Here is a 57,671-nt window from a genome sequence, read left to right as displayed (position 1 = left end):
CAGGCAAATCAATTGCGTCATTCAGAAGCAAAGTGAAGCCGCAAATCTTAGCTGCTGACATGCCGGAAGCAAGCTCCTCATCCGAAGGATTGCCCTTGGTGATAACAAATAGCCCTCCATCCTTCAGGTACGGAGCCGCATACTCAACAAGAATCGGTAGAGGGGCCAGTGCGCGGGCGGTTACAACGGAGAACTGCTTCTTATGGCTTCGAGCATATTCTTCAAGACGATCATGAACCGCATGAGCATGTTTCAATCCAAGAGCATGGACAAAGGAATTAACCGCATCAACCTTCTTGCCAACAGAGTCAATATAAGTAGCTTTACGATGCGTGGTTATGGTTAATGGAATACCAGGGAAGCCCGCACCTGTTCCCATATCGAGCAAAGCTCCCTCAGGAGCCTTATTGATATAGGGGAGCAAAACAAGTGAGTCGAGGATATGAAGTACGGCAGCATCTTCTACGTTAAGAATACGGGTGAGATTGGTTGTCTTATTTGTTTCTAGAACCAAATCCAAATGCTGGATACATTTCCTCAGCTCAATATCAGTTACGCTCAAGGAATATTCTTTGCAATAGGAAGTTAGGCGACTCAACATCTCGTCAGCCTGCTGATCGGTAAGTACAAACAACAGAAGCTCCTTTCTGACAAAAATCAGCGTATCGAGAACTTTTGACAAAAAAAGGGGACGTGGAAACCACGTCCCCCTAGCATAAGCTCGAGTAGATTATCGAGCAACAATCACCACATGGCGATCAGGGTCAGAACCCTCAGAATGAGTATCGACTGCATCGTTGCCACGAAGTGCAATGTGAACCAGTCGGCGCTCGTAGGCATTCATGGGCGGAAGCGAAACACTCTTATGAGTGCGGATGGCACGCTCGGCAGCAGACTGAGCCATGGAGGCGACCTTATCCTGACGGCGACTCTTGTATCCCTCGACGTCCACTACAACCGGATACCTAAAGCCAAGCTTGCGGCTCACCAGCAAAGAGAACATAACCTGAAGAGCATCAAGAGTGCGACCATGACGGCCAATGAGAACAGCAAGGTCGGGAGCCGTTACATCCAAAATCAGCTCACCCTCGTCGCCCTCATACTCATCGATAGGAGAGTTGGCGGCATCGAAGTGCGAAAGGATGGAACGCAGGATGGAAATCGCAACATCGGCAATGGTGTCGAGCTCCTCATCGGTCAGCTCTTCACCAGCCTTGTAGCGCTGTGCAATCTCGGGATAATCGCCCGCGACCTGCGGGGCAACCTCCTCAAGCATATCCTCGATGATCTCTTCAGACATAACGTACTCCAAAAGTTAGGTACCTAAATAAGATTGATATCCCACTACTTCTTCTTGTGCGGGCGCGGCTTCTTCTCGCGACGAGTGACCTCAACCTGCAGCGGAGCGTTCTTAAGACGCTCCTCCTCATCGGCCTTCGCCTTGTCGATGACCTTCTGCGTCACAAAAATCTGCTGGATAACCTGCCAAGCAGACGAGACGTCGTAGTACAGCAGAACACCAACGGGAAGGCTCCAGCCCATCCAAAGCATCATGACCGTCATGACAACGGCCATCATACGCATGCTCTGAGCCTGCTGGCCGGTCTGGTTGCGCGACATATAGAGCTGCGGAATCAGGGTCAGGACGGCAAACAGGATCAGGCAAACCAGCGCAGGCAGTGCAACCATAAAGCCATCGGCAAAGGAAGCGCTCGGCGTGGTGGTCAGGTCGGGCAGGATGTTGAAGAACGAGAACGTGCCGTTGTTAAAGTACTGCGGCAGGTTGCGCAGCAATGTAAACAGGGCGAACAGGATAGGCATCTGAATCAGCAGCGGCAGACAGCCAGCCATGGGGTTGAACTTGTTCTCGCTGTAGAACTTCTGCATCTCCTCGGCCTGACGCTGGGGATCGTCGGCATAGCGCTCCTGGATCTCGAGCATCTTGGGCTGCAGCACCTGCATGCGAGCCGTCGACTTGGTCGACTTGAGCATAAGCGGCGTCAGCAGCAGACGGATGATGACCACCAGGATGATGATGGACAGGCCCCAGTCGACCGCAAAGGTCTGGATGAGCTTGAGCAGCTCGAAAAGGATGTTAACGATCCAATCCCACATGTAAGTTTTCCTCCGATAGCGAGTGCCCGCTAGGGCACAGGGTCATAACCGCCGACGTGCAGGGGATTGCAGCGAGCGATGCGCCTCACGGCAAGCCAGCAGCCTCTCAAAACACCGTGCTTCTCAATCGCCTGGATGGCGTATTGCGAGCACGTTGGGTAATAAATGCAGGCGTCAGGCAATAAGGGCGAAATAACCTGTTGATATATGCGAATAGGAGCGATGGCAACACGTCGCAAAACGTGATTGCTCATCGCTCCTCCCCGGCAACGCCGGCGCGCTTCATAAGCGAACGCAACGCCTTGTCCATCTCCTGCGGCGAGGAAACCCTCGTCTTGGGAGTTGCAAACAAGATGATGTCATAACCCGCAACGGGAAATCCGCAGCTGCGGGCGGCCTCGCGCATCACACGCTTAGATCGGTTGCGCACGACGGCACAACCGAGTCGCTTAGCACCAACGAAGGCGACCCTTCCGGAGTCGCCTTCGCCAACCGATTCACATATGGTCATTCGAATCAGAGGGTGATTGAAACGACGCCCCTGACTGAACACATGCTCGAAATCTTGCCGAGACTTAATAGTCTTCATGCGAGATGTGTGTATCGCTGCTAGACAGTGAGACGCTTGCGGCCCTTGGCGCGACGACGGGCGAGCACGGCACGACCACCCTTAGTGGCCATACGGGCACGGAAGCCATGGGTCTTGGCACGCTTACGCTTATTAGGCTGATACGTACGCTTCATCTTAAGTTCCTCCTGCTGCATTTCGAGTGTCCGCGGGGACGCGGACGCAGATATAGACACGTGAGCTTGAAGATTGTAGGGAAATCAATGTTCAAATGTCAAGAAATCAAAGGTAAAAGGTTGCGCAGTTCACACGGTTCCCCCATAAGCCAAGCTCGATTTAGCGGTGCATGGCAACTTTTCATGATATTTCATCGAGTTTTCAACAGGTCATGTTGGCAATGTTGAGAACTTTTCGTCCATTTTCCAAAGTTTTCAACAGGTTTTGAAAGTTTGTCGAAAGATGAGAAACATTGCACGGTGAGCTACTATTTGTTCGAAACCTTTTGGAAGATTGCGAGCGGCATGTCTGACGACTTTTACACCATGGTCGATTCCGGAGACCCGGCACCCGACAACGAGCACATCACCGGCGTGCGCGAAGAGCGTGACGAAGGTGAACAGACGACAACGCAGGCGCCAAAAGCCATGTACGCCGCGCGCATCGCCGTCTATGACGACATGCTGTCGACACCGCGTGTGATCGTCATCGATCCGCAAGATGTCCGCACGTATTTGGAAGAGACGACCAACACCGTCTACCAGTGCATGAAAGAACAAGGTGGCCATATCTCGCTCATGGTCATCCGCGAGATTGTCGAAAACTTTATCCACGCACACTTTGCAGAGCCCATCATCTCGATTCTGGACGGCGGAGACACCATCCGCTTTGCTGACCAAGGACCCGGCATCGACGACAAGGAACGCGCTTTCGACTTTGGCGTTACCAGCGCAAACAGCAAGATGAAGCGCTATATCCGTGGAACCGGAGCAGGGTTTCCCATGGTGCAGGAGTATTTGGAAAACGCCGGCGGTGCCGTATCCATCGAGGACAACATGGGCAACGGCACCGTGGTTACGGTAAGCCTGAACCCTAAACGCGTGCAGGAAATCGAGCGTGCCGGCGGACGCGGTGCTGCCGTGCGGCCCGAGACGGAGCAGCCCACATATCCCCTGCCGGGAGCTTTTGCGCAGCAGCCCATGGCAACGCAGCAGATGCAGCCCCCCGTGGGGCAGATGCAGCAGCCCGGAATGCTTCCCACACAAGAGCCCCAGGCGGCATCTATGTCGATGACGCCAAACATGCCAGAGGCCATGCCGCTGGCAGATCAGGATGCAGCAGCAATGCAGCAGGCGACGGGGGCACCGGGTGGCCAGCAAATGGGCTATCAGCCGTACCAACGGGGATATCCATATCAGCAGATGCCGCCACTGGGGTATGGCCAGCAGTTCCCGCAGCAGTACCAGCAGGGATATCAGCAGCCGTACCAGCAGATGCCGCAGCAGCAGTACAACCCCTGGGCCCAACAGATGCCTCTGCAGCCTTACCAACAGTGGCCTCAAAGTTTTCAACAGCAAATGCCGCCGATGCAGAGTTCTCAACAACCAGCAGCTCAAATGATGTATCCTAATGCAGCAAATCAGTATGCGCAGCCACAACCGGACGTGTTCGTAAGCGATCGCGGCAACGCCGCGCTGGGCTATCTGGCGCAAAATCAAGCGTGCGGTGCAACCGATCTGGCGAGGGCGTTTGGAAACTCGGCCCCCACTTGGTCACGCACGCTCAATGACTTGGCGCAGGCCGGCTTGGTCATCAAGCATGGCCAGAAATACCATCTGACCGAACTCGGCGCCGCTCGCGTGCGAGCTCAGAGCTAAAGAACGGGAGAGACAGTGGACGAGGAAGCAAGCATCATCCTGGGGGATGCCATCGCCTTTTGCCAGCGCGACGGCCAAGATGCACGCCTCATCAACATGCTGGGGCAATCGCGGGCCATAAGCCTGACCGAAGATACGCTCACGATCGAGGCTCCCTCGCGCTTTGCCATCGCGCAGCTCAAAAAGCATCAGCCGACTATTGAGGCCTATCTGGAAGAAATCGCCTTTGCACCGATCGCGCTCGACATCGTGGCACCGCAAGGCGCCGCAACGGAATCCGCTGCCGCGACGGCGCCCGCCACGGCTCCCGCCGCTTCCCCGGCGGCACCGACCTCCGCAGGCGACGTGCCGACAATCGAGCACCAGCACAGCGATGTTTCCCGTGAAACCATGGCACCGTTGCCGACCGCGGCGGCGACGTCAACGAACGCACCCGTCACGCACATGCCTATCGCTCACGACGCAGCGGCGGGCGCGGATTCGGGCATTGCAATCAAGAACACGCTCTCGGCCGATGATTTTCGTCGCATGATGAACCAGATGAAGGGCGGAGCGCCGACTAAATCCACGCAAGCTGCGACCCCCGCTTCACCCATACCGGCGCCGACCGTGCCGGCCGAGCAGAATACGGATGGAGCCCCGCTCGCCGCGAACTCAAAATTTACCTTTGAGAACTTTGTCTACGGCCCCGAAAACAGCCATGCCTATCGCTCGGCACTCAAGTTTGCCGCCCTCGCGGACGAGCGCGGCACATGCACATCACTGTTCATCTACGGCAAATCGGGCCTGGGCAAGACGCACCTGCTGCTTGCCATCAAAAACGAGCTCGCCGAGAAGTCGCCCGAGATCAAGGTCAAGTATGCCAACTCCCAGGCATATCTGGACGACCTGATGACCGAGTTCGACCGCCAAAAGAAGAGCAACGCCCCCATCATGCAGGCGTACCACGGCGTGGACGTGCTCATCATCGATGACATCCAAAACATCATCGGCAAGCGCGCGAGCGTGGACTACTTTTTCCAGCTCATGGACGAGTTCATCCGCAACAACAAGAAGGTCGTCATCGCGGCAGACCGTGCCCCCAAGGACCTGAGCATGGACGAGCGTCTGACCAGCCGCTTCAACGCCGGCATGCTCTGCCTGGTCGCAGAGCCCAGCTACGAGATGAAATACAAGATCTTGCAGCGCTATTACGAGAACACCATCGTCGCCGCTCCCGAGGCAGGCGACGACTCGCTGCTGGCGGCCTATGGGGGCGACGGCGGACACCTGACCGACGAGCACTTTAAACACATGGCCGAGGTCTCGGGCACCAACATCCGCGAACTCGAGAGCTTTTGCGAGCGCTGCGCCGGCGAGGCGGGCGACCGCGAGCGCGAGGGCGGGGAGCTCACCTTTGACGATATCGACGCCATCGCCAGCCAGTACTTCGACACATCGGCCAAAAAGATCAACGTCCAGACGGTTCAGTCCGTCATCGAAGAGCAGTACGGCGTGACGCACGAGGAGCTCATCGGCCCGCGTCGCAACGCCAATATCGCCAAAGCACGCCATATCGCTATCTACCTGGCCATCGAGATGTGCGAGATGACGACCACGGCGGTGGGCGCCGAATTTGGCAACCGCAACCACTCGACCGTCAGCACGAGCTACAAAAAGGTCCAGAAGATGATCCAGGAAGACCGTACCGTCACCGAAGACCTCAAATCGCTGCGCGATAAAATTACACTGCGCTCGTAGGGAAATAGAGACACCTGTTGAAAACTTGTCGAAACCATGGGCATAAGGTGTCTAAAACCCAACCCGCGGTGGTGAAAAGTTTTGCGCAGGTTTTGAACGTGGAAAACCACCCCCGTTGCACACAGGTTGCTGTCGATTCTCTTTCTGGGTCTGACCTGCGTCTTTGGGAGTAATCAACAGTTTCGTCAGTGCTATTACTATTATTAAGATATTTATATCTAAAGAAAGGTATTAAAAGATGAAGTTCACCGTCAGCCAGAGCTCGCTTACACAAGCCATCGGCGTCGTTATGAAGGGTGTCGCTTCGGCGTCCACCCTTCCCATCCTGTCGGGCGTGCTCGTCAAGGCGCAAGACGGCATCTTGGAATTCCAGACCTCTAACTACACCATCTCGATCCGTCATCGCATCGCGGCACATGTCGAAGAAGGGGGCGAGATGGTTATCCCTTGTAAGATGCTCTCCAATATCACCAAGACCCTCCCCGATGCCCCGGTCACCTTTGAGCTGTCCGAGCGCCAGGTGCTGATTGGTTGTGAGAAGAGCTCTTTCCGCCTGAACACGCTCGATGCCAATGACTTCCCCGAGTTTCCGGCCTATGCCATCGAGAGCGCCGTGGAACTGCCGACCGATATCTTGTCCGAAATGGTCGGCCGCGTGTGGCGCGTCACCTCGACTGACAAGGCCCGCCCCATCCTGGGTGGTGTGCACATGAAGGTCGAGAACAACACCGTGCGCCTGGTGGCGACCGATTCCTTCCGCTTGGCCGTGTGCGATACGCAGGTCGAGACCTCAACCCTCGAGGGCTCCTTTGAACTCAACGTTCCGGCCGACGCCTTTAACGACGCGCTGAACATCATGGCCAGCCAGGCGACCATCATGATCGGGGCTACCGACACCCAGGTCGTCTTTGAGGCCGGCAACACCACCTACGTGTCGCGCCGCATCGAGGGCGTGTACCCCAACTACAAGCAGCTCATCCCCGATTCGTGCGTGACGAGCGTCAAGATCGACGTCGCCGCCTTTAACGCCGCCCTCAAGCGCGTGGCCGTTATCGCGAGCGCCAACCCCGCCGTCAAGTTCGAGATCGATGTCGAGAACGGGCAGATGGGCCTGTCCTCCATTTCCAATGACCAGGACCTTGCGCAGGAGACGATCGATGTCGAGGCCGAGGGCGAGTCGGGCACCATCGCCTTCAACTACCACTACATCTTTGGCTGCCTCAATGCCCTGTCCAAGGAGAAGGAGATCACGCTGGAGCTCAAGAGCTACTCGCAGGCGGGCATCTTCAAGTCCTACGACAAGATCAACTACCTGTACCTGGTCATGCCGGTCCGCATCTAGCAACTGCCCTATGACCATGTTCGCCCGCGATCTTTCCGTCGCGCACTACCGCAGCTTCGATAGCTATCGCCTTGCCCTGGACGAGGGCGTGACGATACTTGCGGGACCCAACGCGGCGGGAAAGACCAATCTCATAGAGGCGCTGCAGCTGCTGACGAGCGGCGCCTCGTTTAGGCATCCGACCGCAGCCGAGCTCGTCCATGACGGCGTGGGCTCGTGCAAGGTCGAGCTGAGGCTCGAGGGCGACGGCCGCGTGCTTGATATGGGATTGAGCGCGGAGGACGGTAAACGCTCGTTTAGCCGCAACGGCAAGAGATGCTCTGCCGCCGGTGTGCGCGGGGTTCTGCCGAGCGTGCTGTTTTGCCCCGACCATCTGGACATGGTTAAGCGAGGCGCCAGTGTGCGCCGCGCCGCCCTCGACGACTTTGGCATGCAACTGAGCGCACGCTATGCCGATCTTGCGAGCACCTATGGTCGCTGCGTGACCCAGCGTAACGCCTTGCTCAAGGAGGCCTGGTGCTGCCGCGAGATGCTCGGCGCGTGGAACGATTCGATTGCCCGCGCGGGCGCGGCTCTGCTCGTGCACCGGTTGGCCCTGCTCGACCGGCTGGCGGGCCATGTGCGTACTGCCTACGGGCAAGTGGCGTCCGGTGAAGCCGCCAACGTGTCCTATGCGTCCACGCTGGGGGATTTGCCCCAGGTCGATGATCGCGAAGAGCTGAAGGGCTGGGCGTACGAGCGCATGCTGGCTGCCCTTGATGAGCACGCCGACGAGGAAATTCGCCGCGGCGTGACGTTGGTGGGACCGCATCGCGACGAGATTGAGTTTGCTGTGGCGGGTCGCTCCGCCCGTTCATTTGCCAGCCAAGGTCAGCAGCGAACGTTGGTTCTGGCCTGGAAGGTGGCGGAGGTGGCCGTGGCTCGCGATGTCCTGGGCACCGCCCCACTGCTGCTTTTGGACGACGTGATGAGCGAACTCGACGGCGAACGCCGCGGTGCTTTCCTGCGGCTGATCGGCGATGATATCCAGACGGTCATAACCACGACCAACCTGGGGTACTTTACCGATGACCTGCTTGATCGAGCCAAGGTGGTGAGCATGGGTGAGACGTGCTAATTACGAGCGCGAGAGCGAAACGGTCGCCTTCAGTGGCTTGTTGAACGCAGAGCGCCAGCGCATCCTGGCGGCTGCGACCCCTGAGCGCCGTGCGCAGATGGAGGCCGCCGAGGAGTCGCGCGCGGTCTATCGCGCGTGGAACGCGGTGTGCTCGGGCACGCGCGAGGGGCGGCATGTGACGGGCCTGCGCTACCTGCCCGAGTCCAATGAGCTGCTGGTATATCTCGACTCGCCCTCGTGGACGCAGGAAATGACGTTGTTGCGCGAGATCATCCGCGCGCGCATGGAGCGCGCCGGTGCGCATGTGGATGGCCTGGTGTTCAAAACCACCGCGCCCGGTCACACGCCGCCCGCCGCCAAGGAGCGCCTTCGCCCAGCGGCGACCGAGCGCCCGCCGGCCCCACACGCCGACCTCAGCGATGCCGAGCGCACCGAGATTGAGCGCCAAGTGGCGCCCATCGAAGACCAAAAACTGCGCGAGGCCCTCGAGAACGCCATGAGAGCCAGTGCCGAGTGGGCCAAGGGCGTGCAAAGCAAAAAAGAGCCTTAAATCGCATCTGGTGGCCTTGTAGAGCCAAATACCCTCGTTCCCGAGGGTATTTTTTTACGATAAACTAGTAAGGCTGTACACATTTTCTTGACTGAAGGAGGACGTGTGGCAAACGAAAACGATTACGATGGCGGCGAGATTAAGATTCTCGAAGGTCTCGAGGCCGTTCGTAAGCGCCCGGGCATGTATATCGGCTCGACGAGCGCCAGCGGTCTGCATCACCTGGTGTGGGAGATCGTTGACAACTCCGTCGACGAGGCCATGGCCGGTTTCTGCACCGAGATCCAGGTGACGGTCCACGCCGACAACTCCATCACGGTCGTCGACAACGGGCGCGGTATCCCCGTCGACGAGCACCCTGTTAAAAAGATCCCGACGCTCGAGGTCGTCATGACGATTTTGCACGCCGGCGGTAAGTTCGATAATTCGGCCTATAAGGTCTCGGGCGGCCTGCACGGCGTTGGCATCTCCGTCGTCAACGCACTGTCCAAGCGCGTGGTCGTTCAGGTTCGTCGCGACGGCAACACCTACGAGATGGAGTTCTCGCGCGGCAAGACCGTCAAGAAGATGGAGGTCGTGGGCACCTCGGATTCGACGGGCACCACCGTCACCTTCTGGCCCGACGACGAGATCTTCGAGACCTGCATTTACGATTTCGATACGCTGCACAACCGTCTGCAGGAGACGGCGTTCCTCAATAAGAACCTCAAAATCGTGCTGACTGACGAGCGCGAGTCTACTCCCCACGTGGAGGAGTTTTGCTACGAGGGCGGCATCATCGACTTCGTCAAGTTCCTTAACGAGGGCAAGGACGTCCCCGAGGCCTTTAAGGAGCCTATCTACATCGAGGGCAAATCGGACCCGGACGCACCTGTGGCCAAGATGGGCGAGGTTGAGGTTTCCCTGCAGTGGAATAGCGGCTACGGCGAGAACGTCATGTCGTTTGCCAACGACATCTACACCCCCGAGGGCGGCATGCACCTTGAGGGCTTCCGCACCGCGCTCACCCGCGTGATCAACGATTATGCGCGCAAGCAGAACCTGCTCAAGGAAAAAGACGCCAATCTGACCGGCGACGATGTGCGCGAGGGCCTTTCGGCCGTTATCTCGGTCAAGCTGCCCGATCCGCAGTTTGAGGGCCAGACCAAGGCCAAGCTCGGCAGCTCCTATATGCGCGCGCTGACGCTCAAGATCGTGACCGACGGCCTTGCCGATTACCTCGAGGAGCACCCTAAGCCCGCTCGCGAGATCGTCAAGAAGGCGCAGCAGGCCTGCAAGGCGCGCAATGCCGCCCGCAAGGCGCGCGAGGCGACCCGCAGCAAGAGCCTGCTCGAGACGGCGTCCCTGCCCGGTAAGCTCGCCGACTGCTCGGTGCGCGATGCCGAGCTGACCGAGCTCTTCATCGTAGAGGGCGACTCGGCAGGCGGTTCGGCCAAGGACGGCCGTCGCCGAGACATCCAGGCGATTCTGCCCCTGCGCGGCAAGATTTTGAACGTCGAGCGCGTTGGTGACCATCGCGCGTTCTCGAGTGACACCATCCAGTCGCTGATTACCGCGATCGGCTGCGGCGTCACGACGAGTGCCGGCGCCGGCGGCGATTTCGATATCACCAAGGCGCGCTACCACAAGATCATCATCATGACCGATGCAGACGTCGACGGCGCGCATATCCGCATCCTGCTGCTGACGTTCTTCTACAAGTACATGCGTCCGCTGATCGATGCCGGCTACGTCTATGTTGCCTGCCCGCCCATCTTTGGCATTAAGGTGCGCAACAAGATCCACTACGTGTATCCCAACGGCCGCCAGCCCGAAGACGAGATCCTGCGCGATACCATCCAGAGTCTGGGCCTGAACCCCGATGATAACGACGAGGACGGCAAGGCCAAGGACGGCAAGATCACCAAAAAGCGCAAGGGCTATACCGTCCAGCGCTACAAGGGCCTGGGCGAGATGGACCCCAAACAGCTTGCCTCGACGACGATGGACCCAAAGACCCGCATTCTGCAGCGTGTGTCGATCGAGGACGCCGTGGTGGCGGACCGCGCCGTGCGCGAGCTGATGGGTTCCGAGGTCGGCTATCGCCGCGAGTACATCGAGAAGCATGCACATGATGCACGATTCCTTGACGCTTAAGAGGAGGTAACGTGGCAGACGATATCAACAATAACGAGGGTATGGACGAGGCCGGCGATGCCGGTATGCCCGATGATCTGAAGCGCCTGCTTGCCCGTGCTGAGCAGGGCGAGGACGGCGATCCGGACGCCTATAACCCCGATGCCGATGATGATGAGGAAGAGGACGACGACGGTGAGCTCGAGGAGAGCTTTGGCGAAGTCGATCGTGGCGCCTCGGCCGGCGAGGACATCAACGGCGGCCAGCTCCAGATTTCGGAGTTCGGTCGCGAGATGAAGCAGTCGTTCATCGAGTATTCGATGTCGGTTATCACAGCGCGTGCCCTGCCGGACGTGCGCGACGGCTTAAAGCCGGTACACCGCCGCATCCTGTACGCGATGAACGAGAGCGGCATCTACCCCAACCGCCCACACAAAAAGTCGGCCTGGACGGTCGGCGAAGTTATCGGTAAGTACCACCCGCACGGTGACTCTGCGGTCTACGAGGCCATGGTCCGCCTGGCGCAGTGGTTCTCCATGCGCACGCCGCTCATCGACGGTCACGGCAACTTCGGCAACATCGATGGCGACGGCGCGGCGGCCATGCGTTACACCGAGAGCCGCCTGGCCAAGCCCGCCATGGAACTGCTGCGTGACTTGCAGAAGGATACCGTCGACTGGCAGCCCAACTACGACGAATCGCTCGCCGAGCCCGTGGCACTGCCTGCGCGCTTCCCCAACCTGCTGGTCAACGGCAGCCAGGGCATCGCCGTCGGCATGGCCACCAACATCGCCCCGCATAACCTCACCGAGGCGATCGAGGCCACCTGCTACCTGATCGACAACCCCGACGCCACCGTCGACGAGCTCATGCAGATCATGCCCGGTCCGGACTTCCCCACCGGCGCCATCATCATGGGCAGCGCCGGCATTAAGCAGAGCTACGAGACCGGCCGCGGCTCCATTACCGTGCGTGCCAAGGCACATGTGGAGTCCACCAAGACCGGCCGCAGCCGCCTGGTCTTTACCGAGATTCCCTACATGGTCAACAAGGGCACCCTGCAGGAGAAGATCGCCCAACTCGTCAACGACAAGCGCATTGAGGGCATCTCGGATATGCGCGATGAGTCCAACCAGAAGGGCATCCGTCTGGTCATCGAGCTCAAGAAGGGCGTCATTCCGCAGGTCGTGCTCAACAACCTGTATAAGTACACCTCGCTGCAGACGACCTTTGGCGCCAACAACCTGGCACTCGTCAACGGCGTTCCCAAATGCCTGAGCCTGCGCGAGATGCTGCAGCACTACATCGACCACCAGGTCGACGTCGTCACCCGCCGCACCCGCTTCGACCTTAAGAAGGCCCAGGCCCGCGCGCATATCCTCGAGGGCTACCTGATGGCCCTTGACCATATCGACGAGGTCATCAGCATCATCCGCTCCTCGCAGACCGACTCCGAGGCCAGCAGCCGACTGATCGAACGCTTTGGCTTTACGCCCGAGCAGACCACGGCCATCCTCGAGATGAAGCTGCGCCGCCTGACCGGCCTGGAGCGCGACAAGATCCAAGAAGAGTTGGACGGCCTGCGCCGCGCCATCGCCTACTACGAGGACCTGCTGGCGCACGAGGAGAAGATTCTGGGCGTCATCAAGGAAGAGATGCGCGAGATCTCCAAGAAGTTTGGCGACAAGCGCCGTACCGAAATCAGCCAGGTTGAGAAGGACCTGGATGTCGAGGACCTCATCGCCGACGAGGACATGGTCGTGACCATCACCCACACCGGCTACGTTAAGCGTATCCCGGTGGCCGCCTACCGCGCCCAGAAGCGCGGCGGCAAGGGCGTGTCGGGCGTCAACCTCAAAGAGGACGACGTCATCGACGAGATGTTCATCGCGTCCACGCACGAGTACGTGCTGTTCTTCTCGAGCAAGGGCAAGGTCTATCGCCTGAAGGTGCACGAGCTGCCGGTGGGTACGCGCCAGGCGCGCGGTACCGCGATCGTCAACCTGTTGCCCTTCGAGGAGGGCGAGAAGATCGCGAGCGTCATCAGCTGCCGCGAGTTCCCGGCCGACGAGTACCTGATGTTTGCCACCAAGAGTGGCATGGTCAAGAAGACCGTGATGAGTGCTTACGATCGTAGCCGCCGTGATGGCCTGATCGCTATCAACCTGCGTGACGACGACGCGCTGCTGAACGTGCGCCGCGTGCGCGAGGGCGACAAGATTATCCTGGCCACCACCGCGGGCAAGGCGATCATGTTCTCCGAGGAGCAGGTGCGCGCCACCGGCCGCGATACCAGCGGCGTTCGCGGTATCGGTATGAAGGACGGCGTGAGCGTTCTGGGCATGGAAGTCACTAACGGCAACGGCGATCTGTTCGTTATCACCGAGCGCGGCTACGGCAAACGCACGCCGGTTGCGGACTACCCAGAGCAGAACCGCGGCGGTCAGGGCGTCTACACCATTCAGATGACCGAGCGTAAGGGCAACCTCGCGGCCATGAAGACGGTGGGCCCGCAACACGAGCTGTTCATCGTGACGGAAGGCGCGACGGTCATTCGCGTCAAGACCGACGAGATCAGCCAGACCGGCCGCGCCACCCAGGGCGTCAAAATGATGACCGTCGACGACAACGACCGCATCTGCGCCGTAGCTCGCATGACAGCCGCCAAAGAGAAGCCCGAGGGCGAAGGTGCAGAAGACGGCTCTGCCCCCGAAGAAACCCCTGTCGATTTAGGCGACGGCAACGACATGCCAGAAGATCTCCTCGACGAGTAAGAGGAACTAGCTGGTAGAAAATATCAGACCCCATATATCGGCGGTCGGCGCACCTGCGCGCCGACCGCTTTTTTGACAATTTTGGACCCACGTTCGCCCCGGCCGCGCGGCGGCATATGAAGTCGATCGCGAGTTCCGCACGAGCCGGAGAGCACTTAATGTGCTCTCCGTGCGAGTCAGGACTGTCCGAGCAGGCGACTTCATATGCCGCCGCGCGGCCGGGGCGAACCCCTCCCAAAGATTTTCAAAAAAGTTGTTGACGCGCGCGTAACGACTCGTCTAATATATCCCTTGCGCGATGGACCTGTAGCTCAGTTGGTTAGAGCGTCCGGCTGATAACCGGGAGGTCACAAGTTCGAATCTTGTCAGGTCCACCATCAAAACTGTTAAAAGCCTCGGGGCAATTGCCTCGAGGCTTTTTTCTTAGCCACAGAAGGTAGTCAAAAAAGCTCTGTCCCAAATTAACTACTTTGATTTTGTGTGCTACGCGAAAGTTTGGGTAGTATAGCTATTCAACGCGGCGGGCCGCCGCGTGTTAACCGCTACGTACCGGAGGTGTTCCATGGTTCGTGTCGACATAGAGACCATCGTCATGGCCGCCGGTCCCGTGCCATCGCTTATCGTGCTTCGCGAACGCTGCAGCAAGTCGGATTCCCCCGCGCCGCTGCGCTCCCTCTCCATCCAGACTGGCTCGTTTGAGGCTGCGGCAATCAGCCGCGGCATCGACAGCGGACGCGCCGATCGCCCGATTACCCATGACCTGTTGCTCGATACTGTTGGCGCCCTGGGCGCCAAGCTCGAGCGCATCGAGATCGTTCGCGCCGAGCCGCCGGTGTTCTACGCGACGATTGTCGTACTGGCCGATGGTGACGAGCGCAAGATCGATGCCCGTCCCAGTGATGCCATTGCCCTTGCCGTGCGCAGCAATGCCCCCATGTTTGTGGAGGACGACATCATGAATCGCCTGGGCACTGTTTCTGCCCATACCGAGGAAGTTGACGACGAGCAGGAGTTCGAGAAGTTCGACGAGTTCGTCCATACGCTCTCGCCCGATGACTTCTAAATGCGGGGCGGCCAGGATGCGGAGCGTTCGCTGATGGCCGGCGGTATGTCGGCTGAGGCGGCTGCGATCGCCCGTGAGGCCCAGATGCGCTCTGAGGCGTCCGAGGCGGCTCGCATTGCCTATGTGACGCAGGCCCGCACGCTTCACGAGCGCCGCGGCTCGTTTATCAAGATGGTTGTCGTCTCCGCCCTTGTCGCGGCAATCTGCTCGCGCCTTCGTGGTACAGTTGGTGCGCTTGGGTTTTCGATCTCTACGGGCCTGGTGATCTGGGGCGTGGTCGACGCGGTAATGCTGACCAGTCAGATCAAGGTGCTCGACAAGCGCGCGATGGATATGATGCGCGCCCGCGACGCTGCCGCCAGGATCGCCGCCGAGGCACAAGAACTGTAACGACGCCAGACTCGATGGGAAGGTCTAAAGATGGCACAGGATATGCAGGACGCCGGTAACGTCTCCGCCGAGCTCGACGCCATGGTGTGCGATCTGATCGGCGCGTTCTTGGACGACCTTGCCGCCGGTGAAAACCCTGGCGTGGTCGTGGCAATTGAGGACGCCGCTTCCAACCGTTATCTGGCGGCGCTCGATGAGGATGGCGAAGAGGCGTGCCTCGAGGCGGCCACCAACTTTATCTCCGAGCACAAGATGGGTCTTAAGGACGAGGGCCTGGGCCGTATCGCTCGCTATGCCATCGGCTACACCGGCTGCGTCGAGATTGACGGCGGCTATCACGATGCTCTGCTCGTGAGCTTCTTCGAAACCACGCTCGAGAGTGGTTTTTCGGCATATGTGCTGTATGAGGGCATGGGCGCCGGCGATGGTTTTATGTGGAGCGACCCTGAACCTGCAGGTGAGGAAACCCCTCTCATCTAAAATCGCTAAAATAAACGAGTTTTCGGTAAAAGGCTCAATATTCCCGCCGAGCGTTGCGTTGCTGGGTGGGTCGCATACGCGTGCCGGTTGTATATAGATAGAAGATAGGGGAACTACATGCGCGTAGACAATCTGAGGAACATCGCCATCATCGCCCACGTCGACCACGGCAAGACGACGATGGTCGACAAGCTCCTGCGTGCCACGGACGCCTTCCGTGCCAACCAGCAGGTCGAGGACCGCGTCCTGGATTCCAACGACCAGGAGCGCGAGCGCGGCATTACGATTCTCGCCAAGAACATCTCTATCGAGTACAAGGACGTTAAGATCAACGTCATCGACACTCCGGGCCACGCCGACTTTGGTGGCGAGGTCGAGCGCGTGCTGCGTATGGCCGACGGCGCCCTGCTGCTGGTCGACGCCTTTGAGGGCCCCATGCCCCAGACCCGCTTCGTGCTGCGTCACGCTATCGACACCGGCCTTAAGATCATGATCGTCATCAACAAGATCGATCGTCCGGGCGCCAATCCCGAGAAGGCCTACAACGACTGCCTGGACCTCATGGCCGACCTGGGCGCCACCGACGACCAGCTTGAGTTCGCCATGGAGCACGTGGTCTACGCCAGCGCCATGAATGGCTTTGCCCGCCTTGACCCCAACGACGGCAACATGGACATGTACCCGCTGCTCGACATGATCATCGACGACATGCCTGCGCCCGAGGTTGACGAGAACGCCCCGCTGGCCATGCAGTGCGTGACCATCGACCACTCCAACTTCGTCGGTCGCATCGGTATCGGCCGCGTGTACTCTGGCACCATCCACCAGGGCGACCAGATTCTGGTTGTGAAGAACGACGGCTCCAGCGCCACCGCTACCGTCAAGCAGCTCTTTACCTTCGACTACCTGGGCCGCACCGAGTGCCAGGAAGTCGGCGCCGGCGATATCGCCGCTGTCGTGGGTATTGACCGCACCGATATCGGCGATGTTTACACCGACCCCGAGAACCCTGTCGAGCTCGAGCCTATCGAGATCGACCCGCCGACCCTGTCCATCGTCTTTGAGGCTTCGACCTCCCCGCTCGTCGGCCGTGATGGCGACATCGTGGGCGCCCGTCAGCTCAAGGAGCGCCTGTTCAACGAGGCCGAGAACAACGTGACCATGAAGATCGAGGAGCTCGAGGACAAGAGCGGCGTCGAGGTCTCTGGCCGCGGCATCCTGCACCTGTCCGTCCTGATGGAGTCCATGCGCCGCGAGGGCTTTGAGTTCCAGGTCGGCCGTCCCCGCGTTCTGTTTAAGAAGGACGAGAACGGCAACAAGATGGAGCCTGTCGAGCAGGCCGTCGTCGAGTGCCCGGACGAGTACTCGGGCAAGGTCGTTGAGGTCTTCGGTACCTCCGGCGGCATCATGACGAGCATGGACACCTCGGGCATCGTGACGCACCTCGAGTTCAAAATCCCGACGCGCGGCATCATGGGTCTTAAGAACCGCATCATGAACGTCACCCACGGCGAGGGCGTGTTCTACCACACCTTCCTGGAGTATGGTCCCTATGCCGGCGAGATCGGCAACCGTCAGAACGGCGCCATGATTTCTATGACCACCGAGAAGGCCGTCGCCTACGCTCTGGGCACGTTGCAGGAGCGCGGCCAGCTGTTCGTTGAGCCGGGCACCGAGTGCTATGAGGGCATGATCGTGGGCGAGCGCAGCAAGGCCGGCGACATGGTCGTCAACATCGCCCGTACCAAGAACCTGGGTAACCAGCGTTCCTCGACCTCCGATATCTCCGTTCAGCTGGTGCCGCCCCGCACCTTCTCGCTGGAGGAGGCGCTGGAGTACATCGCCGACGACGAGCTGGTCGAGATCACTCCCAAGAACATTCGCCTGCGCAAGCGTCTGCTCAACGCCACCGACCGCAAGAAGGCCGCTGTCCGCGCCGGCCAGGTCAACAAATAAGCGCTGGGGCTTATAGCGACTAACCAAAAAGGGCGTCGACCGCAATGGTCGGCGCCCTTTTTGGTGCAAGGGGGACGGGTTAGTTTGCACCACGGCTGGGGCGACTATCCCTCCGATCGGCTTTCCAGCCAAAGTAAAGTTGTTTAAACATATACATAATTCCACTGAATATAGTCGGTATGATGCAAAACTGTTAACAGGTAAATATCAACTGGTATTAAATTAAAAGACCTCTTGACCTGCGGTTTACATGACTGGTATCTATATTATATTTTATGCATTGTGGCATAGACGAACCGTCTTAGAAGGTGTTCCCCAATGGGTTCTTGCAATGCGCTAGGTAGGTTCTCGTTGATGGTGAGGCTTGTGTTCGATCCGACGATTCGCCGTATTCCACACTGTGTTGTAGGAATTAAGGGACAACTATGAACGCACACCGCTCACGGTCGCTGGGTATGGCGACCCTGGTCTTCATTTTAATTAGCCTCACCGCCGCAGTTTTTCACGGTGCAGCCCCCGTGCGCGCCGAGGATGTGAGCGCACCAACGCCGATTGTGATTGATGAGAAGACAGCGAGCGTTACGGTTAAGCTCTATACCGACGAGTATCGTACTCAGGAGCTAAAAGGTGCCGTGACCTCTGTATCAACCCTTTACGGGGCTTTTTCGGCAAATTTCAAAACTGGCGAGGCTCCTACGCCTGGGAACAATGTTGCCGTTTACAAGTTTCCTGACACCATAGCCGTCGACGATAGCGCCGCTGTGGACCTTATGGCGGGAACGGGCACCGATGCCGTAAGAGCTGGCACATGGGAGATTAAAAACAACAAGGCCATCTTTACGTTCGACAAGGCGTGGCTCGCGAAAAACCCTGCGAACATCCATGTCGCGGCCAGCTTCTCGTTCCAGCTTAAAAACAAGGACGTTGGTTCTGGTGGCGTGACATCTGTCGTGTTCCCCGGCGTGGGGAAGGTCGATATTTCCACCAAGGACGGTAGCGTTAAGGGAGAGAAGTCGGGGGTTTTCTCTCAGGGCTCCAACGGCGTGGCCAAGGTCACCTGGACCGTTAAGCTCACCGTCGAGCCGTATGCCACAAGCGTTAAGTTCACCGATACGCTAGGCGAGAACTTCAGCTTTGTGGAGGGCAGCTTTAAGCTTGACGGCAAGACGATTGAATCGCAGCCAACAATCGAAGGTCAGACCGCGACCATCGAGAACTTGGGCAGCCTTCTCCGGGGTGTCCATACGATTACGTATGAAACCAAGCTGAAGAGCGACGTCTCCGTGAACAACGGCGAGTATATCAACGAACAGGGAGGCTCCAAAAACACGGCAGCGTGGGAATGGGGCGGCCCTAACGATCGCCAGAACGGCACGGCCACGGCTGCTCCTAGTCAATTTCGTTATGACATGATCAACAAGTCCAACGGCTCGGGCACGTCGTCGGACATCAAATGGACGGTCAGGCTCAACCAAGGCGAGCTCAAGGCCGACATGAGTGGCTGCAAGTTCACCGATAAGCTGGACAATAAACAAACGTATTCGGGGAGCTACTACACAGTTTACAAGGGTACGTCGGAATCGGATGGAGTCAGGATCGACGAGGGTGCCCTTGATTCGTCGAAAGATACCTTTTCCTATACGTTTCGGGACGACCTAGACGATAAGTATGCCACCTACTGCATCGTTTATCACACCAGGATGAACGATACGAATTCCTATGACACCGTGCACAACAATGCGACTATCGAGCATGAAGGCCGCGTCTTGGGAGCAGCCGAAGGCAAGTTTACGCCGCAGCTGATGGGTACGCCGATCACCAAGAGGCGCGTGAGCTCCGACGAGGCCGGGACGACGGGCAGGGCGACGTGGGAGACGAAGGTCGCGCTGAAAGCGATCGTTAATGCGGTCCATCCGGACAAGGTGACGGTGAAGGATACGTTTCAGTCGGCGTGGTCGCAAAATCTCGGCATCGACGTAGACTCCATTTCCATCACAATCGGCGAAACTGTGCTGAAACGGGGCCAGAACGCTGACTGGGACCTGACGGCCAACTGGACGGTCGGTGGAACAAAAAGAAATTTCAACCTTGATATAAATGTGAACGACAAGGTAAAGGCCGCCCTCGAGAACGAGGACTACGCCGTCATCACCTACACCACCACGTCCGATGCGTTGCCGGGCTGGTACTCGAACTTCGCGTCGGTCAGTGCGTCGGGCCTGAACCTTCAGCGGCAGTACACCGACCTCGTTATGTACGTTGTCAACAAAGAAACGACGCCTGCGGTCGAGAAGCCGGAAGCGGAGTCGAAGGTGTCTTGGAACGAGAGCTTCGACTGGAGCTCCGTCGACGGCTCGGCAGAGAAGGGTGCTTGGCTCGTCGACTGGACAGTGTACGCGAACCGCCAGCAGGGCAACAAGGGCGCAAATGGTGAGTACGAATACTACGGAGCCGGAAAACTCGGCAACAAACCTCTGAATATTGTCGACACCTTTCCGGACGGTATGAGCTACGTTGTGAATTCCGGCAAATACACGCTCGTGCAGAATCCCTACGATCAGCATGCCGGCTACGGTAGCGGAAGCGAGGCAGAGACGATCATTTCGGGCAAACAGCTCGATGCCGGCAACGTGAAAAGCAACGGTAGCACGGTCACCTTCTCCATTCCTACAACAGAGCTTGGTGAATTTGCTGGTTACGCCAAGCTTACGTATCGGACGGCGGTCAAGCGAGGTAAGCTCGACACCTCTACGAACGAGGTGAAGTTCACTAATTCTGCCAGCGCTAAGTCGGGTGAGAAGGAGTTCAGCTCTGGCAGCGGAACCGTCACCATCAAGAACAACGTTATCAACAAGACCGGCGAGCGGGTCACTGACAGCAATCGCATCAAGTACACCATTCTGGTCAACGAGTCTGCGGTTGCCCTTAAGAGCGGCACTGACTTCCTCGAGCTCGTCGACACCATGGATGCCAAGTGCACGTTGGTGCCGTCTACGCTTAAGGTCTATGAGCGGATGAATGGTGCCTGGTCACCGCTGGCTGATGAGGACTATTCATCGGAGATGGAGCAAGTCAAGGATGAATCTGGCTCGCGTACGAAGCTGACACTTAACGTGCCCGATAAGAAGTATCTCAAAGTCGAGTATGAGGTGATCCCGAGCGGAAATCCTGGCGATGAAGTTTCTCTTTCCAACACCGCCATGCTCACGGGGGTGACTGATGGCTCCGCGATCGATGATCAAAAATGGATTGTCAAGAGCGCTTCTGCTACCGCAGGTGGCAACGGCTACGGCATCACGATGACCAAATACGACGCCCAGCAGGTCGGCGCGACGCTCGAGGGTGCGGAGTTTACGCTCTACAGTGTGGCCATGGATGGCGCCGGTGAGACTGATGAGGAATTCCAGACTGCCAAGACCGATGGCAGCGGAAAAATCTCGTTCGGCACGAGCACCAAAAAGATGACTAATTGCGTGCTCTACAAGCTTGTGGAGTCGAAGGCGCCTGAGGGGTACGATACAACAAGCCCCACATGGATCATGCTCAAGGGCGATGCGACTACGGAGGAATATCAGGCCGCGCTTGAAAAGGCGAGGGACGTTGTCGGGAACGCGGAGATCATCGGCGATGCCGAGAAGGACAAGATTTGGATCTACGATAATCGCCTGACGGTATCCACGGAAATCAAAGCAAAGAAAGTGCTTGAAGGTGGAACCTTCAAGGAAGGACAGTTCTCGTTCGAGCTCAAGGACGGCGAGGGCAAGGTGCTCCAGACGGTGACTAATGACGCCGAGGGGAACGTCTCTTTTCCCGTCGAGTACAACAAGGCGGGAACCTATACCTACAAGATCTCCGAGGTCGTTCCCAAGGACGCCGAGGGCAACGTCAAGGATCACATTACCTATGACACGACCGAGCACAAGGTTAAGGTTGTCGTGGCTAATGGCGACGGAAAGCTCGATGTCACCGTCACCTACGATAACGACTCTCCGACTCCACCGACCTTTACCAACAAGTATTCGACCACGCTTCCCGAGGCGGGCGGGGCTGGCTTGACTATGACGTATCTGGCTGGCGCTTCGCTGCTGTGCTTTGCCGCGACATGGATGCATGCTCACCGCCATCGCGATCAAGATCGAGGTGGTCGCCGTGAGTAGGCTTTGGTACCGCTTGTTGGCCGTCGCGACGATAGCTACGGTCGCTATGTTCTCTTTTGCGATGCTGCCCAGGACGGCTCGTGCTGCCGACACCGGTGCCATTACGGTGGACGGTACAGTCGCGACGCGGTATGACGCGTACCAGCTCTTTTCGGCGACAGTTATCGATGATGACGATGCTGGCCATAAAATTGCAACTGACGTAACGTGGGCGAATGGCGCGGTTTGTCAAGCCGTTCTTCCCGTGCTTCATGATGCGGGGCTTGATGGCTCGGCATCGGCGGCGCAAGAGACTGCCGAATGGATGAATGCCGGCGGGCATATGACGACCGCGCTGACGGCAAAGCTTGCCCACGCGATTTGCAATGCCGACGCAACTTCCGTGGCCCTTAACGCGGACACGGCGGCCGAGCTGCCCTGTGGATACTGGCTCATCGTCGCCGACGACGACGCCATCGCCCAGAACGAGGCCGGTACCGCGCCGATCATGGCCCTGGTGGGCGGCAGCGCCGTCACCGTCAGGCCCAAGGCGGCGACGCCCAAGGTGTCCAAGCACGTGCTGGAGGACAGCGCCGCCGCATGGCAGAAGGCCGCCGACGCCACGGTCGCCGACGACCTGTACTGGCGCCTCTCGGCTACGGTCCCGGCGGGTCTTACCGCCTACGACACCTATACGGTGCGGTTCGTCGACACCATGAGCGCGGGGCTCGACCCCTCCAAGGTGGCCGCGAGCATGCGCGTGTACGTGGCGGCGGGCGCGGACGGCGGCTTCGACGCCGTCGCATGTGAGGGCGGCAACGCCAGCTCGACGCCGGCTAAAGGGTGGACAGACATTACTTCACAGTGCAAGGTCTCGATCGAGGGCAATGCCTTCACCGTGTGCACCGGCGACCTGGTCGCCGCGCTCGGCGGGGCCGACGCCTTTACCGCGGGCGCCCGCATGGTCGCTGTCTACAATGCGCCGTTGGGGGCCAACTGCAATCAAGGCGCTACCAAGGGCAACCCCAACGAGGTCTACCTGCGTTACCCGCGCTCTCCCCTCGCCGACCAGTCCGGCGACGCCGGATTCACCCGCACGCCGAGCGATGACGCGTGCGCCTACACCTGGGGACTCAGTCTGATCAAGCGCTCAAGCTCGGACGATAAGCCGCTCGCGGGCGCCAAACTGCGCATCATCGACGACCGCGGTCGCATCCTAACGACTGACGGCTCGTGGTCGACGGATGCCGACGCGTGCATCACCACGGACGCGGATGGCCATGTGGAATTGAGCGGTGTGGACGCGGGTGTCTATACCGTCGAGGAAATCGCGGCACCCAAGGGCTACACCGCCTTTGAGGGCAAGCGTACGGTGACGGTTACGGCTGAGGGTCTGGACGTTAAACAAGTGGCGACCGCGAAGCCCAAGGTGACCGTATCGGTCGAAAACCCTCTGCGGGTTGATACCGCCGATGCCAGGACGGGTTCGATTGAGCTGTCGGTGCTCAACACCCCAAGCAAAGAAGCAGGTCGAGGCTTTATGCCCTCGACGGGAGATAGAACGTTGGTACTGGTGGCGGTTTTGGCTGCCATCGGAGTGGCGGCTATTGTTGTCGCGCTCGTCATCAAGCGGGGAGGAGGTCGCCGTGAAAAATAATTGCCCTTCTTGCTCAATGGCGTACTGCCTCCGTAGCGAGTGACGCACAGGCCTACCGACCTGATGATCATTGGTTTTGAAAAAGTTACTAGAGAACCCTCCAAGAAAAGCGGGGCACCCGGTCGATGCGATCGGGTGCCCCGCTTCGTTTGTTGGCGCAAAGTAACCTGACCCCTTTGCACCACCACAAAGGTGCTCGGCATCTTTGTAGTGGTTAGCTGCTAAGCGGTGGGGAGTCCTGGCGTGTTAGCCGGCTGCTGCGGTTTGAGGTGGGCGTTGCGCCAGATGATTTGGATGATGTAGCCGAGTGTAAAGACGAAGGCCACGCCGCTGATGAAGTCGCCTACGAGAGGAAGCCCCGTGAGGGCGCCTGCAATCACGCCGCCCACAGCCGCCATGGCGTAGCGGTTCTGGCTGTTTCCGACCATGCGCGCGATCGCGCACCCCGCAAAGGCGCTCGACACCAGTGCGATGCCAATAACACCGCACAAGAGGGCTCCGGCAAGCGACAGACCGGCGATAGAGATAATCAGCAATAGGACGGCGGGGACGATAGCAATCGTGCTCAGAAGACCGCTCACCCACAGGGGCATGGGGCGCTGGTGGAGCATGCCGGCGGCGCTGGCGGTCGCGCGCGGAAAGACGAGCTCGAGCAGCAGAGCGACAAAGCAGGTCGAGAGTGCCGCGGCGACGATACCGCCGATGACATCGTTAACGGTGGAAGTATCCTCGTTCTCGGTGCGGTCGATCTTGAGCGCGCCGACCTCGGCTCCCGCGGCACGCTCGGGGTCCTCGGAGACGTGCGCGTTCACGGTGCCGGTGATGTGGGCGTTCTTGCCCAGGATGAGCTTGTCGGCCCAAACCTCGACATCGCCCTCGACGGTGCCATCGATGGTCACCGTATCGCCCGCAAGCGCTGCCGACTTGGTGGAGCCGCGCAGGGCAACCGTCTCACCTATCGCGTAGAAACAGTTGGCGGTGCTGTCGGAATTGAGCACAACGTGCTGACCGACGACCGTGACGCTGCCATCAACCGTGGTCTTGGCGATATCGATAGTGCGTGCCGCCAAGCGGACGGCGCCGCCCACCGTGCAGTCGCGGATAGAGAGGGTATCGCCCGCGGCGATGATATCGCGGTCAATGGACGCATCGTCCAAGTTGAGGGCCTGGCCGGCCCAGTACAGGTCACCTTCGACGCCGGACGAATTGGCGTCATTGTCGGTCGCAAGTACGTTGCCTGCGGTGTCCGTGCCGGCGAACGACGCCGTGGGAAGCGCGGTGACCGCTAGAGCGATGAGCGCGAATAAGATCGTGATGCGGCCCCACGCTTTACGGCGCTGGGTCGACGGGAATTGATTACAGGGCATAGTGAATCCTTCGTCAGATGCTCGACATGCACCTAACAGGGTACCCAACGCGTGGGCGCTCTAAAAGAACCTCTCGGTTGCATTTCGAAGGATGAGCCCGCGCCACCTACTTTTTGCGGTGCAAAAAGCGTGCGATGTCATCCTCGGTGGGGCTTTTGATATCAAAGCGCAGCGACAGCCAGCGTAGTCCCATGGTCACCACGACGCAAACGACCAGTGCGACGACATTGCTGACCAAGCCGCTCATGACAAGGCAAACATAGCTTGCCGATCCGGCGATGGCCGCGATGGCATAGAAGTTGGTGCGCTGGAAGATACCCGGCACCACACCCATAAAACCATCTCGCAGCATGCCGCCGCCCACCGCGGTAAAAAAGCCCATCATGATGCACACCGCCGGCGCAAAGCCGTAGACCAGCGCCTTGTCTGCGCCGGTTGCCGCATAAATACCCACCGAGATGATATCGAGCAGGGGAATGAGCTTTTCGGGCTTGTCGACGATTGCCGGGAAGATGTAGATGATGGCCGCGGTGGCGATGGAGAGCGGGAGCGCCATCGGTTGGTTGAGGATGTAGACGTTGCCCACCTGCAGCGTCATATCGCGCAAAAGACCGCCGCCCAGTCCACAGACCACGGCGAGCGCGACGGCGCCCACCAGGTCGAGTTTGTGCTCGCGTGCGACCAACACGCCCGAGATCGATGCCGCGCCGACGGCGAACATCTCGAGCCAAAACGGGATGGCAACCATGGCATCCGAGGCGTGTGCGGTAACGATCATAGCGGCGGCAACGGGCAAGATGGGGTCCTTTGAGTTACGGGTTTAGACAATGCCCGTACATAGTACATGTTCGGCGCCGATTGCGACCCTATTGCTCGGCAAACGGTCGGGACTGGGTACGGTCATAGGTTCCATGTTAGGGGATCCGGGTTGATGCTGAACGCGATGGGGGCGTGGTCGAATAGGAGGGATGTCCAAATTTTGAGCTCCGCTCAAAATTTATCCGGTCGGCTTGCGCCGACCGCGCTGCGCTAAAAACGCGCCACGGGCGCGTTTTCTTTACGCTCCGTGCTCTGGCGGGTTCGAATCCCTCCTCCTCCGCCATATTTGCTTGTTAGGGACTCAAAACAAAAAAGCTCCCATTCCCGGGAGCTTTCTCAACCAAAATGGCGGAGGAGGAGGGATTCGAACCCTCGTGACCTTATACAGGCCAAACGGTTTTCGAGACCGCCGCATTCAACCACTCTGCCACCCCTCCGCGTGGGGTAAAAACAAAGCAGGCTCGAAGGCCTGCTTTGGAATTAACTGGCGGAGAGTCAGGGATTTGAACCCTGGAGACGCTTTTGACGCCTACACGATTTCCAATCGTGCTCCTTCGGCCACTCGGACAACTCTCCGTTAAATGCGAAAGTCAGTATACACGAGGAATCGCAAAGTGCAAACAGAAAAGTTGGCATTTTTTAAAACGCTTGGCCGCGCTTGGCGTTGCAGTGGGGTTTGAGGTGCCAAAAAACGGCTTCCGACCAGCCTGGTTGATCAACTCAATTGTTCAAAAGGGGTATTCATAAGCGACTTGGCAATGAATATAAAAATCTTTGGGTGGTGTTGTGGACCACTGGTATGCATTTTGCGACCACAGCCTTGTGCCCGTTGACCTGTGGCTTGGCTCAGCTTGTCCCCACGGCACCGTATCTTGTCCACAGATCCGTCAAGCTTTTGGTCGGCATTTGGTTGGAATGCGCATGAAACGTCGTGCGAGTATGGGCATATGTGGAGGTCATGAGGTTGTAGCTGCAAATTCTTGCAGCCTAGGAGGTTGAAAGATATTATTACCAAGTCTTTTCCTGCTTCAGGCGCACCTTCACGACCTGAAGCCACATTTGCCCAGAGGAGGTGACAATATGAAGGCTTATGAACTGCTGTTCTTTGTTGACCCGTCGCTCGACCCCGAGACTCGTCTCGCTGTTATGAAGCGTATCGATACCACGATCGCTGAGGGCGCTGGCAAGGTCGACTCCGTTGACGAGTGGGGCAAGCGCAAGCTCGCCTACGAGATCAACGACCTCACCGATGGTGACTACACCCTCATCAACTTCCACGCAGATCCTACCCAGATCGCCGAGCTTGATCGCGTCCTGCGCATCACCGACGCTGTGGTCCGCCACATGATCGTCCGTCGCGACGACCAGGAGTAAGACTGTCGTTTTGGACTGGGCTTGTGCCCCAAGAGGAAGTAGTGAGTTATGAGCATCAATCGAGTGAACATCACCGGTAACCTCACCCGCGATCCCGAGCTGCGCGCCACCGCCGGCGGAACCCAGGTTCTGTCCTTTGGCGTTGCCGTGAACGATCGTCGCCGCAACGCGCAGACTGGCGAGTGGGAGGACTATCCCAACTTTGTCGACTGCACCATGTTCGGCACCCGCGCCGAGGCCGTGAGCCGTTTCCTGGCAAAGGGAAACAAGGTCGCGATCGAGGGCAAGCTGCGCTACAGCTCTTGGGAGCGCGACGGCCAGCGCCGGAGCAAGCTTGAGGTCATCGTCGATGAGATTGAGTTTATGAGCTCCCGTGGTGGCCAGGGTGGCTACGATCAGGGCGGTTACGCCCCCGCAGCTCCCGCGCCCGCAGCACGTCCCACCGCACCGGTGGCTACGCCGCCCGCGGTCGACGTCTACGATGAGGACATCCCGTTCTAAGGGTTGTTCACCTATTTTTGAGTGAGAGGCGGCTTCGGTTCGCCGAAGTTGCCAAATGAAAGGTATTTTGACATGGCTAATGATTTTTCTGCACGTCAGCCGCGTCGTAAGTACTGCCAGTTCTGCAAGGAGAACACTGAGTTCATCGACTATAAGGACACTCAGCTTCTCCGTAAGTACATGACCGACCGTGGCAAGATCAAGCCCCGTCGCGTCACTGGCGCTTGCACGCAGCATCAGCATGACATCGCCAACGCCATCAAGCGCGCCCGCGAGATGGCTCTCCTGCCGTACACCGTCCCCGTGGTTTCCTCTCGTGGCAACCGCGACCGCGGCTAAGAAGGGAGACGCATCATGAAGGTTATTCTTCTCGATGAGATCAAGGGCAAGGGCGGCGAGGGTGACGTCGTAGAGGTCGCTCAGGGTTACGCTGAGAACTTCCTGTTCCCCAAGAAGCTCGCTGTTGCCGCCACCAAGGGCAACCTCAAGCAGCTTGACGAGCGTCGCAACAACATCGCCAAGCGCGAGGCCGTCCGTCTGGCTACCGCCAACGAGACCAAAGCTGCCTTTGAGGGCAAGACGGTCACCGTTGACGTCAAGGTCGGCGACGAGGGCATCCTCTTTGGCTCCGTTACCGCCGCTATGATCGCTGACGCCATCAAGGCTCAGCTCGGTATGGACATCGACCGCAAGCGCGTCGAGCTCGGTAAGCCCATCAAGGTTGCCGGTGCCCACACCGTTGCCATCTCGCTGTATCGCGAGATCAAGGCCGAGGTTGTCGTTCTCGTCGGCGTTACCGCCGAGGAGCTCGCTGCCGAGGCTGAGGTCGAGGAGGCCGCCGAGACCGCCGAGGCCGAGACCGCCGAGGTCGAGACTGAGGCTGCTGCCGAGTAGCATTTGCTGCAACGCAACAATCTTGTTCTAAGAAGGGCGCTCTGGGAAACCGGGGCGCCCTTTTGTTTTTTGCGCTGAGTGAGTGTTGTGGTGAACGTCGCGTCAAAATCCTATATACAGGACCGTTCATCCGTTTGGTTCGGTGATGATTGGCGGCGCGCGGCGCGTTTTGGGACCGTGGCTGATACTATGGATGCTCGCAAGCGATATGAATGAGGATGCTCATGGCATATGACGATAGGGAGACCGGGCTGACGGTCGAGGACCGCGGCTCAAAGTTGGGTCTTCCCCAAAACCAAGATGCAGAGGCCAATGTACTGGCCGCTATGCTGCTATCGCCCGAGGTGGTCGAAGAGGCCCAGGTCGAGCTGCAGCCCGATGACTTCTACCGGCCCATTCATAAGACCATCTATACTGCGATGGTCGATATGTACAACAGCCGCATTCCCATCGACTCCATCTCGCTGATCGATTACCTGCGAAGCATCAACAAGCTCGATGCCGTGGGCGGCGAGGCGTACATTTTGGAGCTGATGGGTCATACCCTGTCGCTCGTCAACTGGCAGCACCATGCCGCCATCGTTCGCCGCGATTCGATGCTGCGCGAGCTGATCGGCGCCACCAACGAGATCAACGCGCTGGCATATAACGCCCCCACCGACACCAAAGAGGTTGTCGAGCTGGCCGAGAGCAAGCTGCTCAAGGTCACGGCACGCGAGGTCAAGTCGAGCTACAAGACGCTGACCGAGTTTATGGTCGAGGCCTATAACGAGGCCGAGGAAGTGTGCCAGGCCGGTGGCCAGGCTGCGGGCGTGCCCACGGGCTTCCCGTCGCTCGACCGCATGCTCATGGGTTTTCGCGAAGGCCAGCTCATCATCATCGGTGCCCGTCCTGCCGTGGGTAAGACGTCGTTCGCTCTGAATCTGGCGCTCAACGCTGCCGCTGCTGGTTATACCGTCGGCTTCTTCTCGCTGGAGATGTCGGGCAAGGAAATTGCCCAGCGTCTGATTTGCGCCTATGCCATGATCTCGATCAGTGATTTCCGCATGGGCCGCATTAGCCCCGAGCAGTGGGCCAATATCAACGAGGCCACGCAGACCTTGTCCAAGCTGGATATTCTGATTGACGATACGCCCGGCACCACAGTGACCGAGATTCGCGCCAAGAGCCGCCGCATGCTCCATAACAAGGAGAAGGCAATCATCATCCTGGACTACCTGCAGCTGGTGAGTCCTCCGCCGGGACGCCGCTCCGAGAGCCGTACCGTCGAGGTTTCGGAGATGTCGCGTGGTCTGAAGATCATGGCCAAGGAGCTCAAGATCCCGCTCATCGCGCTATCGCAGCTCTCGCGTCAGGTCGAATCCCGTACCGGCAAGCGTCCGCAGCTTTCCGACCTTCGTGAATCGGGCTCTATCGAGCAGGACGCCGATATCGTCATGTTCTTGGACCGCTCCGCCGACGAGGCCGAAGCCTCGCGCGACGATCGACCCGACGAGGGCGTTACGCGTATCGTCGTGGCCAAGAACCGTTCGGGCCCGATCGGCGACGTCGATCTGATGTTCCTGCCGGCATCCACCAAGTTTTATGAGCTTGATGGGGCACATGCCGAGGAGTAGGACAGGCGCCCGTTGCACGGGTATACTGGGAATGTTTTGTGCTTCTGCGTGCCGGCGTGGCGCGTAGACAGTCCATGAATGTAAGGAGTAAACATGCCGTCAACCGTTTTGGTCGGTGCCCAGTGGGGCGATGAGGGCAAGGGTAAGATTTGCGACCTGGTCGCCGGCGACTTCGATGCCGTCGTGCGCTACTCGGGCGGCAACAACGCCGGTCACACCATCGTCGTCAACGGCAAGAAGTACGGCCTGCACCAGGTGCCCTCTGGCATCATGTATTCTGACCACGTGTCGGTGATCGGTAACGGCTGCGTCGTCAACCCCAAGGTTGTCCTTGGGGAGATCGACATGTTCGAGGCCGACGGCATCACCACCAAGAACCTCAAGATTAGCGGCAACGCGCATGTCATCATGCCGTACCACATCGATCTGGATGGCGCCTTTGAGCAGAAGCTCGGCAAGAAGAACATCGGTACCACCAAGCGTGGCATCGGTCCGTGCTATCAGGACAAGATGGCCCGCATTGGCCTGCGCATGCAGGACATGCTGGACGAGGCGCTGTTCCGCGACAAGCTTGAGACCGCTCTCGCCCGCGTGAACCCCGAGCTCGAGCTCATCTACAACCTGCCCACCTACACCGTGGACCAGATTTGCGACGAGTACCTGCCGATGGCCGAGCGCCTGCGTCCCTACATCACCGAGACGAGCCTGCTGCTCAACAACATGATCGATGAGGGCAAGAACCTGCTGTTTGAGGGCGCCCAGGCGACGCTGCTCGACATCGACCACGGCACCTATCCGTACGTGACGTCTTCCAACTGCACCGCCGGCGGCGCCATCACCGGCTCCGGCGTGGGCATGAAGAACGTCGACCGCGTACTGGGCGTCATGAAGGCCTATATCACTCGCGTCGGTTCGGGCCCCATGCCCACCGAGCTTTCCTATGAGTCCGAGGCCGGTCACACGCTGACCGAGGAGGGCTACGAGTACGGCGTGACCACCGGTCGCCGTCGTCGCTGCGGCTGGTTCGACGGCCCCATCGCCAACTACGCCTCGCGCGTCAACGGCCTCACCGATATCGCCATGACCAAGCTCGACGTGCTTTCGGCTTTCGACACCATCAAGGTGTGCGTGGCCTACGACGTCGATGGTGAGCGCTATACCAGCGTGCCCGAGCATCAGGTTCGCTTTGAGCACGCCAAGCCCATCTACGAGGAGCTTCCTGGCTGGAAGTGCGATATCACCGGCTGCCGCAGCTTTGAGGAGCTGCCGCAGGAGGCTCAGGACTACGTGGCGTTTATCGAGGATCTGGCACACACCCGCGTGACGTTCATTGGCGTTGGCGCTGGTCGCGAGCAGATCATCAACCGATTCTGGAAGTAATCGGGACTATTTGGTTATTGCGATATACCCCTTTGCAGCCCGGACGGGCGGCCGAGGGGTATATTTGCTTGCAAAGGGCTCGCGCGGAGCGGGCCGTTCATCCATAGAGGAGGCACCCTTGAAGGCGGACACTCAAACCATCGACATCCTGTTGTTGGGCAGCGGCGGCCGTGAGCATGCTTTGGCAGCTAAGCTCGCAGCATCACCGCGCGCCGGCAAGCTCTACATCGCGCCGGGTAACGGCGGCACCGCGAGCTGCGGCGAGAACGTTGTTCTCGACGACTGCGATCCTGCGGCCGTGGCGGCGTTTGCGCAGAGCCACGGATGCGGACTCGTGGTAATTGGCCCCGAGGCTCCGCTCGTGGCGGGCGTGGCCGACGCCGTGCGCGCGGCGGGTATTCCCTGCTTTGGCCCGGGTGCCGAGGGCGCCCAGATGGAGGGCTCCAAGCTGTTCTCCAAGCAGCTCATGGAGCGTGCGGGCATTCCGACGGCGGCCTATGGTTCGTTTACCGACGAGGCTTCGGCTCTCGCCTACGTGCGCGAGCAGGGCGCCCCGCTGGTCGTGAAGGCCGACGGCCTTGCCGCGGGCAAGGGCGTTATCGTGGCGACCGAACTTGAGCAGGCCGAGGAGGCCGTGCGCGAGTGCTTTGGCGGCACCTTTGGCGATGCCGGCAATACCGTGGTCATCGAGGAGATGCTCGTTGGTCCCGAGTGCTCGCTGCTGGCCTTTACCGACGGCAAGACCGTGCGCCCCATGGCCACCTCGCAGGACCACAAGCGCGCGCTCGAGGGCGACAAGGGCCCCAACACCGGCGGCATGGGCGTCTACAGCCCGGTGCCCATTGTGACCGACGAGGAGCACGCCACCATGGTGAAGGTCATGGAGCAGACCGTGGCTGAGCTCGCCGCCGAGGGCATCGACTACCGCGGCTGCCTGTACGGCGGCTTTATGCTCACGCCTGCCGGCCCCAAGGTGCTGGAGTTCAATGCCCGCTTTGGCGACCCCGAGACGCAGGTCGTTCTGCCGCGCCTTAAGAACGACCTGGTCGAGGTCATGTTGGCTTGTGCCAACTGCGAGCTCGACCAGATTGAACTCGACTGGCGTGACGAGTGGGCCGTGGCCGTTGTCCTGACGAGTGCGGGTTATCCCGGCAGCTACGAGAAAGGCAAGGTCATTACCGGTATCGCCGATGCCGAGGCCATGGAGAACGTGACCGTGTACCACGCGGGCACTGCCGTGGTGGACGGCCAGCTCGTGACCAATGGTGGCCGCGTGCTTGCCGTGACCGCTCTGGGCGACACGTTCGAGAACGCTCGCAACCTTGCCTACGAGGCCTGCGAGAAGATTGATTTTGAGGGTAAGACCCTGCGTCACGATATCGGCCTGCGCGCGCTGCGCGGCCGAGACGCCTGGGATGCCTAAAGTCCGAAAGGAATGAGACGGATGGACGAGAAGAACGAAGAGCTCGTGGATGCGCAGATCGTCGAGGAGGACAGCCGCGTGTATGGGCACGCCGAGGGCGAGCCTGGCGGCGAGGTCGCTGACGAGCCGGCGCTGGTGCTGGGCGACGACGACCCGCACGATGCCGAGCTGCACGAGAAGATTCTTTCGGAGGAGTGCGCCTGGAAGGGCAAGATCCTCGACGTCCACCGTCTTGAGGTTGAGCTGCCCAACGGTCACCGCAGCGCCCGCGATATCGTTCGCCATCCGGGTGCGGCGGCCGTTGTGGCGCTGACCGAGAGCGGCAAGATCGTACTGGTGCGTCAGTACCGCACCGCCATCGACCGCGTGACGGTCGAGATTCCCGCCGGCAAGCTCGATCCAGGCGAGGACCCGCTCGATTGCGCCAAGCGCGAACTGCATGAGGAGACGGGCTTTAGGGCCGGTCGTATTCGCTTTTTGACGTCGATTGTCACGTCCTGCGGTTTTTGCGATGAGATCATCCACATCTACTTGGCTACCAAGCTCGAGTTTGATGCGCCCAACCCCGATGATGACGAGTTTGTCAACGTGGACCTGGTGCCGCTGCACGAGCTGATCGATGCCGTGCTCGACGGCAAGATCGAAGACGCCAAGACCGTCGTGGGTGCGCTTGCCTGCGACAGCATCGCGCACCGCCTTGGGGGCACGGAGCTTTAACGAGTGGGGATAGCCCTGGGACAAGTACTACTGATTGCTTTGTCCCAGGGCCTTACGTTGCTGATATTTCTTTGAGGATCACATGCTGAAGAGGTTTCTTTCGTATTACAAGCCCCAGATGGGGCTTTTTGTTGCTGATACTGTTTGTGCTCTGGTGCTTGCCGCCATTGACCTGGCGTTCCCCATTATCCTGCGCAATTTGACCGGTGGGCTGTTTACTCAGGGTCAGGCTGCCATTATGCAGGCGCTCGGCATGATCGCGGTGGGCTTGGTGCTGATGTATGCCGTCCGCTGCGCCTGCCGCTATTTTGTGAGCTATTGGGGTCACGTGATGGGCGCGCGTATGGAGTCCAAAATGCGCGAGGACCTGTTCGACCAGTATGAGCGCTTTAGCTTTGCATACTTCGACCGCAACAGCTCGGGCGACATGATGAGCCGCGTGGTCAACGACCTGTTCGATATCTGCGAGGCGGCGCACCACGTGCCCGAGTGGATCATCATCTGCGGCATCGAGATCATCGGCTCGTTTGTGATCCTCTTTACCATTGCCCCGGTGCTGGCGCTCGCCATGGCCGTGGTGACGGCGGCGTTTGCGGTCATCATGTTTTGGCAGAACATGCGCATGCGCGAGGTCTTTAGCGACAACCGCAAAAAAATCAGCGGCATCAATGCGCAGCTGCAGGATTCGCTGGCGGGCATGCGTGTGGTCAAGAGCTTTGCCAATGAGGAGACCGAACGCTTCAAGTTGCGCGCCTCAAACAATCGCTATCTTTCGTCCAAGGAGAACATGTATCACGCCATGGGCGTCTATACCGCGACGTATGGCCTGCTCTCGGGTGTGCTCTATGTGATCGTGGTGCTGCTGGGCGGCTGGCTGGTCGCCCAGGGACAGCTGCAGGCGGTCGATATGGCGACCTTTGCACTCTATATTTCGCTGTTCTGCACGCCGCTTGAGACGCTCGTCAATTCGGCCGAAACGTATCAGAAGGCTATCGCCGGCTTTAAGCGTATGGACGAGGTGCTCTCGACCGCGCCGGATATCCAGGACAAGCCGGGCGCCACGGATCTGCAGGTGACTGCCGGCGCCGTGGAGTATCACGACGTGTGCTTTAACTACGAGGACGTTGAGCTGGGCGAGGGCGATGCCGACGAGCGTCCCGTTATCGACCATATGGATCTGTCCATCAAGCCCGGGCAGACCATCGCTTTGGTTGGCCCTTCGGGCGGTGGCAAGTCCACGACCTGTTCGCTGTTGCCGCGCTTTTATGACGTGGCTGCCGGATCCATTAGCATCGATGGCCAGGACGTGCGTGATGTGACGCAGCAGAGCCTGCGTCGCGCCATCGGCCTGGTGCAGCAGGATGTCTATCTGTTTGACGGTACGATTGGCGAGAACATCGCCTACGGCAAGCCGGGCGCTACGGCGGAAGAGATCGCCGAGGCGGCCCGTCGCGCCAACATCGATGCCTTTATCGAGTCGCTTCCACAGGGCTATGACACGGTCGTGGGCGAGCGCGGCAGCCGTCTTTCGGGCGGACAGAAGCAGCGCGTTGCCATCGCGCGTGTGTTTCTCAAGAATCCCAAAATCTTGATCTTGGACGAGGCGACGAGTGCTTTGGATAACGAGAGCGAGGAGGCGGTGCAGGAGTCGCTCGAAGAGCTGGCACGCGGCCGTACCACAATCATCATCGCCCACCGTCTCTCGACCATTAAACACGCCGATGAGATTGCGACCGTTGAGCATGGTCGCGTTGTGGAGCGTGGCACGCACGAGGAGCTTCTCGCCCGTGGCGGCACCTATGCCCGTTACTATCGAATGCAGTTCGAAGGTGCGCGTACGCACGAGCTCGACTGATTGATATGACAGGAAGTTTATGGCTGACAAGAACCCTTTGACTCCGGAAGAAGTGACGGAGTTATTCTCCGAAATCGATGCATCCGGCGTCTTGGATCCCACGCTCGCCAAAAAGCGTACCGAGCGCATGCGTGAGAAGGAGGCTGCGGCCAAGCGCGGTGACAAAGCGGCGCTAGCGCAGCTGCGCAGCGAGGACCGCGCGAGCCAGGCAAAACATATCGACCCGCTGTCCGAGGACGATCCTTCGGGCTCGCAGGTGAGCCATACCATTACGAAGACCGCGATGGCCGTGGTCATTGGTATTTTGGTGCTGATCGTGGGTATGCAGATTGGCTACGGCGTGATGCGTCGTCTGAACACCGCCAACCTGTCCGAGAGCGTTTCGGTCGATACCGTTTCGACGGCGCTGAAGGGCGGCCTTGAGTGGGGCAACGGCTTTACGCAGTTCCCGCTCGACTTTACCGTCGATGAAGCCGATGAGCGTACGGGCACGGTCGAGGTGACGGTGTTGGACACATCGTCTGCCAACGAGCTCGAGCTGCTGTCCAACGGGCAGATCCAGGCCGCGGCGCTTGCGACCAACGCGCTGCTCAACGATAAGATCGACCGCGTGGTGTATAACGTTCACGCCTATATCGACGAGGATAGCAACATTCAGCACGATTCCTTCTTTGGCATGTTCCCCGCGCGGGGCCACCAGAGCGCCATTTTGACGTTCGTGTGGACCAAGAGCTCATCCAACGCCACGAGTATCGACTGGAAGATGCGCATCGTGAGTATGGATGACACCATCGCCGAGCGCATTCAGAAGCAGGTGAACTCGGTGTCGTCGTTGATTGAGGACCCGGTGGTTAGCCAGACTAAGATCGACGAGGAAAAGGCCGAACGTGACCTGGAACATCGTCTGCATGGCCGCGAGATTTTCCGCGGCGGCAAGCCCGATCGCACACCGTCCGAACTGCTGGAGCAGGACAAGAAATAATAAGACGCCATCATCCCGCGTGAGCCACAAGCCCCGCGGGATGATTTTTTAATCCCCGTCCCAGAAAAATCATTATGCATAGAAAGTCATAATTATCATTTCGTAAACATTTCGATGAAATTAACGCCATGAGGCATGCTTGCGGTTACAATACCGCGAGGCCTAACTACACACCTTTAAGCCGGTCCTGTGAGACCGGGAAGGAGAATTATGGCGAACAACCATACCGCGGGCGCTGCCGCCCGCACCTTCGCGCCCAGCGAGCTTTGCCAGCGCATGCTGGCCAAAACCAGCAAGGGCACCTGCGGTCCCTGCATCCTGTATCTTGAGGATGGGACCATTTTTTATGGACGTGCATGCGGCGCCGAGGGCACCGCGACCGGCGAAGTCTGCTTCAACACCTCGCTCGAGGGCTACTTTGAGGTCATGACCGACCCGAGTTATGCCGGCCAAATCGTAACCATGACCTATCCGCAGATCGGCAACTACGGTATCGACGAGACCGACGTCCAGTCGGCCTTCCCCGGCGACGCCGTGCGCTCTGCGAGCGCTCCGGCCATGCGCGGCATGATCGTTCGCGACATGTGCGCCACGCCTTCTAACTGGCGCTCGGCCGTCAGCGTGCCGGAGTACCTGCGCGCACACGGCATCGTTGCTATCGAGGGTGTCGACACCCGCGCTCTGGTGCGCCATCTGCGCGACAATGGTTCCAAGATGGGCATTATCTCGACCGAGATCTTCGACGTCGACGAGCTTGCCGAGCGTCTGGCCGCAGCGCCTACGCTGGTAGGCGAGAACCTGGTCAAGACCGTAAGTTGCCCCGCACCTCATGAGTTTGTGGCCGCCGACCTGCCTGCCACGCATGACTTTGCGCTTTCGGCTGCCGCTCCTGCCCGTCACAAAGTGGTCGCCTACGACTGCGGTGTGAAGCGCGGCATTCTGGAAGGGCTGGTCCGCGCCGGCTGCGACCTTACCGTCGTGCCGTGGAATACGCCCGCGAGCGAGGTGCTCGACATGAATCCCGACGGCGTCTTTTTGTCCAATGGCCCCGGCGACCCCGACGCCGTGGTGGAGACCTACGAGCAGGTGCAGCAGCTGATCGGCAAGGTGCCGGTCTTTGGTATTTGTCTTGGTCACCAGATGATCAGCCTGGCCTGCGGCGCCCAGATGGAAAAGCTTAAGTTCGGTCACCGCGGTGGCAACCAGCCGGTCATGAACCTGGTAAGCCGTCGCGTGGAGATCACCGCGCAAAACCATGGCTTTGGCCTGCTGTTCCCCAGCCTGGGCAAGCTTGTCCCCGAGCTTTCCGGCGGCGAGACCGAGCATGCGGTCGATGGAGATCTGCGCGTCTGGGTGCGCCGCGGAATCGCGCCGGTCGTGATGAACGAGCGCTTTGGCCGCATTCGCCTGACGCACGTGAACCTCAACGACGGCACCGCCGAGGGCATCCAGCTGCTCGACGCCCCGTGCTTCTCGGTCCAGTACCACCCCGAGGCCTCGCCTGGCCCCACCGATGCTCACTATCTCTTTACCGCCTTTACGCGACTCATGGACGGCGAGGAGAACTACCTGGACATCGACACCGCGAAGGAACGCCTGGCTGGCTGGAATTTCGCCGAGACTGAGACCGAGGAGAACTAACATGCCTAAACGTACTGACATCAAGCGCATCCTCGTCATTGGCTCGGGCCCCATCGTTATCGGCCAGGCCTGCGAGTTTGACTACTCCGGCGCCCAGGCCTGCAAGGTGCTCAAGGAGGATGGCTTTGAGGTCATCCTGGTCAACTCCAACCCGGCGACCATCATGACCGATCCGGGTCTTGCCGACCGCACCTATGTCGAGCCCATCACCGCCGAGTTTATCGAGCGCGTGATCAAGAAAGAGCGCCCGGACGCGCTGCTGCCCACACTGGGCGGCCAGACCGGTCTGAACGCCGCCGTCGAGCTGGCGAAAGACGGTACGCTCGACAAGTACGGCGTCGAGATGATCGGCTGCGACCTGGCCGCCATCGAGCGCGGCGAGGACCGCAAGCTCTTTAACGAGGCTATGGCCGAGATCGGCCTGGAGGTCGCGCGCTCGGGCTATGCCTACAGCGTGGCCGACGCCGAGGCTATCGCCGAGCGCGTGGGCTATCCCTGCGTACTGCGCCCGAGCTTTACCCTCGGCGGCGCCGGTGGCGGCATCGCACATACCCACGAGGAGCTCGTCTCCATCGTGAGCCAGGGCCTCGAGCTCTCGCCCGCCCACGAGGTGCTGGTCGAGGAGTCCATCGAGGGCTGGAAAGAGTATGAGATGGAGGTCATGCGTGACCACGCCGGCAACGGCATCATCGTGTGCTCCATCGAGAACCTCGACCCCATGGGCGTGCATACCGGCGACTCCATCACCGTGGCGCCGGCGCAAACGCTCTCCGACCTTGAGTATCAGCGCATGCGCGTGGCCTCGCTCGCCATTCTGGAGAAGATCGGCGTCGAGACCGGTGGCTCCAACGTGCAGTTTGCCGTGAACCCCCGGACCGGCCGCCTGATCGTCATCGAGATGAACCCGCGCGTGAGCCGTTCGTCCGCGCTGGCCTCCAAGGCCACGGGTTTCCCCATTGCCAAGGCTGCCGCGCGCCTGGCTGTGGGCTACACGCTCGACGAGATCGTCAACGACATCACCAAGGCTACGCCCGCCTGCTTTGAGCCCACGATCGACTACTGTGTGGTCAAGGTGCCGCGCTTTGCCTTCGAGAAGTTCAAGGGTACCGACCCCACGCTCACCACGCGCATGAAGGCCGTGGGCGAGATTATGGCGATCGGCCGCACCTTTGAGGAGGCCTTTGGCAAGGCCATGCGTTCGCTGGAGGACGGTCACCAGGGCATTTGCGCCGGTGGCAAAGAGGGTGCCGATAAGCTGAGCGACGACGAGCTTGCTCAGGCCGTGGCGACCCCGACCGAGCATCGCATCTTCTTTGTGGTCGAGGCCCTGCGCCGTGGCTGGGACATCGCTCGCATCCATGCCATCTGCGGTATCGATCCGTGGTACCTCAACCGTATCAACGATATGGTACAGGTCCAGGAGAGCATCCGCGGCCTGCGTGTGGAGGATATCGACGCCGATGCGATGCGCCTGCTCAAGCAGTACGGTACGAGCGACGCCGAGATCGCCGCGCTGACCGGCTCGGACGAGCGCTTTGTGCGCGCCTACCGCAAGGGCCTGGGCGTGGTTCCCAGCATGAAGACGGTTGATACCTGCGCTGCGGAGTTCTCGAGCGCCACGGAGTACCACTACAAGACGTACGAGAACATCTACCGCACGAGCCCAGATGCCAAGAAGTGCGTGGCTCCCGACGAGACCACGCCGGCGGACAAGCCCAAGGCGATGATCCTGGGCGCCGGCCCCAACCGCATTGGCCAGGGTATCGAGTTCGATTACTGCTGCGTGCACGCGAGCTACGCGCTGGCGGCCCGCGGCTTTGAGACCATCATGGTCAACTGCAATCCCGAGACCGTTTCGACCGACTACGACACGTCCGACCGCCTGTACTTTGAGCCGCTCACCTACGAGGACGTCATGGACGTTATCGACGTTGAGCGCCCCGATGGCGTCGTGGTGACGCTTGGCGGCCAGACCCCGCTTAAGCTGGCGCGCATGCTCGAGGAGAGCGGCGTGAACATCATGGGCACCAAGCCCGATGCCATCGACTTTGCCGAGGACCGCGAGCGCTTCGCTGCTCTGCTTGACAAGCTGGGCATCATGTACCCGCCGGCGGGCCAGGCCACCTCGTTTGAGGAGGCCGAGGCCGTTGCCACGCACATCGGCTACCCGCTGCTGGTGCGTCCGAGCTACGTGCTGGGCGGCCGCGGCATGATGATCGCCTACGATGCCGAGCATCTGCGCGATTACATGGCCGAGGCTGCGCGCATTAGCCCCGACTACCCGGTGTATCTGGACCGCTTCCTGGAGGGTGCGATCGAGTCCGATGTCGACGCCCTGTGCGATGGCGAAGAGGTCTACATTGGCGGCATTCTGGAGCATATCGAGGAGGCCGGTATCCACTCCGGCGACTCCGCGACCTGCATCCCGCCGTTCAGCTTTAGCGAGAGCCTGCAGGCAAAGCTTCGCGAGACCACGCGTCGCATCGCGATGGCGCTGGGCGTACGCGGCCTGGTCAACGTGCAGTACGCCATTAAGGGCGAGACCGTCTACGTGATCGAGGCCAACCCGCGTGCCAGCCGTACCGTGCCGTTTATCTCCAAGGCCACCGGCGTGCCGCTGGCCAAGTGCGCGGCGCGTATCATGGCGGGCGATTCCATCGCCAGCCTGGGCCTGCCGAGCGACGAGCGTCAGCTGGACTGGTTCTGCATGAAGGAAGCCGTTATGCCCTGGGGTCGTTTCCCGGGCGCCGACGTTATCCTGGGTCCCGAGATGAAGTCGACGGGCGAGGTCATGGGTATCGCCAAGAGCTATCCCGAGGCATACGCCAAGACGCAACTGGCGATTGACTACAAGCTGCCCGACCCGAGCGCCGGCAAGGTGTTCATTAGCGTGTGCGACCGAGATAAGCGTCACATCCTTTCGGTCGCCCGCATCCTGCGCTACCTGGGCTTTGACATCTGCTCCACCGAGGGTACGGCGCGCGTGCTGCGCGGCGGCAACGTGACGTGCGAAGTCGTGGAGAAGATCAGCGGCCCGCACGACGGCGAGCGTCCCAACATCGGTGACCTCATCGCCGATGGCAAGATCGCGGTAATCATCAACACGCCGTACGGCCCGGGTTCGCGTGGCGACGGCTACCTTCTGCGCACCGAGGCCGTGCGCCGCGGCGTGACCTGCGTGACGGCGATGTCTGCGGCCAACACGTACGTGAGTGCCATCGAGGCCGTGCGCGAGGACCAGCAGGGTCACGGCAGCGCCAACGACATGGGCATGGACGTCATCGCCCTGCAGGACCTGCCGCAGCACACGGTGTAGTTGACCTGGCCGGCCGGGGCGGGAGGGGCCGAGATTTCCCCCTTTCGCTCCGGCTGCAAGCAGAGTCGCTCAGGAGGAAACTCGGCCCCTCCCGCCCCGGCCTGCGGTGACTTGGCTGCACCGTGTGCTGCCGAAGGGGCTTTGAGCGATGACTAGGGCTGAATAGAAAATGAGTGTGGGCCCCGCCGTTCGTTCGAACGGCAGGGCCCACGTTTTGTATGGGGCCTGTCAGTCTCGTCAACCTCCCATTTCAAATCAAATCAGCCAACGTACGTCATAGCAATCCCCGGTAGGTCGAGGGGTGCTTTGCGGGCGGGACAGGCTTTATCTGAACGACTTTGCAAAGCAACCGGAGTGAAGATAAAGCCTGGCCCGCCCGCAAAGCACCACGCAGACCGCAGGGACGGGAGCAGCTATACTACTCTCAGTAGTTAAGGGTCGCGGATTGGCCGCGTCGCCGCTCTCAACAGGAGGTCTTTGTTTATGGCAGATCAAAAGCCGGTTGTCGGGATCATCATGGGCTCCAAGTCCGATCTGGGCGTTATGGAAGGCTGCACCGCCGAGCTCGAGGCGCTCGGTGTGCCCTATGAGCTTGTCATTGCGAGCGCACACCGTACGCCGGCGAAGGTCCACGAGTGGGCTTCGACTGCTGCCGACCGTGGCATTAAGGTGATCATTGCCGCCGCCGGCAAGGCCGCTCACTTGGGTGGTGTCGTGGCTGCCTTTACGCCGCTACCGGTTATCGGTGTGCCTATGAAGACGAGTGACCTGGGCGGTATGGATTCGCTGCTGTCGATGGTGCAGATGCCTTCGGGCGTACCCGTGGCCTGCGTTGCCATCAACGGCGCCAAGAACGCCGCCATCTATGCCACGCAGATCTTGGGCGCATGCGACCCCGAGTACCGCAAGGTTATCGAGAAGATGAAGCAGGAGATGGCCGACGCCTAGGCGTTCCGCCGTTTCACCGCAGTATAAGGAGAGCCATGTCCGACTATCAGGGAAAACGATTCAAGGCTTCTCAGATTCCCGATCCGTCGAAGCCGGGTGCTGCCCGTGCGGCACAGCAGGGTCGGACATCCTCTCCTCAGCAGCCGCGCGCGCCGCGTCCCGTAACGCCGATGTCCCATCATCGCCAGGATACGCCGGCTGCATATCGCCCTTCGTCGTATGATACGGCCAAGAAAGAATCGCGTTCTACGAAACAGTCGGGCGCCGCTCCGTCGAGCTATACCGAGCCGCCGCGCAAAAAGCGCCGCTCCGTTATCCCCATCTTGCTCATCATTATTGGCATCGGCCTAATCGTTGCCGCTGCAGCCATCTTTATCAATGCGCAGATCGGTTACAAGCAGGCGAGCGAGTCGTACCAAAAGATCGAAAAACAATATGTGAGCGACAAGGACGCCAGTGGCGTGCCAATTATTGACTTTAATGCGCTTGCCCAGACAAATCCCGAGGTTGTGGGTTGGATTTACGCGCCCGGCACCAACATCAACTACCCCGTGGTGCAGACCAACAACAACTCCAAATACCTCAACACGCTGTTTGACGGTACATCTAACGCGTCCGGTGCCATTTTCTTAGATAGTGATGACACCGCGCCGGGAATGGTTGACCAGCAGACCACGATCTACGGCCACCACATGAACGACGGGTCGATGTTCAATGTGATCTCGGACACGACCGACCAGGCGACGTTCGACAGCATTGAGTTTGTGTATTACATCACACGGGATGCTACGTATAAGCTGCGACCACTGGCGACCAAAGTTGTCGAGGACACGTATGCCAAGGCGCGCACACCCAATTTTGAGGGCGACGACGGGCTCAAGAACTACCTGTCCGAGATGCTCGACGGTGCCTCTGCCGTGGCGAGCGATGCCACCGATCGTGCTGCTTCGGCAACCAAGGTCGTAACGCTTGTGACCTGTCGTTCGTTATCGCTGAGCAACACGCGTGCCGTCATGGTGCTCACGCCGGTCGAGGAATAAGTTGTTCGAGAGTAGCTAAAAAAGCCCCGTTCCAAATTGGCTACTCGACGACGGTAAGGGAGAAATGATGCTCGAGAATGGCAAAACGATGCCTTCGGTTGATGCTTGGCTGCGCGAGGCCAAGGCCGATTCGTCGGCACCTGCGTGCGGTATGTATCTGACACATAACGGTGTGGTGCGCGCGACGCCCAAGGCCGAGGCGCGCGGTGTCGAGACCGATGGCGTGGCGCCGGGCCACAAGGTGGGCGGCATGGTGTTTGGCTACGACGCCAGCAAGGTACAGGCCGCCATCGAGGCGACGCGCGCGATGCCGGGTATCGGCTATGTGCGCGTGTGGCTGGCAAGCGGCGAGCTTGCCGTAGGTGACGACATCATGCTCGTGCTCATCGGTGGGGACATTCGCCCGCACGTGGTCGATGCGCTGCAGGCGCTCGTTGGCACCATCAAGAATGAATGCGTGAGTGAGGTCGAGCGCGAGGCGTAGAGGCTTGCGACGATAGAAGGCTCGTTTATAAAAATGCCCGCCGGTACGTGTGATACCGGCGGGCATTTTGCGTTTTGGGCGCGGTTGGCGCTACACGCGCGTCGCATCCTTGGGGCTCATGGTCATGCTCTGGAAGCGATTCTCCATAAAGTCATTATCGAAGTACTTGCCGTAGAACTGCGCAACGGGAATATCCGGTTCCGTGCCGTTGACGCGCTGATACCAATAATCGAGCGACTGCAGCGTCATAACGCCATCGACCAGCATAATGATGGTGAAGATGACGGTAGCCGAGTAGCGGCTCTTCCACGGAATCATGTTGATGAGCTTGAGCAGCCTCGGCAGCAGCAGCTTGATCCAGATGAGGCCACCCAGGCCCCACAGGCAGGCGAAGCCCGTGCAGGTACGTCCGCCGGTAAGGACGGCGAGCGGATCGGGCATGCCAAAGAGCTTCATATGCGAGTAGCTCCACGAGACCACGCCAAACGAGGTCTGCATAAACCAGCCCACGAACACCTCAAAGCTTGCGCCGAGCAGCGCGCTCACCAAAAAGATAATGATGGGGTTCTTTTTGTAGAAGCGGTTGAGCACCATGGTCATGAGTACGGCGCCAAATCCGTAGATGGGGCTGAAGGGGCCAAACAGCATGCCGGCGCGGTTCTGGTAGACGCCCGGGTCGTCGACCGTCATGTGCCAGATGTCCTCGGCGATCAGGCCGAGTATGCAGCAGACAAAGAATACCCAGAACAGGTTGAAGTAGTTGAGTTTGATGTAGCCTTCGCCGGTCTCGTCGCGGCCGAGCATGCCCTCGGCGGCGGCGTCGCGATCAAGCATCTCCTGCAGGCGGCGCTGCAGCTCGCGCTCCTGGCGCAGCGTGGGGTCGACGGTGGCCGAAAGCGCGACGAGGATGCCGAGCTGGATGGCAGGGCGAAGCAAGAAGGGCCCGATGCCCTGGAGCATCACGTCAACCAAAAGCTCGACGACGGTAAACGCGATAAGGATATAGGACAGACGCGCGGCATTGCGGCGCTGGTTCTTGATGAGGTCCAGGCCAAAGATGATCAGGATGACGGCGCTTGCCGCAGAGAGCATGATGCCGGCGACGATAAGGCCGACCGCGACGAGCGTGTTGTCGCCGAGCTTGGCGGCGGCGTTGCCGTTGATGAGCGCGGTGATGACCTGCCACATAAAGGCGCCGACCGAAGGGAGCGTGCCCACGCCGGACAGGATGCACAGGACGGCGTACACCTTAATGATGAGGGGGATCTTCTTGACCTCCGTGGCGCTGGGGACGCTGGGGTCGAGTTCGTTTCGATCCATACATAACCTTTCTCGTTTTGCTGTAGGTACAAGGATACGCCGCCGACCTGCCAAAAGACAGGACGAACGTCCCAATTGCAACAATGCAAGCCCCAACGGCGGGTGAGACACGTCGCAACGGAAGTATGCGGGATCGTCGGCCTCGAGGCGGTTGCCCAATAAAATGTTTGGCTGCAAAACGGATTATAAGCTCGGTGGGCTTTTAAAAAGCGCTGTTCATGCGCGGGAGTGCTTGTCTTGCCGTGCGTATAATAGGGCAGGTAACGCCAAATAACGAGGCTCTGAGGGGATGCCATGTCTCAAGAAACCATCCGCGCGGCCGAGCGCGCCGCGGGACAGGTGAAGACCATGTCGACGTATGATCCGGACTCCGACCAGCTGCATGAGGAATGCGGCATTTTTGGTGTGTGGGCGCCCGATCGCGACGTGGCTCGACTGACGTACTTTGGTCTGCGCGCGCTACAGCATCGCGGCCAGGAATCGGCGGGAATCGCCGTGGGTGATGGCGGCACGGTTATGGTTCGCAAGGACCTGGGACTGCTCGACCGCGTGTTCTCCAACGCCGACCTGTCGACGCTCTCCGGTCAGCTGGCCGTGGGCCACGTGCGCTATGGCACCGCCGGCGCCAAGAGCTGGGAAGCCTCGCAGCCGCATCTTTCCACCATCAACAGCGTCATTATCGCGCTTGCTCACAACGGCACTCTGGTCAACACCGACGAGCTGCGCCGCCAGCTGATCGAGCTGGGCGTGCCGTTCCTCTCCAATTCGGATTCCGAGGTCGCGACCAAGCTCATTGGCTACTTTACTCAGCGTACAGGCCATCTGCGTGAGGGCATTCGCAAGACCATGGAGCTCGTGCGCGGCGGCTACGCCATGACGCTCATCAACGAGCAGGCGCTCTACGCTTTCCGCGATCCGCACGGCATTCGCCCGCTCGTGCTGGGCAAGCTGGTAGACGAGGGTCTGGACCAGGCCGATGCCGCATCCGTTTCGCAGCTGCCGTCGCAGGACGGCGCCGCTACGGTCGACTCCGCCGTCCGTGTCACGCGCGCCGGCGGCTGGGTCGTTGCTTCCGAGACCTGCGCACTCGACATCGTGGGTGCCGAGTACGTCCGTGACGTCCGTCCCGGCGAGATCTTGCGCATCAGCGCCGAGGGTCTGGTATCCGAGCAGGGCGTGCCTGCAGCCGAAGAGCCCGCCAACTGCATCTTTGAGCAGGTCTACTTTGCCCGCCCCGACTCCATCATGAACGGCAAGAGCGTCTATGCCTGCCGTTACGACATGGGTCGTCAGCTGGCACACGAGGAGCCCGTCGAGGCCGACCTGGTCATCGGCGTGCCCGACTCCGGCCTGCCGCCCGCGGAGGGCTATTCGCACGAGAGCGGCATTCCCTTTGGCGAGGGCCTCATCAAGAACCGCTACGTGGGCCGTACGTTTATCGAGCCTACGCAGGAGTTGCGCGCCATGGGCGTGCGTATGAAGCTTAACCCGCTGCGCGACAACATCGAGGGCAAGCGCCTGGTCGTCATCGACGACTCCATCGTGCGTGGCACCACCATGGTGCAGCTCGTCAAGATGCTGCGCAACGCCGGCGCCAAGGAGATTCATATCCGCATCAACTCGCCCGAGGTCATCTGGCCGTGCTTCTACGGTATCGATACCGACGTACAGTCGCAGCTTATCAGCGCCAACAAGACGGTCGACGAGATTTGCGAGTATATCGGCGCCGATTCGCTGGCCTTCCTTTCGGTCGAGGGCCTGCTTAAGGTCATGCCCAAGGGCGGTTACTGCGATGCGTGCTTTACCGGCCGCTACCCCGTGGCGATTCCCGAGAGCTTTGGCCGCGACAAGTTTATGGAGGGCTTTAAGCCCCGCAACCTGGATAAGCCGCTGCACTTTGACGACGACGCCGTGGTCGAGAAATACGACGACCGCAGCTGGGAAGAGAAGCACGGCGAGGCCTAAAACCTGCCATGTAGGGACAGGTTCATTTTGGTAGGTTTTACCTGCTGTTTTGTTGATATGACGGCGCGTGCTGTTATGGCGCGCGCCGAAATGAACGCAACTATGAGCACCGTTTGGCGCCCGCGCGGCGGACGGTAGTGGGAGAGGAAGGCTCAGATGAGCGACAGCAAGCATGTGACGTATGAGGACGCCGGCGTCGATACCGCCGAGGGCGGCCGCGCCGTCGACGCCATTAAGCAAATGGTTAAGGACACCAACCGTCCCGAGGTCATCGGCGGTATCGGTGGCTTTGGTGGCCTGTTCTCGGCCGCCGCGCTTAAGGATATGGAAGACCCGATTCTGATCAGCGGTACCGACGGCGTGGGCACCAAGCTCGTGCTCGCCCAGATCATGGACCGTCACGAGACGGTGGGCCAGGACCTGGTCGCCATGTGCGTCAACGACATTTTGGCTTCGGGCGCCGAGCCGCTGTTCTTCCTGGACTACGTTGCCATCGGCCACATTGAGGCCGAGCACATGGCAAAGATCATCAAGGGCGTGGCCGATGGCTGCAAGCTCGCGGGCTGCGCGCTCGTGGGCGGCGAGATGGCCGAGCACCCCGGCGTCATGGCTCCGGCCGACTACGACCTTGCCGGCTTTACCGTGGGCGTCGTCGACCGTCCCAAGATGCTCGATCCCGCAAACGTCCGCCCCGGCGACGTGATTCTGGGCCTGCCTTCCACCGGCGTGCACTCCAACGGTTACTCGCTCGTGCGCAAGGTCATTGGCGTCGACGGCATTAAGCCGGGCACGCCCGAGGCCGCCGCTAAGGCCGAGGAGCTGAGCCGTCCGCTCGAGGAGCTCGGCGGCGCATCGCTGGCAGACGCCCTGTTGGCCCCCACGCGCATCTATGTCAAGCCGATTCTTGAGTTGCTCCGCGGCGGCGCCAACGTGCACGCTATCGCCCACATCACTGGCGGCGGTATTACCGAGAACCTCAACCGCGCGCTCGCCGACGACGTCGACGCCGTGGTCACCCGCAACGGTGCCGAGATGGGCTGGGACGTTCCGCCCGTCATCACCTACGTGGCGCGCCAGGCCGAGCTCGCGCCCAACGAGGCATGCAAGACCTTCAACATGGGCGTTGGCCTGTGCCTGATCGTCGCCCCCGAGGACGAGGCCGCGGTTACCGAGGCCCTGGTCGCGCTGGGCGAGAAGCCGTTCCGCGTGGGCGAGTGCGTCGAGGGTTCCGGTAAGGTCGTGTACTCCGATGAGCGCTAACGAGCAGATGGCTGCCGCCGAGGGCCTGGACTTTGTGCCCTATACCCGTCCGAGCGGCACCGATACGGCCGAGCCGCTCAAGATCGGTGTGCTCATCAGCGGTTCGGGTACCAACCTGCAAGCGCTGATCGATCTGATCGCCGCCGGCAAGCTCAACGCTTCGATTGAGCTTGTGGTGTCGAGCCGTCCCTCGGCTAAGGGTTTGCAGCGCGCTGAGCGTGCAGGTATCCAGACGCTTACGCTGTCCAAGGATGTCTACGCCGACCCCATCGCCGCCGACGAGATCATCGCGCACGAGCTTCTCGAGCGCGGCTGCGAGTATGTGGTCATGGCCGGCTACATGCGCATGGTGCACACGCCTCTGCTGGCGGCGTTTCCCAACCGCGTGGTCAATTTGCATCCGGCGCTGCTGCCGAGCTTTACCGGTGCGCATGCGATTGACGATGCCTTTGCGCGCGGCGTCAAGGTAACTGGCGTGACCGTGCATTTTGCCAACGAGATCTACGACAACGGTCCCATCATCGCCCAGCGTGCGCTGGCTGTCGAGGAAGGTTGGGATGTCGACACGCTCGAGGAGCACATCCACGCGATTGAGCACGTGCTGTATCCCGAGGTCGTGCAAATGCTCGCCGACGGCCGCGTCCACGTGCTGGAGAGCGGCAAGGTCGCAATTGACGCGCCTCGCGGCTAGCGGCGCACAGTACAATTTAGCCGAGTAGTCAGGGTGGTCATTGGCGCCAAGGCGCGCGTGGCCACCTTTTGTTTTGGGTAGTCATCGGGAACGGTCTTTAACGACTGGTCATTCAAGAACGTCGCAGGTGACTAGATGAGAGAGGTGAGCGCATGGCGGATAACGAAGCGCTGTTTACGCCTGAGCTGGTGTTTTTTGATTGGGAGTGTGCAACGCCGGATGAGGTGTTTGCGGGGCTCGAGGGCGAGCTTGCACCACGTGGCTACATTGCGTCCGGTTGGCTCGACGCCGTTCGCACGCGCGAGGATGCCTATCCCACGGGTCTTGCCATGCCGGCGGCAAACATTGCCATTCCGCATACCGATCCGGGGTTTGTGGCCAAGCCCTATATCGCGGTGGTGAAGCCCGCCGCGCCCGTGACATTTAACGCTATGGCTGGCATGGGCGCTCCGGTGCCGGCGCAGATCGTCATCAATCTGGGCATCGCCGAGCCGGGCGGCCAGGTCGAGGCTCTGCAGGCGCTCATGAATATCTTTATGGACGCCGATGCCGCAGCCGACGTGCTCGGCCAGACCACGCCCCAGGGCATGGTCGACGCCATCCGCCGCCACTTCTAAGGTGGGGATGAGTCGGCACTTGGGGACTGTCCCTAACTGCCGGCTGTCAGAGCTGTCCCCTTTGCACCAAAATGGTGCAGATTAACCTGTCCCCAATGCACCAAGCGTGCCGCGGGGGCCGCGTTGTGACACAATGGCGTTTGTTCGATTCGTTATGCGAAAGGCCAACTATGGCAAATAAGAAAAAGAACTCCGAGGCCGCGCCGACGCCCGAGCAGCAGGCCCGCGCTGCCTCCAGCTCTCGCAAGAAGCAGCGCAAGACGTACGTGTCTAAGACCGTCAAGATCGTCCTGGTGGTCATCGGCGTGCTGGCGATGCTGCTTTCCGTCTCGGTGATGGCGTGCTCCGGCCTTATGTCGCAGGCCGAGGACACCTCGGGCTACAAGCTGACCGGCGGTGTTGCTGCAACTATCAACGGCATCAACCTCACCGAGGACACCGTGACCAAGCAGATCATGAGCATGCGCACGTCCTACGGCTACACCAAGGATAAGGATTGGGCGCAGTATCTGGTTGACAACGACCTCACGCCCAAGAAGTACCGCAAGCAACTCATCGACTCCTACACGCAGCAGATTCTGCTTCAACAGGCACAGAAGGAGAACGGCGTGACGGTGTCGGACGAGGAGGTCGAGAAGGCTTGGAAGGACGCGTGCAAGAGCGCGGGCGGTGCCAAGGCCTTTAAGAAGACCCTCAAGACCTACGGCTATACCGAGGACACCTACAAGGATTCGCTCAAGGAGAGCCTGGCGCAGCAGAAACTCAAGGATGCCGTGGCGCCCACCAGCAAGCCCAAGGACAGCGAGATCGTCGATTACATCAACGAGAATCTGTCTAACTACAACGATGCTCGCCGCTCGTCGAACATCCTGATCAAGGTTGATTCCGACGCCTCCGACGAGGACAAGGCTGCCGCCAAGGCCAAGGCGCAGGAGTGCCTGGACAAGATCAACTCCGGTGAGCTGAGTTTTGAGGACGCCGTTGAGCAGTACTCCGAGGACACCGGTTCCAAGGAGAAGAAGGGCGATGTGGGCTGGGATAAGCTCACCACCTTTGTTGACAGCTACCAGACGGCGCTCGAGGGGCTCAACAAGGGCGACGTGAGCGGAGTCGTCGAGTCGACCTATGGTTACCACATCATCAAGTGCACCGACTACTTCCATGTCGATAATCAGGTCGATGACATCAACCAGGTGCCCAAAGCCATCAAGAAGTACGTCTCCAACGTGGTGAAGACGCAGGCGGCCAGTACTGCATACAGCGAGTGGCTGGAGCAGTACAAGAAGGACGCCGACATTACCGTCAACCCCATGCCCAAGGACGTACCCTATAACGTGAGTCTGAAGGGCGTCACCAAGAGCTCGACCGACGATTCGTCGACGACTGAGTAATCATGGGGCGGCGCTCGTGCGAGTGCCGTCCGCACTATTGAGGAGGATTTGCAGATGACCAACGAAGAGCTGCAGAAGGAAATGATTGCGGCCATGAAGGCCAAGGACAAGGTTCGCCTGTCCATCATTCGCCAGGTTAAGGCCGAGGTGAAGAACATCGAGGTCAACGAGCGCCGCGATGTGACCGAGGAAGACGTCAACAGCATGATCAAGCGTCTGATCAAGCAGACGAGCGAGACACTGGAGATGTCCATCAAGGCCGGCACTGACCAGGAGCGTACCGACAACCTGACCGAGCAGGTCAAGATTCTGGAAAGCCTGCTGCCCGCGCAGGTTTCGGGTGAGGAGCTCGAGGCCCTGATCGAGCAGGTCATCGCCGAGCTGGGCGCTACTTCCAAGAAGCAGATGGGCCAGGTCATGGGAGCACTCGGCAAGGCCACCGGCGGCAACTTCGATAAGCCTGCCGCAGCAAAGATCGTCGGCGCCAAGCTCGCATAGGGTCCTAGCGGTACATAGTTGATGTCGAGGGGGCGTGACCATCGCGGTCGCGCCCCTTTTTTGTTGGCCGATGAAGGGCGCCTTCCCTGGCTGGTCATTGGGCGCTCATTGGGGACAGACTTAAATGAGTGCCCAATGAGCGGGCACTCATTTAAGTCTGTCCCCAATGAGTGGGTTAAAGGTTGCGGGTTCTTTACGGGAATGTAGTGTGGGCTGCGGAAACGCGGTTCTTTCCGTACAATAGTTCAACTCGTGTAAACGCAGGGAAGGGACATTCATGGCAGACATGATCGAGATCAAGCATCTCAACAAGTACTTTGGCGACCTGCATGTGCTCAAAGATATCAATCTCACCGTCAAGCGCGGCGAGAAGCTCGTAATGATCGGGCCTTCCGGTTCGGGTAAGTCGACGCTCATCCGTTGCGTCGATTATCTGGAGGAGCCCACGTCGGGCGAGGTCGTTATCGACGGTACGCCGCTCACCAAAAAGAATCACCTGGAGATGGCTCGCAAGTACAGCTCCATGGTGTTTCAGCAGTTCAACCTGTATCCCAACATGACGGTGCTCGGCAACCTGACGCTCGCGCCCATCAAGCTGCAAAAGAAGAGCAAGGAGGAGGCGACCGAGATCGCCATCGCCGCGCTCAAGCGCGTCGGCATGGCGCATAAGGCCGGCGAGTATCCGCAGAATCTCTCGGGCGGTCAGCAGCAGCGCATCGCCATCGCCCGTGCTCTGTGCACCAAGCAGCCCATCATCCTGTTTGACGAACCGACCTCGGCGCTCGACCCCGAGATGGTCCAGGAAGTCCTGGACGTTATGATTGAGCTCGCGCAGGAGGATATCACCATGATCTGCGTGACGCATGAGATGGGCTTTGCGCGCCAGGTGGCCGACCGCGTCATCTTTATGGAGGACGGCCGCATTCTGGAGGAGGGCACGCCCGAGCACTTCTTCGATAACCCCGAGAACCCGCGCTGCCGCGAGTTCCTGTCCAAGATTCTGCACTAGGCGCGGTGATGGACATGACGGATATGACGAGGGCGGCCGTGTCGCGCCGTCACTTTTTGCAGCTGGCTGGCGCCGGCATGCTTGCGCTGACGGGGACCGCGCTTACCGGTTGCGGCAACTCCACCAGCGGCGAGGGCTCCGACAAGGGGTCCAAGCTTGCGGCCATCAAGTCGCGTGGCCATTTGAATGCCGGCGTTAAGAAGGATGTTCCCGGCTATGGCTATTACGACACCGCCAAGGGCCGCTTTGAGGGCATGGAAGTCGATTTGTGCTACCAGATCGCCGCTGCCGTCTTTGGTGTGAGCTACAAGGATGCCCGTGCCCAGGAGCTTGTCGAGTTTACCGACGTAACGCCCAAGACGCGCGGCCCGCTGATCGATAACGGCCAGCTCGACGTGGTCGCGGCGACCTACACCATCACCGACGAGCGCAAGAAGAGCTGGGATTTCTCGACGCCGTACCGTACCGACTACGTGGGACTTATGGTCAAGAAGCGTTCGGGCTTTACCTCGATTGAAGATCTGGATGGCAAGGTCATTGGTGTGAGCCAGGGTGCCACCACGCAGGGCCTCATCGAGCAGATGATCAAGGACAACGGCTTTAGCTGCAAGCCCGAGTTTAGGGCCTTTAGCGGCTACCCCATCATCAAGAGCTCGCTCGACGCCGGCAATATCGACGTCTTCGCCATGGACCGCTCCACGCTGGCCGGTTACATGAACGAGACCGTTGAGCTGCTGCAGCCCGAGGTCAAGTTTGGCGAGCAGGGCTACGGCGTGGCAACCAAGAAGGGCTGCGACCTTTCGGCCGTGGTCGATCAGGTGATTTGCGATCGCCTGGCCGACGGCTGGCTCGACCAAGAGGTCAAGACCTGGGGTCTTGTATAGGCGCATCGTCCAAGGAAGGAATCAAATGCTCGAAGGATTATTTGACGCCGACCGTTGGTCGACGACATTTCAAAACATGGGGCCCTTCTGGGAGGGCTTTGGCGTGACGCTGCAGGTGGTCGTTGCCGGTCTGCTGCTGTCGCTGGTGCTGGGCACGCTGCTGGGCGTGTTCTCCACCACTCGTTCGCGCGTGCTGCGCGCCATAAGCCGCGTGTACGTGGAGTTTTACCAGAACACCCCGTTGCCCGTGCAGGTGCTCTTTATGTACATGGCCGGTCCACAGTTTTTGCAGGCCATAACCGGTGCCGACCAGCCGGTGCGCATCGCGCCGTTCGTGCTGGGCTTCTTGGGCGTGGGCCTGTATCACGCGGCCTACATTTCGGAGGTCATCCGCACCGGTATCGAGGCGGTTCCGCGCGGTCAGATGGAGGCGGCCCAGAGCCAGGGCTTCACCCGTGCGCAGGCCTACTGGTACATCGTGCTGCCCCAGACGTTCAAGATCATTCTGCCGCCGCTGTGTAACCAGGCGCTCAACCTGGTCAAGAACACGTCGGTGCTGGCGCTTGTGGCCGGCGGCGACCTTATGTACCGTTCCGACAACTTTGTGAGTCTGTACGGTTACCTGCAGGGATACATCGTCTGCTGCCTTATGTACTTCATCATCTGCTTTCCGCTCGCCATGCTGGTGCAGTGGCTCGAGCGCCGCTCCAAGGAGCGTCCGCGCGGCGTGAGCCTGGCCGAGCTGGGGCTCGACAACGTAGAGGAGGCCTAGCGCATGGAAATCTTCAACGCGACCAACCTGCTCTACATTTGGGGCGGCTTTGTTAAGACAATCGAGATCTCGGCGCTGTCGATCTTTTTCTCGCTCATCTTTGGCACGGTGCTGGCGCTCGTTAAGAGCTATGCGCCCCGCCCGTTCCGTATTTTGGTGAGCGCCTATATCGAACTGTTCCGTTGCACGCCAAACCTGCTGTGGATCCTGTTTATCTACTTTACGGTGCAGGGTTTGGACATTGTGATTTCGACCATCGCCTTTACGCTGTTTACCAGCGCTGTTATGGCCGAGATTGTGCGCGGCGGCCTCAACTCGATTCCGCGCGGCCAGTTTGAGGCAGCGCAGAGCCAGGGCTTCGGCTTCTTTGCCACCATGCGCTACATCATTTTGCCGCAGACGTTTAAGACGATCATTCCGGCGCTGTTTAGCCAGTGCACGACCGTCATTAAGGACAGCTCGTATCTTTCGGGCATTAACGTGGCCGAGCTCATGTACACGGCAAACGTGGTGATGGCCCACGCGATCGACCTGTCGCAGGTGCTTATGCTCTACGGCCTGGTGTTTGCGATGTACTTTGTGCTCAACTTTGGTATCTCGCTGCTGGTTCGCGCATATCAGAGGCGAATGGTGGCAGCGTAGAATGTGGCAAAGGGACAGCCCCTTTGTCACATAGAGAAAGGAATCGCGATGAGCGATCTGGAGAATAAGAAGAATCCTGTGGTCATTACCATCGCGCGCGACTTTGGCGCCGAGGGCCACGAGATTGGCCGCATGCTTGCCGACGAGTTGGGGATTCCGCTGTACGATAACGAGCTGCTGGTACGTGCGTCGCTGCGCGCGGGCGAGTCGCTCGATAAGATGGCCGCCTATGATGAGCGTCTGGCCGTGGAGAACATGGCGTTTCTGCCCGACCGCTACGATGCGCGTTCGTACTCGGACAAGTTGTTCCAAAAGATGAGCCAGGTGATTTTGGATCTGGGTGAGACCGAGAGCTGCATTATCGAAGGCCGCCTGTCCGATTATCTGCTGCGCAACAACCCCAACCACATTGCCGTGCTGGTGACCGCACCCTTTGAGGACCGCGTCGAGATCGTGCGCAAGAAGCGTGGCCTTAACAAAAAGAAGGGTGCCAAGCTGGTCAAACAGCAGCAGAAGGCGCGCGAGGCGTTCTATAAGCGCTACAGTGCCGGAAAGTGGAAGATGACGAGCGGTAAAGACATCGTCGTTAACCGCGCCAAGCTGGGCCGCGAGGGCTGCAAAGACGTTATCGCCGCTGCCTACCGCTACAAAGTGGCCCAGCTCGAAGGCTAGCCGACCAAAACCACCACAAAGGGGACAGCACCTTTGTGGTGGTTTTTGTTTTAGGCCGAGGGGAAGGCCTTGGTGAGACCGGCGCGCGTTTGCGTGTCGGTCTTTTGGTAGATAGAGCTCAGGTGGCGCTGTACCATGCGCATCGAGATACCGAGCTCCTCGGCGATCTGCTTGAGCGGGCGTTCGTCCTGGGTTACGGCCACGAGCACGTCGACTTCGCGCGGGGTGAGAGCGTGATCGGTGATGAAGGCCTGACGCTGCTCCTCGATACTCGGTGCTGCCAGCGCCTCCTCGGCAAGCTGTTGATGTTCGCGCTCCTGCTCGGTTTGGGGCAGGCGGAACAAACCGGCTGCCACGAATGCTGCGCAGGCGGCGACGAGCAAAACGAGCGCGCCGATCATGATGAGGGCAACGTTGCCCGAGGTCACGAGGGCAAGCGAGATGCCCGATGTAGTGAACGCACACACATTGTTGGCGGCGCGTCCCATGCCGGCCCAAAGGGCGGGCGCATGCATGCGCGGTGCCAGCTGTGTAAAGGTGGCGGTAAAGAACGTGACAAAAAAGCCCGAGCTCAGGTAAAAGACGACAAGGCCCAGGTTGGGATCAGCGCCGGCCTCCACGGCCAGGATGGAAATGGTCGAGAGCACGGCGATGCCGAGCATGACAAGTCCCATGTAGCGACGCTCGGCGAGATCAAAGACGATGCCGGCGGCCAGGCCGCTCGCTGCCAAAAAGAGGCGCGGCCAGGTCTGCACGGCGATGGTGCCGTGGGCGTTGGAGAACGTGACCACGTTATCGAGAGTAGAGAACAGGCAGGCGAGAATCATGACGAGCACGATGCTCCAACATGCCTGCTTGGCGAGGGCGTGCGATGGCTCAACAAAGGGATTGATGGTGGGGTTTGAGCTCTCGGCAGCCTTTTGGGAAACGACGCTGAGGGTGGAGATGACGATCGTCGCTATGCCAAGGACGATGAGCTCTGCGATGCCGCCGCAATTGAGCAGGTTGATGGCGAACTGCATCAAGATGCCCGCGGCATAGGCTGCTCCCGCGCCGGTGGCGAGTTTGGGGTCATCCTGGAATGCTAACGAAAAGGCATGGTGCGCAGCGGCGCCCAGCAGGCCGAGTCCAAAGAATGCCATGCAGCCCAAAATCTCGAGCGCAAGCAGGTCCGTGGGGGACTGAATCTGAGTCAACCCCAAGATGGCGATGGGAACGGCGGCGCTGACAACTGCCTGAGGCCGGCCTTTGCGCTGTGCGAGCCCAAGCAGCGGCGCATATCCGATAAAGCCGATCACGCTGGCGCCGAGGATGAAGCCCTGCGCAATTACAACACGCTCGGCACCGGCGAGCAGCCCGACATTAATGTCGAATCGAAACTCGGCGGCAAGAAAGACAAAGGTAAAGAGCGCAAGTGCCAGAAGCGCGTTGATTTTAGGCTTACTCAGGTTCAAGGACGGTCCTTTGGGTGGACGGAACAATCGCGCCCTCGATTGTAGACCATGACGGTAGGGGGTGGGCCTTTCTGGGCGCGCTTGGCAATCGTATGCTCGTTGCCTTTTGCGCTGGCAGATGCGCCACTTGATAATTTGTGCTCCGGGATCCGGATATCTTCCCGTAACATGGTGTTACAGAAGCACCCCTTACGACAAGGAGGCTCACATGCGAACGCAAATCCATGACAACCCAATCGACCACGGCCGCGCGTGCGCGCTC

General features: G+C 59.8%; 49 protein-coding genes and 3 tRNA genes (1 of these 52 running past the window's edge). 40 read left to right on the top strand and 12 right to left on the bottom strand.

Annotation, left to right across the window (positions count from 1 at the left end):
* From rsmG to rpmH, 6 genes are all read right to left on the bottom strand, one after another.
* On the bottom strand, positions 1 to 634 hold the 5' portion of the coding sequence (gene rsmG / locus I4W09_RS01690) for a 16S rRNA (guanine(527)-N(7))-methyltransferase RsmG (protein WP_229030414.1). The gene continues 104 nt to the left of window position 1, outside the view; 634 of the gene's 738 nt are visible here — the first part of the coding sequence; its start codon is at positions 632 to 634; its stop codon lies off the left edge, out of view.
* A 96-nt stretch (positions 635 to 730) separates the two neighbouring features.
* The gene (locus tag I4W09_RS01685) at positions 731 to 1,300 is read right to left on the bottom strand and encodes a Jag family protein (RefSeq protein ID WP_022093802.1); all 570 of its coding nucleotides are present in this window, start codon (positions 1,298 to 1,300) and stop codon (positions 731 to 733) included.
* Between the two features lie 44 nt (positions 1,301 to 1,344).
* Complete coding sequence (locus tag I4W09_RS01680) at positions 1,345 to 2,115, bottom strand: YidC/Oxa1 family membrane protein insertase (protein WP_035136499.1); 771 nt, start codon at positions 2,113 to 2,115, stop codon at positions 1,345 to 1,347.
* A 29-nt stretch (positions 2,116 to 2,144) separates the two neighbouring features.
* On the bottom strand, positions 2,145 to 2,369 hold the full coding sequence (gene yidD / locus I4W09_RS01675; protein ID WP_082222962.1) for a membrane protein insertion efficiency factor YidD: 225 nt from the start codon (positions 2,367 to 2,369) through the stop codon (positions 2,145 to 2,147).
* Positions 2,366 to 2,704, bottom strand: a complete 339-nt coding sequence (rnpA, locus tag I4W09_RS01670) for a ribonuclease P protein component (protein ID WP_006236191.1) — start codon at positions 2,702 to 2,704, stop codon at positions 2,366 to 2,368. The genes yidD and rnpA overlap by 4 nt, the downstream gene beginning before the upstream one ends.
* Positions 2,705 to 2,724: 20 nt before the next feature.
* The gene (gene rpmH, locus I4W09_RS01665) at positions 2,725 to 2,859 is read right to left on the bottom strand and encodes a 50S ribosomal protein L34 (protein ID WP_019127408.1); all 135 of its coding nucleotides are present in this window, start codon (positions 2,857 to 2,859) and stop codon (positions 2,725 to 2,727) included.
* 345 nt (positions 2,860 to 3,204) lie between these two features.
* Between rpmH and I4W09_RS01660 the strand changes: the two genes are divergently transcribed.
* The 14 genes from I4W09_RS01660 (at position 3,205) to I4W09_RS01595 (ending at position 23,877) form a co-directional block, all read left to right on the top strand.
* Complete coding sequence (locus I4W09_RS01660; RefSeq protein WP_052044048.1) at positions 3,205 to 4,557, top strand: ATP-binding protein; 1,353 nt, start codon at positions 3,205 to 3,207, stop codon at positions 4,555 to 4,557.
* Between the two features lie 15 nt (positions 4,558 to 4,572).
* Positions 4,573 to 6,297 carry a DnaA ATPase domain-containing protein gene (locus I4W09_RS01655; RefSeq protein WP_152068595.1) on the top strand — a complete coding sequence of 575 codons (1,725 nt, stop codon included), beginning with the start codon at positions 4,573 to 4,575 and terminating at the stop codon, positions 6,295 to 6,297.
* A gap of 238 nt (positions 6,298 to 6,535) precedes the next feature.
* Positions 6,536 to 7,639, top strand: a complete 1,104-nt coding sequence (dnaN, locus tag I4W09_RS01650) for a DNA polymerase III subunit beta (RefSeq protein ID WP_152068594.1) — start codon at positions 6,536 to 6,538, stop codon at positions 7,637 to 7,639.
* 10 nt (positions 7,640 to 7,649) lie between these two features.
* Positions 7,650 to 8,756 (top strand): DNA replication/repair protein RecF, encoded by a 1,107-nt coding sequence (recF, locus tag I4W09_RS01645; protein ID WP_006236184.1) that lies wholly within the window; start codon positions 7,650 to 7,652, stop codon positions 8,754 to 8,756.
* Positions 8,743 to 9,306: a DciA family protein gene (locus tag I4W09_RS01640; RefSeq protein WP_152068592.1), complete on the top strand. Its 564-nt coding sequence runs from the start codon at positions 8,743 to 8,745 to the stop codon at positions 9,304 to 9,306. Before recF ends, I4W09_RS01640 begins: the two co-directional genes overlap by 14 nt.
* A gap of 105 nt (positions 9,307 to 9,411) precedes the next feature.
* Positions 9,412 to 11,442 carry a DNA topoisomerase (ATP-hydrolyzing) subunit B gene (gene gyrB / locus I4W09_RS01635; protein WP_196031398.1) on the top strand — a complete coding sequence of 677 codons (2,031 nt, stop codon included), beginning with the start codon at positions 9,412 to 9,414 and terminating at the stop codon, positions 11,440 to 11,442.
* A gap of 41 nt (positions 11,443 to 11,483) precedes the next feature.
* Entirely contained in the window at positions 11,484 to 14,195 is a 2,712-nt protein-coding gene (gene gyrA, locus I4W09_RS01630; RefSeq protein ID WP_196031413.1) for a DNA gyrase subunit A, read from the top strand.
* 300 nt (positions 14,196 to 14,495) lie between these two features.
* Positions 14,496 to 14,572 (top strand) — tRNA-Ile (locus I4W09_RS01625).
* Between the two features lie 185 nt (positions 14,573 to 14,757).
* Positions 14,758 to 15,258: a bifunctional nuclease family protein gene (locus I4W09_RS01620; protein WP_055310297.1), complete on the top strand. Its 501-nt coding sequence runs from the start codon at positions 14,758 to 14,760 to the stop codon at positions 15,256 to 15,258.
* A 33-nt stretch (positions 15,259 to 15,291) separates the two neighbouring features.
* Positions 15,292 to 15,648, top strand: coding sequence for a hypothetical protein (locus I4W09_RS01615; RefSeq protein ID WP_230318608.1), 357 nt, complete (start codon positions 15,292 to 15,294; stop codon positions 15,646 to 15,648).
* Positions 15,649 to 15,678: 30 nt separating this feature from the next.
* Complete coding sequence (locus I4W09_RS01610) at positions 15,679 to 16,128, top strand: hypothetical protein (RefSeq protein ID WP_089572580.1); 450 nt, start codon at positions 15,679 to 15,681, stop codon at positions 16,126 to 16,128.
* Between the two features lie 117 nt (positions 16,129 to 16,245).
* Positions 16,246 to 18,084 carry a translational GTPase TypA gene (gene typA, locus I4W09_RS01605; protein ID WP_006235837.1) on the top strand — a complete coding sequence of 613 codons (1,839 nt, stop codon included), beginning with the start codon at positions 16,246 to 16,248 and terminating at the stop codon, positions 18,082 to 18,084.
* Positions 18,085 to 18,509: 425 nt separating this feature from the next.
* Positions 18,510 to 22,241: a Spy0128 family protein gene (locus tag I4W09_RS01600; RefSeq protein WP_196031396.1), complete on the top strand. Its 3,732-nt coding sequence runs from the start codon at positions 18,510 to 18,512 to the stop codon at positions 22,239 to 22,241.
* Complete coding sequence (locus I4W09_RS01595; protein WP_196031395.1) at positions 22,195 to 23,877, top strand: SpaA isopeptide-forming pilin-related protein; 1,683 nt, start codon at positions 22,195 to 22,197, stop codon at positions 23,875 to 23,877. The genes I4W09_RS01600 and I4W09_RS01595 overlap by 47 nt, the downstream gene beginning before the upstream one ends.
* 221 nt (positions 23,878 to 24,098) lie before the next feature.
* Here the strand turns inward: I4W09_RS01595 and I4W09_RS01590 are convergent, their stop codons facing one another.
* The 4 genes from I4W09_RS01590 to I4W09_RS01575 all read right to left on the bottom strand — a co-directional run bounded on the left by I4W09_RS01590 (position 24,099) and on the right by I4W09_RS01575 (position 26,639).
* Positions 24,099 to 25,244 carry a DUF8173 domain-containing protein gene (locus I4W09_RS01590; RefSeq protein WP_196031394.1) on the bottom strand — a complete coding sequence of 382 codons (1,146 nt, stop codon included), beginning with the start codon at positions 25,242 to 25,244 and terminating at the stop codon, positions 24,099 to 24,101.
* Positions 25,245 to 25,350: 106 nt separating this feature from the next.
* Complete coding sequence (locus I4W09_RS01585) at positions 25,351 to 26,040, bottom strand: trimeric intracellular cation channel family protein (protein WP_230318607.1); 690 nt, start codon at positions 26,038 to 26,040, stop codon at positions 25,351 to 25,353.
* Positions 26,041 to 26,409: 369 nt separating this feature from the next.
* A tRNA-Ser gene (locus I4W09_RS01580) sits at positions 26,410 to 26,500 on the bottom strand.
* 48 nt (positions 26,501 to 26,548) lie between these two features.
* Positions 26,549 to 26,639, bottom strand: a tRNA-Ser gene (locus tag I4W09_RS01575).
* Between the two features lie 504 nt (positions 26,640 to 27,143).
* On the opposite strand from I4W09_RS01575, the gene rpsF reads away from it, so the two are divergent.
* From rpsF to I4W09_RS01500, 15 genes are all read left to right on the top strand, one after another.
* On the top strand, positions 27,144 to 27,437 hold the full coding sequence (gene rpsF / locus I4W09_RS01570) for a 30S ribosomal protein S6 (protein ID WP_006235831.1): 294 nt from the start codon (positions 27,144 to 27,146) through the stop codon (positions 27,435 to 27,437).
* A 48-nt stretch (positions 27,438 to 27,485) separates the two neighbouring features.
* Complete coding sequence (locus tag I4W09_RS01565; RefSeq protein ID WP_196031392.1) at positions 27,486 to 27,938, top strand: single-stranded DNA-binding protein; 453 nt, start codon at positions 27,486 to 27,488, stop codon at positions 27,936 to 27,938.
* 72 nt (positions 27,939 to 28,010) lie between these two features.
* Positions 28,011 to 28,277 carry a 30S ribosomal protein S18 gene (gene rpsR, locus I4W09_RS01560; RefSeq protein ID WP_006235829.1) on the top strand — a complete coding sequence of 89 codons (267 nt, stop codon included), beginning with the start codon at positions 28,011 to 28,013 and terminating at the stop codon, positions 28,275 to 28,277.
* Between the two features lie 15 nt (positions 28,278 to 28,292).
* Complete coding sequence (rplI, locus tag I4W09_RS01555) at positions 28,293 to 28,832, top strand: 50S ribosomal protein L9 (RefSeq protein ID WP_196031391.1); 540 nt, start codon at positions 28,293 to 28,295, stop codon at positions 28,830 to 28,832.
* Positions 28,833 to 29,050: 218 nt separating this feature from the next.
* Positions 29,051 to 30,448, top strand: coding sequence for a replicative DNA helicase (gene dnaB, locus I4W09_RS01550; protein WP_196031412.1), 1,398 nt, complete (start codon positions 29,051 to 29,053; stop codon positions 30,446 to 30,448).
* Positions 30,449 to 30,541: 93 nt separating this feature from the next.
* Positions 30,542 to 31,828: an adenylosuccinate synthase gene (locus I4W09_RS01545; RefSeq protein ID WP_196031390.1), complete on the top strand. Its 1,287-nt coding sequence runs from the start codon at positions 30,542 to 30,544 to the stop codon at positions 31,826 to 31,828.
* 118 nt (positions 31,829 to 31,946) lie between these two features.
* Positions 31,947 to 33,251: a phosphoribosylamine--glycine ligase gene (gene purD / locus I4W09_RS01540; RefSeq protein ID WP_161160905.1), complete on the top strand. Its 1,305-nt coding sequence runs from the start codon at positions 31,947 to 31,949 to the stop codon at positions 33,249 to 33,251.
* Positions 33,252 to 33,272: 21 nt separating this feature from the next.
* On the top strand, positions 33,273 to 33,968 hold the full coding sequence (locus tag I4W09_RS01535; protein WP_196031389.1) for an NUDIX domain-containing protein: 696 nt from the start codon (positions 33,273 to 33,275) through the stop codon (positions 33,966 to 33,968).
* 82 nt (positions 33,969 to 34,050) lie between these two features.
* Positions 34,051 to 35,823, top strand: a complete 1,773-nt coding sequence (locus I4W09_RS01530; protein ID WP_196031388.1) for an ABC transporter ATP-binding protein — start codon at positions 34,051 to 34,053, stop codon at positions 35,821 to 35,823.
* A gap of 19 nt (positions 35,824 to 35,842) precedes the next feature.
* Positions 35,843 to 36,805 (top strand): hypothetical protein, encoded by a 963-nt coding sequence (locus I4W09_RS01525; RefSeq protein ID WP_035136527.1) that lies wholly within the window; start codon positions 35,843 to 35,845, stop codon positions 36,803 to 36,805.
* A 210-nt stretch (positions 36,806 to 37,015) separates the two neighbouring features.
* Entirely contained in the window at positions 37,016 to 38,446 is a 1,431-nt protein-coding gene (gene carA / locus I4W09_RS01520; RefSeq protein WP_196031387.1) for a glutamine-hydrolyzing carbamoyl-phosphate synthase small subunit, read from the top strand.
* Position 38,447: 1 nt separating this feature from the next.
* Positions 38,448 to 41,762, top strand: coding sequence for a carbamoyl-phosphate synthase large subunit (gene carB, locus I4W09_RS01515; protein ID WP_196031386.1), 3,315 nt, complete (start codon positions 38,448 to 38,450; stop codon positions 41,760 to 41,762).
* 483 nt (positions 41,763 to 42,245) lie between these two features.
* Positions 42,246 to 42,710, top strand: a complete 465-nt coding sequence (gene purE / locus I4W09_RS01510; RefSeq protein ID WP_006235810.1) for a 5-(carboxyamino)imidazole ribonucleotide mutase — start codon at positions 42,246 to 42,248, stop codon at positions 42,708 to 42,710.
* Positions 42,711 to 42,745: 35 nt separating this feature from the next.
* Positions 42,746 to 43,750, top strand: a complete 1,005-nt coding sequence (locus I4W09_RS01505) for a class B sortase (protein WP_196031385.1) — start codon at positions 42,746 to 42,748, stop codon at positions 43,748 to 43,750.
* A gap of 67 nt (positions 43,751 to 43,817) precedes the next feature.
* The gene (locus tag I4W09_RS01500; RefSeq protein ID WP_230318606.1) at positions 43,818 to 44,234 is read left to right on the top strand and encodes a molybdenum cofactor biosynthesis protein MoaE; all 417 of its coding nucleotides are present in this window, start codon (positions 43,818 to 43,820) and stop codon (positions 44,232 to 44,234) included.
* Positions 44,235 to 44,324: 90 nt separating this feature from the next.
* On the opposite strand, the gene I4W09_RS01495 is transcribed toward I4W09_RS01500, so the two are convergent.
* Complete coding sequence (locus I4W09_RS01495; protein ID WP_117634672.1) at positions 44,325 to 45,554, bottom strand: putative ABC transporter permease; 1,230 nt, start codon at positions 45,552 to 45,554, stop codon at positions 44,325 to 44,327.
* A gap of 294 nt (positions 45,555 to 45,848) precedes the next feature.
* On the opposite strand from I4W09_RS01495, the gene I4W09_RS01490 reads away from it, so the two are divergent.
* From I4W09_RS01490 to I4W09_RS01440, 11 genes are all read left to right on the top strand, one after another.
* Positions 45,849 to 47,519, top strand: coding sequence for an amidophosphoribosyltransferase (locus I4W09_RS01490; protein ID WP_196031384.1), 1,671 nt, complete (start codon positions 45,849 to 45,851; stop codon positions 47,517 to 47,519).
* Between the two features lie 156 nt (positions 47,520 to 47,675).
* On the top strand, positions 47,676 to 48,779 hold the full coding sequence (gene purM, locus I4W09_RS01485; protein ID WP_196031383.1) for a phosphoribosylformylglycinamidine cyclo-ligase: 1,104 nt from the start codon (positions 47,676 to 47,678) through the stop codon (positions 48,777 to 48,779).
* Positions 48,769 to 49,470 carry a phosphoribosylglycinamide formyltransferase gene (gene purN / locus I4W09_RS01480; protein ID WP_196031382.1) on the top strand — a complete coding sequence of 234 codons (702 nt, stop codon included), beginning with the start codon at positions 48,769 to 48,771 and terminating at the stop codon, positions 49,468 to 49,470. The genes purM and purN overlap by 11 nt, the downstream gene beginning before the upstream one ends.
* Before the next feature lie 152 nt (positions 49,471 to 49,622).
* The gene (locus I4W09_RS01475) at positions 49,623 to 50,087 is read left to right on the top strand and encodes a PTS sugar transporter subunit IIA (RefSeq protein WP_196031381.1); all 465 of its coding nucleotides are present in this window, start codon (positions 49,623 to 49,625) and stop codon (positions 50,085 to 50,087) included.
* A 170-nt stretch (positions 50,088 to 50,257) separates the two neighbouring features.
* Positions 50,258 to 51,478: a peptidylprolyl isomerase gene (locus I4W09_RS01470; RefSeq protein ID WP_196031380.1), complete on the top strand. Its 1,221-nt coding sequence runs from the start codon at positions 50,258 to 50,260 to the stop codon at positions 51,476 to 51,478.
* Between the two features lie 54 nt (positions 51,479 to 51,532).
* Positions 51,533 to 51,976 carry a GatB/YqeY domain-containing protein gene (locus I4W09_RS01465; protein ID WP_006235801.1) on the top strand — a complete coding sequence of 148 codons (444 nt, stop codon included), beginning with the start codon at positions 51,533 to 51,535 and terminating at the stop codon, positions 51,974 to 51,976.
* A 277-nt stretch (positions 51,977 to 52,253) separates the two neighbouring features.
* A complete protein-coding gene (locus tag I4W09_RS01460; protein WP_022094215.1) occupies positions 52,254 to 52,985 on the top strand; it encodes an amino acid ABC transporter ATP-binding protein in 732 nt (243 codons plus the stop codon).
* An 8-nt stretch (positions 52,986 to 52,993) separates the two neighbouring features.
* On the top strand, positions 52,994 to 53,869 hold the full coding sequence (locus tag I4W09_RS01455) for a transporter substrate-binding domain-containing protein (protein ID WP_099432436.1): 876 nt from the start codon (positions 52,994 to 52,996) through the stop codon (positions 53,867 to 53,869).
* Positions 53,870 to 53,894: 25 nt separating this feature from the next.
* Positions 53,895 to 54,641, top strand: coding sequence for an amino acid ABC transporter permease (locus tag I4W09_RS01450; protein ID WP_035136546.1), 747 nt, complete (start codon positions 53,895 to 53,897; stop codon positions 54,639 to 54,641).
* Between the two features lie 3 nt (positions 54,642 to 54,644).
* Positions 54,645 to 55,283: an amino acid ABC transporter permease gene (locus tag I4W09_RS01445; protein ID WP_006235796.1), complete on the top strand. Its 639-nt coding sequence runs from the start codon at positions 54,645 to 54,647 to the stop codon at positions 55,281 to 55,283.
* A 48-nt stretch (positions 55,284 to 55,331) separates the two neighbouring features.
* Positions 55,332 to 55,955, top strand: coding sequence for a cytidylate kinase-like family protein (locus tag I4W09_RS01440; RefSeq protein ID WP_055251542.1), 624 nt, complete (start codon positions 55,332 to 55,334; stop codon positions 55,953 to 55,955).
* Between the two features lie 50 nt (positions 55,956 to 56,005).
* Here I4W09_RS01440 and I4W09_RS10300 read toward each other — a convergent pair whose 3' ends face one another.
* Entirely contained in the window at positions 56,006 to 57,409 is a 1,404-nt protein-coding gene (locus I4W09_RS10300) for a helix-turn-helix transcriptional regulator (RefSeq protein WP_230318605.1), read from the bottom strand.
* Positions 57,410 to 57,671: the final 262 nt, after the last annotated feature.

The organism is Collinsella aerofaciens, from assembly GCF_015670795.1.
Taxonomy (GTDB): domain Bacteria; phylum Actinomycetota; class Coriobacteriia; order Coriobacteriales; family Coriobacteriaceae; genus Collinsella; species Collinsella aerofaciens_Q.
The sequence above is the reverse complement of the archived record's forward strand: the minus strand, read 5'-3'. Positions and strand labels throughout refer to the sequence as shown.

Excerpts from the sequence above, each read along its gene's own strand:
- rpmH (WP_019127408.1), bottom strand. The coding sequence starts at position 2,859 with ATGAAGCGTACGTATCAGCCTAATAAGCGTAAGCGTGCCAAGACCCAT.
- typA (WP_006235837.1), top strand. The coding sequence starts at position 16,246 with ATGCGCGTAGACAATCTGAGGAACATCGCCATCATCGCCCACGTCGAC.
- yidD (WP_082222962.1), bottom strand. The coding sequence starts at position 2,369 with ATGAGCAATCACGTTTTGCGACGTGTTGCCATCGCTCCTATTCGCATA.
- I4W09_RS01615 (WP_230318608.1), top strand. The coding sequence starts at position 15,292 with ATGGCCGGCGGTATGTCGGCTGAGGCGGCTGCGATCGCCCGTGAGGCC.
- I4W09_RS01465 (WP_006235801.1), top strand. The coding sequence starts at position 51,533 with ATGACCAACGAAGAGCTGCAGAAGGAAATGATTGCGGCCATGAAGGCC.
- I4W09_RS01600 (WP_196031396.1), top strand. The coding sequence starts at position 18,510 with ATGAACGCACACCGCTCACGGTCGCTGGGTATGGCGACCCTGGTCTTC.
- dnaB (WP_196031412.1), top strand. The coding sequence starts at position 29,051 with ATGCTCATGGCATATGACGATAGGGAGACCGGGCTGACGGTCGAGGAC.
- I4W09_RS01680 (WP_035136499.1), bottom strand. The coding sequence starts at position 2,115 with ATGTGGGATTGGATCGTTAACATCCTTTTCGAGCTGCTCAAGCTCATC.
- I4W09_RS01525 (WP_035136527.1), top strand. The coding sequence starts at position 35,843 with ATGGCTGACAAGAACCCTTTGACTCCGGAAGAAGTGACGGAGTTATTC.
- carB (WP_196031386.1), top strand. The coding sequence starts at position 38,448 with ATGCCTAAACGTACTGACATCAAGCGCATCCTCGTCATTGGCTCGGGC.
- I4W09_RS01440 (WP_055251542.1), top strand. The coding sequence starts at position 55,332 with ATGAGCGATCTGGAGAATAAGAAGAATCCTGTGGTCATTACCATCGCG.
- I4W09_RS01620 (WP_055310297.1), top strand. The coding sequence starts at position 14,758 with ATGGTTCGTGTCGACATAGAGACCATCGTCATGGCCGCCGGTCCCGTG.
- I4W09_RS01685 (WP_022093802.1), bottom strand. The coding sequence starts at position 1,300 with ATGTCTGAAGAGATCATCGAGGATATGCTTGAGGAGGTTGCCCCGCAG.
- I4W09_RS01590 (WP_196031394.1), bottom strand. The coding sequence starts at position 25,244 with ATGCCCTGTAATCAATTCCCGTCGACCCAGCGCCGTAAAGCGTGGGGC.
- rpsF (WP_006235831.1), top strand. The coding sequence starts at position 27,144 with ATGAAGGCTTATGAACTGCTGTTCTTTGTTGACCCGTCGCTCGACCCC.
- I4W09_RS01470 (WP_196031380.1), top strand. The coding sequence starts at position 50,258 with ATGGCAAATAAGAAAAAGAACTCCGAGGCCGCGCCGACGCCCGAGCAG.
- I4W09_RS01475 (WP_196031381.1), top strand. The coding sequence starts at position 49,623 with ATGGCGGATAACGAAGCGCTGTTTACGCCTGAGCTGGTGTTTTTTGAT.
- I4W09_RS01610 (WP_089572580.1), top strand. The coding sequence starts at position 15,679 with ATGGCACAGGATATGCAGGACGCCGGTAACGTCTCCGCCGAGCTCGAC.
- I4W09_RS01530 (WP_196031388.1), top strand. The coding sequence starts at position 34,051 with ATGCTGAAGAGGTTTCTTTCGTATTACAAGCCCCAGATGGGGCTTTTT.
- I4W09_RS01500 (WP_230318606.1), top strand. The coding sequence starts at position 43,818 with ATGCTCGAGAATGGCAAAACGATGCCTTCGGTTGATGCTTGGCTGCGC.
- I4W09_RS01545 (WP_196031390.1), top strand. The coding sequence starts at position 30,542 with ATGCCGTCAACCGTTTTGGTCGGTGCCCAGTGGGGCGATGAGGGCAAG.
- I4W09_RS01505 (WP_196031385.1), top strand. The coding sequence starts at position 42,746 with ATGTCCGACTATCAGGGAAAACGATTCAAGGCTTCTCAGATTCCCGAT.
- I4W09_RS01495 (WP_117634672.1), bottom strand. The coding sequence starts at position 45,554 with ATGGATCGAAACGAACTCGACCCCAGCGTCCCCAGCGCCACGGAGGTC.
- I4W09_RS01565 (WP_196031392.1), top strand. The coding sequence starts at position 27,486 with ATGAGCATCAATCGAGTGAACATCACCGGTAACCTCACCCGCGATCCC.
- purM (WP_196031383.1), top strand. The coding sequence starts at position 47,676 with ATGAGCGACAGCAAGCATGTGACGTATGAGGACGCCGGCGTCGATACC.
- dnaN (WP_152068594.1), top strand. The coding sequence starts at position 6,536 with ATGAAGTTCACCGTCAGCCAGAGCTCGCTTACACAAGCCATCGGCGTC.
- rnpA (WP_006236191.1), bottom strand. The coding sequence starts at position 2,704 with ATGAAGACTATTAAGTCTCGGCAAGATTTCGAGCATGTGTTCAGTCAG.
- rplI (WP_196031391.1), top strand. The coding sequence starts at position 28,293 with ATGAAGGTTATTCTTCTCGATGAGATCAAGGGCAAGGGCGGCGAGGGT.
- I4W09_RS01595 (WP_196031395.1), top strand. The coding sequence starts at position 22,195 with ATGCTCACCGCCATCGCGATCAAGATCGAGGTGGTCGCCGTGAGTAGG.
- I4W09_RS01660 (WP_052044048.1), top strand. The coding sequence starts at position 3,205 with ATGTCTGACGACTTTTACACCATGGTCGATTCCGGAGACCCGGCACCC.
- I4W09_RS01535 (WP_196031389.1), top strand. The coding sequence starts at position 33,273 with ATGGACGAGAAGAACGAAGAGCTCGTGGATGCGCAGATCGTCGAGGAG.
- purN (WP_196031382.1), top strand. The coding sequence starts at position 48,769 with ATGAGCGCTAACGAGCAGATGGCTGCCGCCGAGGGCCTGGACTTTGTG.
- I4W09_RS01460 (WP_022094215.1), top strand. The coding sequence starts at position 52,254 with ATGGCAGACATGATCGAGATCAAGCATCTCAACAAGTACTTTGGCGAC.
- gyrA (WP_196031413.1), top strand. The coding sequence starts at position 11,484 with ATGGACGAGGCCGGCGATGCCGGTATGCCCGATGATCTGAAGCGCCTG.
- rpsR (WP_006235829.1), top strand. The coding sequence starts at position 28,011 with ATGGCTAATGATTTTTCTGCACGTCAGCCGCGTCGTAAGTACTGCCAG.
- I4W09_RS01455 (WP_099432436.1), top strand. The coding sequence starts at position 52,994 with ATGGACATGACGGATATGACGAGGGCGGCCGTGTCGCGCCGTCACTTT.
- recF (WP_006236184.1), top strand. The coding sequence starts at position 7,650 with ATGACCATGTTCGCCCGCGATCTTTCCGTCGCGCACTACCGCAGCTTC.
- I4W09_RS01445 (WP_006235796.1), top strand. The coding sequence starts at position 54,645 with ATGGAAATCTTCAACGCGACCAACCTGCTCTACATTTGGGGCGGCTTT.
- carA (WP_196031387.1), top strand. The coding sequence starts at position 37,016 with ATGGCGAACAACCATACCGCGGGCGCTGCCGCCCGCACCTTCGCGCCC.
- purE (WP_006235810.1), top strand. The coding sequence starts at position 42,246 with ATGGCAGATCAAAAGCCGGTTGTCGGGATCATCATGGGCTCCAAGTCC.
- I4W09_RS01450 (WP_035136546.1), top strand. The coding sequence starts at position 53,895 with ATGCTCGAAGGATTATTTGACGCCGACCGTTGGTCGACGACATTTCAA.
- I4W09_RS01490 (WP_196031384.1), top strand. The coding sequence starts at position 45,849 with ATGTCTCAAGAAACCATCCGCGCGGCCGAGCGCGCCGCGGGACAGGTG.